Source organism: Bradyrhizobium sp. Arg816, from assembly GCF_029989365.1.
GTDB lineage: Bacteria > Pseudomonadota > Alphaproteobacteria > Rhizobiales > Xanthobacteraceae > Bradyrhizobium.
In genome coordinates, this window is record NZ_JAPRAQ010000034.1 from 1 (window position 1) to 57,671 (window position 57,671).

Genomic DNA, 57,671 nt, shown 5'->3' on the forward strand with positions numbered 1-57,671 from the left:
ACGATCTCGCCCGGCTCGATGCGATAGCCGCGGATCTTCACCTGATCGTCGTTGCGGCCCAGGAACTCAAGATTGCCGTCCGGCAGATAACGTGCAAGGTCGCCGGTCCGGTACAGCCGATCGCCCTTGACAAAGGGACTGGCGATGAACCGCTCCGCTGTCAGCTCAGGGCGGTTCAGGTAGCCCCGTGCCACCCCCGCCCCGCCAATGTAAAGCTCGCCCACCGCGCCGAACGGCACGGGCGCGCCATGGCCATCCAGCAGGTACACCCGCGTGTTGGCGATTGGACGACCGACGTGAGGCATCTGGGGCCAACATGACGGATCAGCTGCAAGGTGGTGTTCGGAAATGACGCTGATTTCCGTGGACCCATATTGATTGATCAACCTCGCGTTCGGGTGTGCTTCGAAGAACGCCCTAAGCAGTGGAGTGGCCTGCAATCGCTCGCCGGCTGTATAAAGCTCTCTTAAAGAGGGCAGCTGCGCGCGCTGCGTGCTCCAGACTTCCGCAAAATGATTCAATGCCACGAACGGGAGGAAAAGCCGCTCGATCGCCTCCCGCTCTACAAATTCCAGCAGGTCGGAGAAGCGCCTCCGGGTCTCTTCCCGCACGAGCACAAGCGCTCCGCCGTCCTTCCAACAGATGAACAATTCCTGGCAGGACACATCGAAGTTCAGGGTCGCGAATTGAAGTGTGCGCAGTTTTGACGTGCCAATCCCCGCAAGCGAATTCACAAGCGCGCCATGGGACATTTCAACGCCCTTGGGGATGCCGGTTGAGCCGGAGGTATAGATGACATAGGCGAGATGGCGCGATGTGAGGCCAAGCGTGACTGGGTCCGGGTTCGAAGGCGGCCGCTCGCCCCAAGTCGGGGTCGCCGTCTCCAGATCGACCACCGTCACATCGGCCTCGCCTTCGCCGCCCAATGCGGTTCGACCGGCGACATCGCAAAGCAGCAGTTTCGGTTTTGCATCGTCGACAATCTGCCGCATCCGCGCTGACGGATAAGCCGGATCTAGCGGCAGATAGGCGCCGCCAGCCTTCATGATCGCCAAGACACCGACCACCATCGCTAGGCTGCGTTCGAGGCAGATCGCCACCGGCTGGTCCGGCATGACCCCGAGCTCGATCAGATGATGCGCCAGCCGGTTGGCCCGCGCATTGAGCTCGCCATAGCTCAGTCTCTCCTTCTCATGGACCACCGCCACCGCTTCCGGTGCGTTTTGCACCTGCGCCTCGAACAGCTCATGGATACATCGCTCATACGAACAAGGCGCCGCTGTCCGATTCAAATCCTCCAGTAGATACGCGCGCTCGTCAGTCGGCAGAATGTCGATTCGGCCGACAGGCTGCCCCGCATCGTCCATCACGCCGCGTAACAAAGCTTGCAAATGTTGCCTCATGCGGTCGATCTGCTTGGGCGCCAATTGAGCGGCATCAAAATGCCAGCGGAAGCTCCCATCCAGAGCGCGAACCTCAAAGGTCAGCAGATCGCCGCATAAGGCTTGGCCAGCCTTGTGGCTTGTCGTCAGATCGTCGGCGACGGAGCTGCTCTCTGCGGTTATTGCGATGCCGATCGGCCAAGGCTGGCGCGCCCGTAGCGCCTCCACACTTCGCAATGTCGGGCAGCGCGCAAAAAGATCTCGGGCAAAGCTAGCGTGCGCCCTCAGCTGAGCGATTTCGGCCGCTACGGTTTTGCGCACTTCCTCAAAATCGAGACCAAGCTCAATGCAAACATCCATCGGCACGACGCAGGCGATCAACACCTCGTCGAGTTTGGAGCCAGTTTGCAATCCATCCCTTGCAGGCTTCCATCCCAGTTGAAACTCTTTTTCCCCCGTCATCCGAGCGAGATAGATCAGCCAAGCCGTTACCAGATATTCCGACCGATCTTGTGGGGAAAGTTTAGCCAAAGCGCTTGGGCTGAACCACGAACTCGACTGCCATCGGGAAGGCGCCGCAGCCACGGACGATGACACGAAAGGAGGATGCAATATTCTAAACTGCTCGAGCCGCCGTCGCCAAAACTCCTCCCGGCGCGCCAGCAGTTCATGTGCGGCAGATATGCTCTGCACCTGTTCATCGCTCAAGATCGGAAGGCGACTTCCTTGATTCACGCAAATCGCTCACACTGGTTCGAATCCGTTTTGGGGCTTAGGCTGGTCTGCATTGATGTGGCGAAACCCGCCGAAGCAGATCACGCAATCTTCCAACCCGCCGCATCACCAAATATGGTGCCGGCAGTATCGCAGCTGCCACTCAACCGCGTCAGAGTTTCTGGTAAGCGTTCCCATCGAACGACTTCTCCTCTATGGCGCTCTTTAGAGGATTACGCATGTATCGTGCCAAAGGTGAAATCGAGTGCAATCAATGCGATAGCCACAGCAGAGCTATGTCAGCTGTCCAACAGCGTCGCCAGACATCGTACAACTGAGCGCGCTATCAATCGGCACAAGCCTCCGCTCGCCTGGTCTTCCGGACAGGGGAAAATGGATCTGGAATGCCAAAGCAATTTGTAATCAGCCGAAGCGCATCGCGTGCGCCTTTGGTAAAACCGTGACAAAGACTTTTTCTGAGGTCCGCGCGTGCGGTACCAGGCAGTGCTGGATCGCTCGAGTAAATGTCTCTCGGAATTAGCGGCAGTTCATGCTGGATTGGCGTTTATTCGAATCGCTCAATATGTGGAGCCTGCCGGGTCGTCGAGCTTGTGGCGCTCGGTTCCGGTCAGGGGCGGGTTGAAGATGCTAACGAGGATCATGTCCTTGTCCCGTCCCCCGCGCAGGAAATGCTTGTCATGCTTGTCAAGCACATACATGTCACCCCTGCGAATGGGAAAGACATTGCCGTCCATGTCCTCGACCTCGCCCTCTCCGCCGATGCAGTAGCAGGCTTCGAGATGATTCCGGTATTGCAGAAGCGAAACGGTGTTAGCGCGCACCACGGTGTGGCAGATGCTAAAACCCATGCCGTCCTTATCCGTCAGAAGGCGGTGGCTAGTACCATTGCCCCAATCGACGAAGTGATCGGTTGCTTCGAGGTCGTGCAGGCTACGCACAATCATAGTGTGATTGCCCGGTGCAGGTTGAAGTGATTGATCCAAAAGCTGGAGGCCGTTGTTCTGCCTCGGAACTGCGACTTCCCTGCCGCGCAGCCGACTGCGGGGTCCGTCGAAACAACCAACCGTCGGTCGCGGAGAGCCCGTGCAGTAGTCCTATGGGATCAGCTACACGCAAAAGGCCTGCCATTTGCCCGACGGCGACTAGTGAAAATATCGGCGCGAGGGTATTTCGCAGCCGAGCCCGATCGGCGCGTACCAAATTGATGTTCCACCTTTCGCGTGGTGCCGCCGCTTACCTTTGTATTTCCCAGAATGCAGCCGGAGATATAACCGGCGACATAAACTGTATCCAGTGGCAGATTTGGCAAGCCGTTCCCTTCCTTGCTGTGCCTCTCACCGCGAATACGGTTCGGCAGCGTCTCAGCCAGTAGAGCAAATCTCATGCCGTGGTCGCAGACCGATGAAAGATGAAGTCGTGGCTGTCTCAGCTGGCTAGCGAGTGAGAACGATTGGCTGGGCGTGTAGCCAATCTAACAAACTGCCGAGATATGGCCGAATACAAACAGGTCCGCGAGCGAGAACCGGTCGAGCAGTCCGGCTTTTTAATCCGCTATGGGCAAATGCCGATACAGATTGAGAACCTGATACTCGAGCCGAATGAACTCACGTGCAGGTCAGCAGATCAGGTCCTCCGGGCTAGGCCAACAGCGGGCGGATATCATCGACTATTTGCCGGTTCGCGAGCTCATGATGATGCCGTCGGCGAGAAATCGCGTGGCCCCGAATGGGCGCGTCGTTCGCGGCTCCGCGCCTAGCTTGCCGACCCGTCAGTATTCTCTCACGACGAGCTGAACATCATTTGCCGATGTGCTATACGCATCTTCGTTGAGAACAGCTTTGTTGAGAGTTTCGATGTCTCTTTCGATTGGATTGATTGTCGACGGCTATGTGAAACTAAACGACCGCAGCGCGCTGGAGGACCTTCTGGCGCATCGGCGGGAGCTACTGCAGCAGTTGAACTGCGTTACCGGAATTGATCCGAAGCCAGCGATCGCTCAGGTCAGGCAAGACATCACAGTGATCGAAACGGCACTTGCGGCGCTCGCACAGGAGTAAACAGCAACAGCGCACCGGCTCGCTTGAGTTGATGGCGCTCCGGCGCCGAACACTGAGTTCGCCTCGTTTCCGGACGAAGGTTATTAGCGCGACGCCTCACCGGCATCGTGGCGCGCAAGGGCGCGTGCGCCAAGGTTTGGATGCGCTGCCTGTTATGCGAGCTGCTCTCTCGTTTCAGCGATCGGCCTCGCAGCGAGCGCGCACCAACCGATTCACATCGGATAACGCCGCGTCTTGGGTGACGTTAGGCCGCCATCGATTTGCGACCACGATACACCTCTGCGAGCTGGCCGGATCGCTATGCCGCAGGCGATGCGACGGCGCGCGCGTTAGCAGGCCAGGATCTTCAGCACCGTGACTTGGAAATTCACCTCAAGGACAAGCCATGTCCTAAATCTATCGCCACATTGTTGGTACTCTGGAAAGTGCTTCCTGACCGATCTGTTTAAGCAGATCGGGGCGCGTCTCACCTCTGGTGGCGGCCTCCAGGATTTTGGAGGCAACGTAGGCGCGGACGCCCGCGTCATACGGTGAGACGCTCTCGCAAACCTCATCCAGGATCGTGCGCAGAAGCGCGGTCGTGGCACCGTCCAGCATTGGGAGATCTCCCTCATACCATCGAGGAAGATAATGGGCACTTGCTGGACCGCAACTCAAGTACATCAGATCGTATGAGCCTCCGCGACTGCCGGTCAGCCGATTTCCAGCGCGGTGCAATGTCCAGCACCTCTGCGATCGCTGATCCATTGCGGCAGCTCGCTTGATCGGCCTGCTTTTGTTTTCTCGTCGGCCGTCTCGGCTTAACAGACAAGCTTGCTAGAGCTCGGAGGCCAATGTGACGTCCTGCGATCATGCTCTGCGATTATGCACCGCATGCTCGGCCATCTATTGCGCGCCGGACTGATTGGGCGGATGCGGCAGGCCAATGCTCGGATGGTGCTAGTTCGTTGCAGCCTCATCAGGTTCAATTGCGGCTAGAGGATTTGCCGTTTATCGCGCCTGCTGCGTCCAACCAATGCTTCGGCATACCTGCCCCGATGGAGTTGGTAGAAATAGCTTGCCCCTGCCCTGCTCCGATGTCGTTTCACAAGACGGCACCTATCGGCTCCAAACCCGATCGCTTCGCATCCTGCACTGTAAAGGGACATCGGATCAATTCTTGCCGTGAAGCATATCTTTGCGTCAAAAGCCAGCGCCCGTCCACGTCTGGCGACGAAATCGGCCCAGGATCCGGCGCCCGCGCTCAGTGCCCCTTGACTCGCCCCCTGGCCGCTCTTGAGGGAACTTCGGCTTTATGCAGCTTAGGAAGTTGTCTGCGCGATCGTGACGTAATTTCATGGTCATGGGCGTGTGGTTATTGATCCATAATCGCACGTATTGGCAGCACAGGATTTTGAGCGAACCTCCTTTGGCAATGCCCGCTTGCAGGCGGATGATCTCGGTAGCGACTTGCGTTTTGGACATATAAGCCTGGTGTAGCTGAAGGACCCCAGCACGGACACACGAACGTCGCGTTAAAATTCATCGGGGGCGCTGTCGTAATGCAGGATTTGAGCGCGAGAGCGCGGCTCGTTGCATTAATCGATATTGCCATTTTGTTACGGTCTCCGCCCAGAGCAATCACATGCAGCCGGAGGGCGGCATATTCCGCGGCAACATTGTTGGGGCCATTACTGCAACTGAGCATGAGCGACGAGCGAGATAGCGTCGCCAAAAGTGCCGTCGCATCTGGGAGATGGGCGCGAGCCCTTTGCAGGGAGGGAGCTAGCAACCAGCGCACCGCGGGCTGCGTGTGAAACGCTCCGATCTGACGCCGAGGCGCCTCGTTCAGGGAGAGAAGCGACTGGGCTGTTCAGATTATCTGCTGTGTTTGTCGAATCGGAAAGGGAGCTACATGAATCATCTCGGCAGCAGCCATCGTCGCACAACATCTGTGATGACAGACGAACAGCACGAGCTGGAGCGCTGCAAGGAGGAGATTGCGCGCCTCAAACAGCTGGTTGTACGACTTTCTGAAATTGTTTTGCGCTACGTCGTAAAAAGCGCGCCAAGCGGTCAGAATGTCCCGGAGCGCTTGAGCGAGCCGCCGAAGTCATAATGCGGAAAGTGAACTCGCACTTGGCTGCTCTTGGCAGCGTGGGAGCAGCCCCGCCTCGCTCCACCCCGTCAGCGGCAGAGCCAATCTCCGACCGACATCATGAGCTCGAGCGTGGGGCAGTTGTTCAGAACGCAAAGGGCAGTTCCGGATCGCCTTCGAGAGTTCTTCCAGGATGTTGAGGATTTCAGGGCCAATCCATCCGGTTCGACTGGTTCTGAGCGCAATCACTTGCGGATCTGGCTACGATGGCGACCGGACAAGGCTACATTGTCGATCAACCGAGTCGAGCCGACGTACGCTGCGACACAGAGCACCGCCGGATAGCGCAGAGGGCTCTCGGCAATCCTTAGGGTCCCAGTGTCGACAAGCTCAAGGTACTGCAGTCGATCGACCCTTTCCAAATGCTTTCTTGCAAGCGCAATCAGCGTTGCCGCGTCGCGCTCCCCTGAGGCAAACTCTTGCGCTGCGGCGAACAAGCCACGGCTGATCGCAAGGCTCCGACCACGTTCATCCGGGCTGAGATAACGGTTGCGACTGCTCATTGCCAGCCCATCTGGCTCCCGCACGGTTGGCACAGTGACGATCTCGATCGGAAGATTCAGATCAACCGTCATGCGGCGTATCACAGCGCATTGCTGAAAATCCTTCTGTCCAAAGTACGCGACGTCCGGCTGCACCATGTTGAATAGCTTGCAGACAACAGTCGCTACAGCACGAAAATGTCCAGGCCTGAAAGCTCCGCAGAGCGGTTTTGCGAGTTCGCCCGGCTCGACAAAGCTCTCAAATTGAGCCGGATAGATCTCCTCGGCACTTGGCGCGAAGATGATGGAGACCCTGGCCTTGCGGCATAACGCTTCATCGCGCGCGAAGTCGCGAGGGTACCTGCTGAGATCCTCATTTGGGCCGAACTGAGTGGGATTGACGAAGATGCTAACGACAGTGACGTCGCAGTGTCCCCGGCTAGCCGAGATCAGTGCCAGGTGGCCGTCGTGCAGGTATCCCATCGTCGGAACGAATCCGATGCGCTTATCGGCATTGCGAACGTCTGCAAGGGCGCGACGCAGCTCAGCGACCTTCGTAATTACTTGCATTTCTTACCTTGATTCAGGTTGAATTGGAGGGCACCCAGTCGGCGATGGCATGCCGAATCTGATCAGGAAGCCGATAGCACTCCTCTGAGCCCGGGAATGCACCTTTGCGGATATCGGCAGCCCAGCGCGACAGCGCTTCCTGGAACAGCTGGAATCCATTTGTATAGGCACGAACGAATTTGGGGCGATGGCCTTCGGTGAGCCCCAAGACATCATGAAACACGAGCACTTGGCCCGAGCAATCGGGTCCTGCTCCGATCCCGATGGTGGGTATCGTGAGAAATTCGGTCGCTCGCGCCGCGAGCTCGGCAGGAATGCCCTCCAGGACCAGCGCGAAGCAGCCGGCTTCCTGCAGACGGTGCGCGTCATCGAGCAGCCGCAAGGCGGTATCCGTTGTCCTTCCCTGCACCTTGAATCCACCCATGACGTTGACGCTCTGCGGGGTCAGACCGAGGTGTCCCATCACAGGAATTTCGCAATCGACCAAAGCACGTACCATCTCGATGCGTTTGGCGCCACCCTCGAGTTTCACGGCATCGGCGCCACGCTGCAGGAAACCTCCTGCATTGCGAATCGTATCCTCAGAACCGAGATGAAAGCTCAGAAAGGGCATGTCGGCCACAAGCAGGGCATGAGGCCTCGTGCGCGCAACAGCCTCCAGGTGATGATTCATCATGGCCACGCTGACGGGCAGCGTGTTGTCGAATCCCAGGCAGACGTTTCCAACGCTATCGCCGACCAGGATGATATCGACAATGGGATCCGCGATGCGCGCCGCAACCGCATCGTAGGCGGTGGTCATCACGACACGCCGTCCTTTATCCTTCCACTGCTGCAGTGCCGGAATCGTGACACGTTCTCGAGGCTGCTCTGAACTGTGGCTCATATTGAATCCGCTCCCCACACACCGTCGGCGCTTCCTAGAGAAGGCGGGAGAAACCTGTCAATGGCATGGAGGATGGAGACCCCAGTTCTCTAGAACTGGTGGACAGCGCAAAAACAGTCCAATGGTCGCGCAACCATGAGACAAGACCTTCCTCATCGCGATTTCACCATCCGATGGCTCGTCTTCTCGTACAGTTTCAGCGGCTATGCCGGCCGCGGCATCAATCGAGGATCGGCGCTCGCGACCAGCCACCATCTGCACGCGCTTCCTGGGCTGATTGCAGTCTCTCCAAACTGTGAGGGCTCGACCGGGCCGAGCTGCAGATGCACGCGGGGACCTCGTCTTTAGGGCACATCTCCGTGTCTGCCCCCTAGGGGTACTCGTGAGACTTCTGCTTCGGCGCTGGCGCAGCGAGCAAAGCAAACGGATGCCAGGCCAGGAACGTCCAAACGTGACAGGCCGCTGTAAGCGCAGCGAGAATCGCGGTCGAGCAGATGTCGTCGTGAAGGTGCTCAGACCGAGCCAGCCTGCTGGCCCTATAGGTCCTGAAGTCGATTATTTTTGCCGATGTTTCTGTCACTTGATTTCCAGGCGCTCTAGAGGGCCACTCGAAGCCGCAACAAGTCTGACCAGGGCGGTACCGGCACAGCTCGGTCTAGTGCTAAGCCGCTCGCAACCATCGAAGCCATTTCTGATCGGCCTCCCGCCGCACCTTGAAGCGGTTGACGCATTTCGTGGAGCAAAGGGCCGTTCGCCAGCAGTAATGGCGGATCAGCCCAAACTTTCCGCCGCATATGGCGCAGCATGTGGCTGAATGGTCGAGGGAATTACGGAAGCCAATCTGCATTCTCGCCTCCTGTCAGACATTTACTTGGGAAGCCTCGCTGCCCTCTGAGCACAGCACCACGCCCGCACCGAAGGTGCGGTCGCACGGCGGTCCGTCTTCCTGGTTCATGCAGCCATCAAGAGCCTTGACTCTGATGTGCGGCTGCCTCGCGAAGCAGTACTTTCCGCAGAAGGCCTCGCCGAGAGTTTGCTCAAGATAATGGATTTCTCTAATCGTGATTAACGCAATTGGCTCGACATTTCGGCCAAATGCTGCGCCTTTCTTGGCTAGCCCGCAGGATTGCTGCGGCAGTTGCATCGGGAGCGCTTAAAGCAAGTGCTTAAAGCACGATCAGCCTGCGAGCCGTGGGTGCTGCATCCCGTTGCATTATCAAGCGGCAGCAATACGGACACTTTCGCCTTGCAAGATCCTGTCACTGCAGACGATTGCATAGTCTCACGCATCTCACATCAGCAAGTCAGCAGCGTCTCGGATGGCAGCATAGATTTCATCAAGGTCGGCCGCCGTAACGCAGTAAGGCGGCATCACGTAGATCGTGTTACCGAGTGGGCGTAACAGCAGATTCCGCGCTTGGAAGAAAGCCAAAAGCTTCGGCCCGATGTCCGCCAGATAGCCGGCATCGCTCGTGTTGAGTTCAAGCGCTGTGACTGTTCCTGTGCGTCGGACGTTTGCGAACCGTGAATCGGCGCGGAATGGCGCGAGTGCCTGTTCTTGCATGCTGGCCAAGGATGCCAGCCGCCGGCGATATTCCTGATCGTGCCATAGCTCCAGATTAGCCTTGGCGGCGGCACAGGCCACTGGATTGGCCGTATATGAGCTCGAATGAAAAAACGTACGCGTGCGATCTTCAGAATAATGCGCATCGAAAATATCGGCACGACAGAGTGTGACGGCGAGCGGCAGCGCCCCAGCCGTGAGGCCCTTCGAATAGCAGGCAATATCGGGCGTGACATCGGCTTGCTCACACGCAAACAAGGTACCCGTCCGGCCCCAGCCCGTCATGACCTCGTCGGCAATGAAGAGGACGTCGAAGGCTTCGCAGATCCGCTTCATCTCTCTTAGCACCGAGGGAGAATACATTAGCATTCCACCGGCACCCAATATCAGGGGCTCCACGATAAAGGCTGCGGGATGTTCGTTTCGACACGCGTTTTCAAGCGCATCGAGCGCTATTTGCTCACGATCTCTTGCCGGGAACGGAATCGAGGTCACCTCGAACATCAGCGCCCCGTAGGCCGCATTGAAGACGCCTCGGCTACCTACCGACATCGCCCCGATCGTGTCGCCATGGTACGAGTGCTGCATCACCACAATTTGGGTTCGCTGTCTTCCGGTATTATGCCAGTAGCCGAGCGCCATTTTCAGCGCGACTTCGACGCTGGTCGACCCGCTATCGGAGAAGAACACATGCTCCAGCGCTGGGGAGGTGACCTTCAATAGTTCCGTCGCAACTTGCTCAGCCGGGTCGTGGGTGTATCCGGCGAAAATGACCTGGTTGAGCTTGCCTGCCTGTTCTCGGATCGCGTTCACGATGCATGGATGGCAATGGCCGTGGGTCACGACCCACCAGGAGGAGATTGCATCGATAAGGCGTCGGCCATCTTCGGTGTAGAGATAAGCCCCCTCTCCCCGCAGCACCTTCGTCATGTCTCGCTGTAGGGCATGCTGCGTGAACGGGTGCCAGATCGGCGACCTCTTGGCTATCTTCATAGGTTCAGGAAATCACTTCTAACAAAGGAGTCATTGAAAGCGGCCTGCAGCCTATCGTCCGTGAGGGGAACAAGCCACGGGAGCCGTCCCAACCAACGCACTCTCCCGATCTCGCAAATCGCACTTTCAGTTTCGGCGTTTCTTTCGCCAATGAACGCAATTCCGAGGATTGGAATCTGACGCTTCCGCAGAGCTTCTATGGAGAGCAGAGAATGATTGATCGTGCCCAGTCCCGTCCTTGCGCAAAGCACGACGGGAAGCTGCCAGCGCTCGAAGATGTCGATGTAAAGCGTGCGCGCTGTCAGCGGCACCATGAGTCCGCCGGCGCCCTCGATCACGAGCTGCCGCTCGCCGCTGTCCGGCAGTCGAAGCGTCTCTGTATCTATGCGAACGCCGTCGATCTCCGCGGAGTAATGGGGCGACGCAGGCCTTCGAAGTCGATAGAGCTCCGGGACAATCCGATCGGATGAGAGGCCGCCGAGGCGGCGGACGCACTCGGAGTCGGTCTCTTGTTCGAGTCCAGCCTGGACCGGCTTCCAGTAATTCGCGCCGAGAAGGCCGGCGAGCCCTGCGGAAAATACCGTTTTGCCGACCCCGGTGTCCGTACCAGTCACGACGATCCGCTTATTCGTCAAAACGAGCCTCTCGTTACCTCAACCAGCGTATCGAGCATTGCGCGCACGTCCGCCTCCCCAACATTGAGTGTCAATGAAATTCGCAAGCGGGCGGTGCCTGCAGGGACGGTTGGCGGCCGAATTCCGCGGATATCGAAGCCGCGCGCCTGCAGAGCAGAGGCAAGTCGCATTGCATGAGCATTGTCACCTACGATGTACGGCACGATCTGAGAGGTCGATGGTGTGCGCAAACCAAGCGAGGTGATCTGCCGATGCGCAAATGCAACGAGTTTGGCCAGCCGTTGCTGTCGCTCCGGCTCTTTCTGCAGGACGAGGAGTGCCTCTCGAACGGCAACGGCCATCAAAGGTGACGGGGCGGTGGCAAAAATAAACGGACGGCAGCGGTTGACCATGAAATCGCGCAAGATGCCGGAGGCCGTAACAAGTGCACCCGCCGCACCGAGCGCTTTGCCGCAGGTATGAACGACGATGAGATTTTCGCGCCTGTCATAAGGGGCCGTGAGCCCTCGTCCCTGATGCCCGTAAGCGCCTGTGGCATGAGCCTCATCCACGATCAGAAACGCGTCTTGGCGATCGGCGATTGCCACCAGCTCTTCGAGTGGAGCGAAGTCCCCATCCATACTGTAGAGACTTTCGGCCACAATCCAGACGCGGCCCGCTCCACCTTTGGTTCGCCAGTCGCGAATTGCGTCTTCGACTGACTGGGGATCATTGTGCGCGTGAATTCGACACTCTGCGCGGCCGGCCCGCGCCCCCTCGTGAATACTGGCGTGCACGAGCGAATCGAGAACGAGCAGATCGCCGCGCTGCGGCAGCGTTGTCAGGAGGGCAAAATTCGCGATGTAGCCGCCTCCAAAGAAAAGCGCTGCCTCCGCGCCAAAGAACTGAGCCGCTTCCGTTTCGAGCCGTTCATGCTCCTCGCAATTGCCGCGCAGAAGCCGTGACCCGCCGGCTCCAACCGGAGTGCCCGCCTCGAGCGCGGCGACCATTGCCTTTTTGATGCACGAGGCGCCCCCGAGCGCCAGATAGTCGTTCGATGCGAAATCGATCCCCACGCGCGGCTTGAGGCAGCGCAGCCGTTTATCTTCGTTCAAGGCATTCAACGCTGTGACATAGGGACTAAGTCTAGCTGTTTGGATTGACCGCATTCACCACTCCCATCGATCGCATCAAATCACGAAACACTGCGTTGGCCGTTTAAGAAGGAAGGATGACCCGTTAGGATCAACTTGCCAGGATGCGATTGTCTCCGTCCACACGCACAATGCGTGGCTTGAATATCTTTGCTTCGGCCTCGTCGAATGAGGCATATGCAACGATGATTATTTTGTCTCCGGGCATCGCAAGTCGTGCGGCCGCACCGTTCAGGCTTATCGTGCCAGACCTCGGCGGCGCCTCGATCACGTAGGTGGCAAAGCGCATTCCTGTTTCCACATTGTAGATTTCGACGCGCTCGTTGATCACCATTCCTGCTGCCTCCAGGAGCGTACGATCTATTGAGATCGAGCCTTCATAGTGCAGATCAGCTTCGGTCACCGAGGCGCGATGGATTTTGCCCTTCATCAAAGTTATCTGCATTTCTCACCTAGGCTGGATGTAGGGGCAACATATTGCGCGCACTGCTTTCGTCAGGCGAGCCCGGACGAGATGCCGAGCCGGGCCAGCAGATCCGCATCGCGATCAACTTTCGGGTTTTTGGTGGTCAAGAGCACGTCGCCGATGAAGATTGAATTTGCGCCGGCCAAGAAGCAAAGCGCCTGCAATTCGTCGGTCATGTATTGCCGCCCGGCGGACAAGCGAACCACACTCCTCGGCATCATGATCCGCGCGGTCGCCAGCAGCCGGACCAGTGCGATCGGATCGGGAGGCTCCGCGGTGTCTTCCACCGGCACGCCCTCGATCTTGTTCCACAGGTTGATCGGCACGCTTTCGGGATGGTCGGGAAGATTGGCGAGCAGCACGAGCATAGCTAGGCGGTCCTCGACGCGCTCGCCCATGCCGATAATCCCGCCGCAGCAGATCTGGATGCCAGCATCGCGCACATGCGCCAGCGTATCGATGCGGTCCTGCAGGCTGCGGGTGGTGATGATCTTCCTGTAAAACTCGGGCGATGTGTCGATGTTGTGATTGTAGAAGTCAAGGCCGGCCTCGGCGAGGCGCGCGGCCTGCTTTGGCGTCAGCATGCCGAGCGTGACGCACGTTTCCATGCCGAGTCCTTTGACCGCGTTGACCATGTCGCAGACGGAATCAAGATCGCGATCTTTTGGCGCGCGCCAGGCCGCGGCGATGCAGAAGCGCGTGGCGCCGGCATCCTTCGCGCGCTGGGCGGTCGAAACCACATCGGCGCAACGCATCAGACGGGTGGCTTTCAGGCCGGTCTCGTAATGCGCGCTTTGCGAGCAGTAACCGCAGTCTTCCGGACAGCCGCCGGTCTTGATGCTGAGCAGGCTCGCAGTTTCGACGTGGTTTGGATCGAAGTTCTTGCGATGAGCGCGCTGCGCCTGAAGCATCAGGTCGGCAAAAGGAAGGTCGTAGAGCGCCTTAGCCTCTTCGACGTTCCAATGATTACGAACCTGCGCCCCGTTGCTTGCTTCCTTCCGTTGGACTTGCGCAGCAGCATCCATAACCCAATCCCGCTCAATTGTAGATAATCGCGTCAATTATCTATGGTCATTGCTCTCGAAGAGATGCTAATCGAGCTGCCTCGCAAATGCACCGGTTATTGCGGTAGATAATCTATGATCACTGCTGACAACATGACAACAGTCGCGCGCATCGCGGACTCAATCGCTGAGCGCATTATCAGCGGCGCCTTAGAGCCAGGCTCGCCACTCCGTCAGGATCACGTGGCACGAGAATTCAATTCGAGCCACGTCCCCGTGCGCGAGGCCTTTCGGCAGCTGCAGGCACAACATCTTGTTGTCGCTGTGCCGCGTCGCGGTGTTCGGGTTGCCCCGCTCGATACCCGTTCAGTGAAGGAGATCGCCGAAATGCGCGCCGCGCTCGAAGTGGTGGCATTGCGCCATTCGGCGCCAAGGCTCACGACAGCTCATTTGGCTCGGATCGAGCTCGCCTTGATCGAAGGAGACAATGCAAAGACGATCGAGGAGTTTGAGATGGCCAACCGCGCCTTTCACCAAGCCTTGGTCGCGCCGTGCGGAATGCCGCGTCTGCTCGCGAGCCTCGATGGACTGCAGCTTGCCAATTCTCGATTGGTGTTCGCGATGGCGCGATCGGTGGGCTGGCGACCGCGCTCCAATCAAGATCACCGCCTAATTCTGCAAGCCTTGCGAACGCGCAACGTCGATCAAGCCTGTAACCTGCTCACGCGGCACATTCAAACCATTGAGCGCCTCGCCCTTCCGGCGTCCTGAGCAAATCTGGCAAGCTTCATTGCGGATCGCTGACGATCGCAAGCGACGATCATGTGCCAAGCGACTAGCCTCATTGCAACGGGCTCTATTCCCAGATAGTTATGGCACCCGCTAGCGACATCTCCACGGACAGCCATGATTCGTCACATCGTCTTCTTCAGCGCCAAGGACGAGGCGCATATCGACCAGATCATCGAAGGTCTTTCGCTTCTCACCACGATACCACATGCGCGCCGGCTTGAGGTTGCCCGCAACCGCAAGACCGATCAGCTCGGCAACGATATCGACATCGTGGTCTATGGTGAGTTCGACAGCGAGGCGGAGCTCGCAGCGTACAAAGCGCACGATCTCTACCAGGAGTCGATTAAACGCGTCCGACCGATCCGCGAGCTGCGGTTCGCGGCCGACTACAATGTATCAACAGATACCCCTTTCGCCTCCACGGCAGGATGATCCAGGTGCTGTCGCAGCAAAAAGTCCACGGCCGGGTTAACTTGGCAATGGGCCTCAAGTTTCGGTCCATCGCAGACAAGCGTCGTTCTCATCGGGTGGGGCAACAGATGGAACGGCACTTTCACGACGTCAGCCGCCGGTGACCGATAACCAGATGTACGTTCGCGAGTTGCAGTGGGTTGAACCTGTCACAGCGATGCGACGTCTTGGGCATCGATCCCATCTCACGTTTCTCGATAGCGCAGCAAGGCACGAGCTGCTTGGGCGCTACTCATATCTAACGTGCGATCCGTTCAGCACCTATAGGGTCGCGAACGGCCAAGCCAGTTGGAACGGACTGACTCTCGAGGCCGATCCATGGAAAGTCCTTCGCGCGCTACTCGCGAAGTACCCGCAAGAGCATCGTCCCGATCTCCCGCCGTTCCAGGGAGGAGCGGCAGGCTACCTTGCCTACGACATGAACAGGACATTGGAGCGATTGTCTGCGCCGGCAATTGCCGGTCTGGGTTTGCCCCAATCCATCCTGCATTTCTATGACGTGGTCGTCAGCTTCGACCACCGGGATAACAAATGCTGGATCGTCTCGACCGGATGGCCGGAGCAGGATCGCGTGCGACGGAGCGAACGAGCGCGTCGTCGAGCCGACGAGTTTGCACCATTGCTTGCCGGTCCAAAGGCGCCACAGAATGGTTGTCCCAGCAAAGCGGGCGCATGGCGCTCGAACTTCAGCCGCGAGGGCTACATTGCGGCGGTACAACGCGTAATCGACTTGATCCTGGCGGGTGACGCGTTCCAGACGAATATTGCGCAGCGTTTCAGCACCCGCCTGTCGACCTCGTTTGATCCGCTCGCCTTCTATTGCCAGCTACGATCGTTGAATCCGGCGCCTTTTGCGGCCCTGCTGCGATGGGGAAAGCTGACCATCGCATCAAGTTCGCCGGAACGTTTCCTGAAGCTTGAAGGGCGACAAGTCGAGACACGCCCCATCAAGGGCACGATCGCGCGTTCGCCTGATTCCAAGGAAGACCACCGCCGTGCGACTGTTCTCCTCGCTTCCGAAAAGGATCATGCCGAGAACACGATGATCGTCGACCTTTTGCGAAACGATCTGTCACGCGTTTGCACTGCGCATTCGGTCGAGGTTCCGGCCCTGTGTAATCTCGAGTCCTATGCCTCGGTGCACCATCTCGTGTCGATCGTTACGGGGGAACTTGCCGGAGAGGAAGATGCCGTTAGCCTGCTCCGTGCTTGCTTTCCCGGCGGCTCCATTACGGGAGCGCCAAAGCTGCGGTCGATGGAAATTATTACAGAAATCGAGCGCATAGCGCGAGAGGTCTATTGCGGGGCGGTCGGCTTCATCGGCTTCAATGGGCACATGGACACAAACGTTGCGATCCGCACTGTCACGATCGATGGCGACCTGGCTGTGTTTCATGCGGGCGGCGGTATAACGGCCCTGTCGGAGCCCGAGGCCGAATACGAGGAAACGCTCGCCAAGGCAGAGCGAATCTTTGATGCATTTGGTTCTGAGCCAGCTGGTGCATTTTGATTGTCATCATCGATAATTACGATTCCTTCGTGTTCAACATTGCCCGCTATTTCCACAAGCTCGGTGAAGCAACGGAAGTGATCCGCAACGACGCTATCAGCGTCAACGAGCTCCTTGGTCTCAACCCGCGCGCGGTGGTGATATCGCCCGGCCCCTGTAGCCCAACTGAGGCAGGAATATCGACAGCAGTCGTCCGCGAGCTTTCAGGACGGGCACCAATTCTCGGCATCTGCCTTGGCCATCAGTGTATCGCGAGCGTTTTCGGAGGACGGGTGGCGCGCGCGCAACGGCCCATGCACGGTCGGCGCTCATCCGTTGCGCATGACGGCCGAGGGTTATTCAAGGGGCTGCCAAACCCGCTTGACGTCGGACGCTACCATTCTCTTATCGTCCAGCTTGATCAGTCATGTGCGCAGAACCTCATAGTGACAGCGCGTTCGGAGGAAGGCGAGATCATGGCCCTCACGCACGGCTATTATCCAACCTTAGGGGTCCAGTTCCATCCCGAGTCGATACTTACCTCACAGGGGCACGTCCTGCTTATGAACTTCTTGCGACTGACAGAGCATTTCCGAAACCACGCGGAGCAATGAGAGGTTCGGCCTGCCGATCAAGGTGGTGCACCGTTGGTTTCCAACGTGGTTGGAAGGTGCAGCGTCATAATGGCAAGTATTTTGTGGCAATATCAGCGCTATTCAGTCAGCGGCCCGCCTCCGACAGAAACCGGACCTTGCGGCTTCAAGGGCCGGACGTCTCTCTTAACCGGCTTGGATGTGGTGCGCACGGGTGGCGAAGAAGCAGCAGGAGCAGGAGAAGCAACAGGCGCCGGATTCTGCAGGCCCTCGATTCTTTGGGTCAGGGCTGCGATCTGATCCGAGATCCGCTTTAGCTCGACTTGCTGCGCATCGACGTTTCGATTGAGCTCGGCAATTTCATCGGCTGTCTTCTGCTGCCCCGTTTGGATCCCTAAAAGGACGTCCCTATCCTCAGGTGACAAGCCAAGCGTGGGAGGCACGACTTCATGCGCCGACGGCGCCTCGGCAAACGTTTCGATATTCATCAAAAAATAGGCTCCTCCGGCACAAAGAACCAGCAATCCGGCTAGAAGAGCAAAGATCCACCGAAAGCCTTTCGACGGTCTCTGCAGGACCGGCGGCAACTCCGATGCTTGGGATTGATCCGTCACAGCCACACCCCGCTCTCATCATCTCGATCTGCTTTGGTTGTTCTCGTTGCCGCGATAGCAGAGGATGGTCAAGAGCTGCCGCGAGCCGCACCCCCCACTGCATCATTTTCAGCAATGTTGTCCCCAAGGCCGGTCTTGATTGCATCAGGGTTTTTACGAGCTACGCACTGCGCTGCAGGTGGTGAGTTAAATAATGAGGCCCGGTAGAGGGGATTACCCGTGAAGCAAATTCATACCTGCTTGCTCTCGAGAGTGCCGCCTCACGTAAAGGCTGCGCGCGTCGGGGATTTGCTAGGTGACGCTTTCAGCGCGCCTGTGCCTGATTATTTTAGGATCGATAGTTGTACGCGCCGAAGTTCACTTGGCTCAAAATACTGCGCACGCAAAAAGCCCGTGATGGGAGCGCAACCATAAGACTAATTATATCGTTCGATGGAGCGGGACTGCGTTTTTAGTGGGCAACTGCACGAAGCCCAGCCAGGAGATCAGGTCGGCCGTTCAGAAAGACGGGCACTACATGCGAACGACGAAACAATTAGAAGAAGCGGATCTACCGATGCCTGAGCAGATCATCTGCAACCGCCGGTCCTCCATACGGGGAAAACATACCAGCGCCCCTGTCCAGCTGCGTACTATCCTGCGTGAGGTCTCGCAGGGATCCTAGTGCGCCCACAGGTCGAGCTTGGGATCTAAATGAAAGCAAATGCTAGTGAGCAAAGCAGCTCAAGCCCAGCCGCGGTCAGCGCCAACAGGCTGCCGGACACAATGTCATGATTGCGCATGAACCGTTCTTTATAGCGCCCGGAAGCAGCACGAGGGGGCGGCTGCCTTCGTGGTGAACAGCCAATCAGCAGATGACTACTCAAATTGATTGCACTATTCCTGCAGTCTGCTAGGGAAAATGCATTTTTTTAGCGCAATTGTCCCGCTGTTCGGCGGCTACCGGCGAGAACGAATGTATAAAATTTGTGAGGTGTTTGCTGGCCAATAGGCCGTGGGATGCCCGCCCCTCCTCCAAGGCACGGGATATGAGCCGTTTCATAATTGCGATATATCGTTTCGAGTAATCCTTGTTGCAAGCGCGTTCTCCTAGTCCTCCTCGCGGCTTTTACGATCATGTTGGCGGCACGTGACCGGCACCAGAATGGCTTCGTGCCACGCCCAACGGCATTCATGCCCCCGGTCGACGTGCCGTAAGCTAGGCACCTGCCTCTGACCGAAAACGACTTGACGCACTTCATCAATATTGGGCGCACACTCAGACTCATACTTGCGACCTGCACCGCTGCTGTAGGCAGCACATCCTCCGCCCTAGCGTGGGACACCTACGTCATTCTGTTATTGAAAACTGGCGTAGCGGCACTTAAGTCCGGCAGCGCAGGCCCAAGCTCAAGGAGCCGAACGGCACACTTCGCTGGCCGCCGTCCCAAAGTGGGCGGACGACTATAAATTCAACGCCGGAAGGAAAGGACACCTACCGCTGGCATTTCGTCGACATCGACATCGAGCGGCCGACATATGACGTCGCTCTTGATCGCAGGGATGAACACGACCAGGGAACTTGCATCCTCGAGGTCTTCCGGCGGCGATTGCGATCCTCAAAGACAATTCGCGCTCTGAGGGAGAAGGTTGCGCGCGCTGAAGCTCGTTGTCCATCTGGCTGGCGACCTGGAGCAGCGTTGCACGCAAGCGAGCATACGGCGATCAAGGCGGTAACAAATTGCATGTCATCTTGCTCGCGAAGCGATCCGAAGGCATGCGCGCGCCGGCATCCCACAGCATGTGTGAGGACTCTCTCGGGTCGATCTCCAGGCGTATTCGCGGGAATTTAAACTGCCTCGTCTTGGCCGGCGGCGGCTAAGGCATCGTCTGGTCGCGCTGCCCCCATTGATGCTGCGCCTCGCGTCCTGCGTGGCTCCGCGGCTCGGCTACAGGGTCGCGCACCACGGACCTCTTCGGCCCGTCCTCTGAGCATGCTCTACTTTGCCTTCCCTCTCGAAGAAGTCATTAATGCGAATGGAAATGGTGCTGTTCGTTGCTAGGATTACCTAGTCGTTCGTGAACAAGGGTTTAAGCGATTGAGCGGGAGTCTGTTTTTCGGCGGAGGGGGTGTTTGAGATTGCAAGGATTTGGAGCTCAAGACCGCCAACCCTTGCGATTTCGTTTGTGGATTTCCCTTCGTTGCGAACCATGATTCTGTGGTGCATCGGAGGGGACGATACGGCCGAAGAAGCGCAAGACGACGCGATTGAACAATCTGTTCCGGGCGCGGCTGAACCAGCATCAACATGAAGCACGAGCTGGTTCTGCTGGCCGGCAAGATCGATTGGGACTGGATCGACGGTGAGATCGCTCCGCTTTACAGCAAGAACGGCCGGCCTGGGATCGCGACCCGCTTCATGATCGGGCTCTTGCTGCTCAAGCACATTTACGCGCTGTCCGATGAGGGGGCGTGCGACCGCTGAGTTCACGACCTAGAGTTCTTCCAGCACGCTTTCACGCACGAGCGCTCGGACCTGAGCCATTGGCGCAAGCGGCTCGGCGACAAGCTAGAGCTGCTGCTGGCCGAGAGCCTGCGGGTGGCGCACGGGGCCGGCACGTTACGCAGCCAGGACCTCAAGCGCGTCACGGTCGCGGTGCAGCCGAAGGCCATCACCTTTCCGACCGATGCCGAGCTGCTGCATGCGGCCATCAAAGGCCTCAATCGCCTGGCGAGAAGGCACGGGGTCAGGCTCCGGCAATCCTTACGCTCGCGTGGCCAAGGCCGCCGCGATGATGGCTTCCCGCTACGCTCACGCCAAACAGTTCAGGCGGCATGAGCGACAGTTGCGCATCCTGCGTAGCAGGCTCGGCCGGATCATTCGCGACGTCCGCCGCAACATCGAGGGCCAGCCGGCACTGGAGGAGGCCTTCGCCGTTCCGCTCGGCCGGGCCGCGCAGATTCGTTCGCGCAGCAGCGCCAGCGCGGCTGGAAGCTTTATTCCTTCCATGCTCCGGAGGTGGAGTGCATGGGCAAAGCCAAGGCCGCCGCGCCTTACGAGTTCGGCGTGAAGGCCTCCGTCGTCACCAACAATCGCCGCGCTCGGGGCGGCCTGTTCGTGCTGCACCCGAGCGCAATGCCCGACAATCCGTATGATGGGCACCCCCTGCGGGACGTCATCGTGCGCAGCGAGAAGCTCACCGGCTGTCCGATCGAGCGGGCCTATGTGGACAGGGGGTACCGCGGCCACGATGCCCAAAATCCCCGTCGCGTCTTCATCTCCGGCCAGAAGCGCGGCGTCTTCGGTCATCAAGCGCGAGCTGCGCCGTCGCTCTGCCATCGAGCCCATCATCTGGCACATGAACGCCGAAGGCGACCTCGGCCGCTGCTACCTCAAAGGCCGCGCCGGCGACGCCGCCAACGTCATCCTCTCAGCCGTCGGCCACAACTTCCGCCGCATCCTCGCCTGGCTCAAGAACTCTTGGGCCTCTTCCTGGAGTTGCGATAGCGAACGCTCGCCACTCCAACACAGCTCAATCTGGCTTATTAACTCAGGAGTTGGAGCCTGTGGAGCCCAAGGTGCGGTTCATTCGGCCACTGGATCCGGATGCGAAGAAGACCGATGCCGTACCACAAGCGGCAACTATCGAGTCGCTTAACTAGTCTCGTATCGAGTCACCTGCGCGCCCCGCGCTCCGTTCCGGCAAAAGGAGACCCTGGATAGCCGCTAAAAGCGGAACCTAACAGGGACTTGCAGAACGCAGGCGTGAGCTTGCCGCGATGGATCACGACGTCTTCGTGACCCGCTGCAGCTCGAGCGTTCTGCCAGAGGCGATTGTAGCCGCGCTGTTCGTTGGATTTCACGTGGCAAGCGGCGAACTCGGCGTCATCCAATGTCGTTAACTGCCACGCATAGGCCGGCCGTTTCGTATGGATGTGCGCCCACATCGGATTTGGCACCGTACCATTGTCCAGTGGTGCAGGCTGCAGCTTGATCTCGAACAGCTTTCCTGGCTCGCCCTTCAACGCGTGCGGTGGCTCCAAGGGAGCCAACTCCTCGGCCGCCTGCAACCGTTCGAGGTACTTCTGCGAGGGAAACGCATAGGTCTTCATGCAATCGATCTCGATCGAAGCCTTTTGCGCCTTCGAAGTACGTGCCTGCCCCTTAACCTCCGACCACATCGCCTTGAGGCGGACTATTTTTTTTTGCACTTCGGGCACTTGCATAGGCGTGAGTAGGACGCGTCGGCGATGTTCGTCCAGCGCGGATACACAGGCCTCAATCTCCGCGGATTGGCTGTGCAGCCGCTCAACCACGGTGTCCACGACGTGCTCGGCATCTTCGGGCTTCATGTGGCGCGCTTGCGAAATGGCTCTTTGCTCACTGGGCAGATCGAATTGCAAGAGTTCGTCCAATCGCGCGAGCAGGCGCGTCAGTGTCTCCTTCGATGGCGCAGTCTGCCATATCGCCAAGTGTTCCCTCGCCGACGATGACATCCTCGTATGCGCCTCCTCCGCGCTCGCGAGTTTCTTCGTGCCCAGATCCGAGAGCACAATAACCTTGGTGGTTCGCGTCGTGTCGGCGTCGGGCCTAGCGAGCTGCGGCTCGGGCTGCCCGGCCGCCGAACTCCCCGCACCTCCGGCCTGCCTGCGCTTGCCCTTCCCTTTCCTGCGCGCCGGACTGCCTTCGGCCGCCGGGTCGTTACCGGCAGCGTCGGCCGGTAACGCAAGGCCAGCCCCCGTTGGCGGTGCAATGATGGCTGGTGTCTTCGGCTGCACTGCTAGCAGGCGCATGACCTCATGGGCGGTGACCCACGATCCTTCCACGATCTGATCCAACAGATCCAACGGAAGCTCGGGACTTGCTTCCTTATTCCTTAGCTCGGCAACCATGTTAGGCAACGCCGACGCAAATTCCGATAGCCGCTCCAAGACCCCTTCCAGAACGGCGCAGTGCTCTGCGTCGAGGGCTTGTCCTTTGCTGTGCAGAACAGCGTCGCCCGTTGAGAGGAATGCCGGAACAACATCGCCCATGAAGGTTCCGAGTAGACGTGCCCGACCGTTCTCACCCAAGAGAATTTGCCTGACGGCCGGGTCGAGCGTGCTCGCGTGCGACTCAATCATGACCCGCGCGAGAAGGACTTGCGATTGCAGATGCACGCACCTCGTGTTCAGTGCCCAGCCGGTATGCAGCCGTAGTGTCGCCTGTTCAGCCTGTCGAATTTCGGCCGTTGCACTTGGCAAGTTGGCAGTGGCTGCGCAGACGGACTGCATACGTTCAGAGCGCAATGCCTTCTTTTCCCACCACTCCGTGCAGGCCAAATAGTGTTTCGCCGCACTGGAAGCCGCTCGGATCAGTTGGTCGGGCGGAGCATTGGATTGGCGCATCCGCTCGAGTATCTTTCCCGCATTCTCCCTACGCTGCTCCAAGGCGTAGATAGTCGGTGCGGCCAGCGCATTGCATTCGTTTCCCGCATCCAGAGTCCGGTCACGAACTCGGCGAGCCTGATCTTCGGACAGAATGCTGCGCGCCACATCTGGAGACAGGCTCGCGTAGTAGTCCAGAACTGCTGCGCCTGCTTTGACAACCTGATCGATCAGCTCTTGCGCCTCAGACGAGCTCTGAGCGCCCATCGCAGCACTGTGGCAAGCATCAAGTTCCTCAAGCAGGCTGTCCATATTGTGTTTCGCTGCGTTGATCCCCTCGCCGCTTGAGGAAATGGGGACAGCCACACCCGAACCTGAGGGCACGCTCGCGAGCGTCGCCATTCTATCTTCAGGCGCTAACCGCATCCGCTCCACGACGGAGTTGAAAACTCGGTGGCCTTCCGCAGGAACAAAATTTGGCTCCGAATGCGCACTGCTCGATCCCGACGTGCTGTCGGCTCCTGCAGCCCCAACATGCGGTTCGCCAGGTCGGCCAATGCCCGTCATTTCCATCTCCCATACGGTCAACAATGCCAGCGTCCCTGGATAGGCCGCCTTGCTGACGGTTGGCTGACGAAGGATGCTCTCCGGATGCACAACCCCGCCGCCCGAGTTCCAATTTCATGGAAGCTGTTGCGGGGCTGAGGCAGCAATATGGGATGGCCCATAAGGTAGGGGATCGTCGATTGTAGCGCCTGTCCGCATTCCGTTGCCTCGCCGTGACCAGTATGGAAATGTGCGCTGCCACCAAAGTCATTCCCGAATACCGAAAGCCGTCGAGCATGGCGAACCGAGGGTCGATTTTCAGACTTTCGGCAGCAGCAAAGCTCTTACTAACCGGGAGGACATGCTATTGTTCGACCAAAGAGTTTCGGGTCCAACAATGCGTAGATCTGGCTCGATGTGGAACGTTCCGTCAAGACAACCTCTTCTTCTCGCGTTCGAGTGAGCAGAACTTACGTTGTGCAAGTCCTATTCAGAATAGGACCTCGCCGAGGATGCTGCCCAGTTAAGCGCACTTAGAATACGCTCATAAAAATAACGCAGTGAGTGTGCCAAGCACACCGAGCGCCAATCCGATATCGGCGAACCTACCATTGGCCCGTCTCGAAACAGCAGAAGCGTGAGAATCGGTTACACCACCAAAATTGCTCCCACCGATATCGCGATATGCAGATATTTTCGAGATGCATATATCCCAGTGCATATCCGAAGACGAGAAGGATACCGCCGAAGGGTATCAGCAGAAACATCGGCAAGAGCGTTGTCAGGTCCCCGCCGGCCTTTCCAAACTGCTTTGAGGCAATCAACGCTGCGATTATCGAAAGCGTTACTCCAAAGAAAATGGCGACCACCGCTCAATCTTCAATGCTGAACTCATCGCCTGACGTATCGAAAGCGCTGTCAAGGTGGTTTCCAATCAATGGACTGCATCTCCTGGCTGCCTTGGACAGCTTGGACGTCGATCTACACGATGCATGCACATGATCCGAGGACGGCGGCATGAGCCTGAACACGACCGCGGTCCGGATCAAGGTGACCTCAAGGATGTGAAACCGAAGGTGATGCGATGCCTTGTCGTGCCGCTCACGCTGCGCCTTGATCGGCTGCATCTGACGCTTCAGGCGGCGTTTGGCTGGACGAACAGCCATCTCTTCGAGTTCCTAGCCGGCGAAGGACGTCGGGGTATCCCTGATTCCGAAGGAGATTTTGGCAATCAGCCCATCGATGCATCGCAAGACGCGGCTCTTCAATATCGTTCAGGAGACCGGCGCGAAGACGATCCACTATCTCTATGACTTCGGTGACAGCTGAGGCCAAGTGATCAAACTCGAAAAATGGGTCGACACCACGACGATAGAGGGACTTCCCTCCTGCTCGAGGACGTCGGCGGTGCACCCGGCTATGCCAAATACCTTGATGCCAGCGGCGACCTTACTCATCTGGAACATGAAAATATGCGCCGGCCCCCACAGTTCGATCCCAACGTCGTCGCCCCGAAGATGCTCGAGGCCGCCGTCAACGCATTGTCCAAAATTTGGAAGCCGCGGCGTCGCGGCACGCGGCTCAAATAGATGTCAAGCGTCAATCATCAAAAGGGCCGCAGAGCTACGCTTACAGTCCGCTTACCGGTCTGGCAAGCCAAAGTCGGCAATGAAGAGGCGAGGAACTTCAGCTCGCTCACTTCAGCCGGAGTGAGTTTCGGGCTGACGGACCGCAGCGCTTGTCTTGCCGCTTTGGGACCAACCCAGGCAAGCGCGCGCACGCTCGACGGCTAGCGAGGGATAGCTGCCAACCTGGCGCATGCTTGAGCTCCACCATCTGCTTGCCGATGTAAAGCTCACGAGAAGGACCGGACGTTATAGCATCCCAACGGAGCAATCGCGGTTGCTGCCACAGACCAGATAACAGCAGACCTCCTCAGCATTCCCGAGGTCCTCACTTAACGAGTAACGCACATTTGCGCTGTATGAAGTCCAACATCAGCGGAACAGGCAGCCGCAATAGTGCGGCCGGCACCGGCCAGAGGAATCGAGTTCAGAACTGTCGAAGAGCTCAAGCTAAATGATCTCGAAGTATCTCCGACGTTCAAAGTCGGTGACCCGATGTTGAACGGCTTCCCACTCCCAACGGCGCGAGCAAGAAAACGCTTCAACAAACCTTTCTCCGAACACATCACTTGCCGCTGCAGACTCTGCAAACCGAGAAGTTGCCTCTGATAGGCTTTGAGGCAGTCTCGCGGACGGACGACACATTTCCGCGCTTGCATCACCGACGATCGAAGCCGGTAGTACCGGACCTGTCTCGACACCCAATATTCCCGAACCAATCGCACATGCGAGCGCGAGATATGGGTTCAGGTCTGCGCCAGGCAGCCTATACTCCAGGCGATGGGCAGATGGCTCTCCCGGAATGGCGCGAACCGCGCAGGAGCGGTTGTCAACTCCCCAGCTTGGACAGATTGGTGCCCAGCAGCCAGGTACCAATCTCTTGTAGCTGTTGAAGTTCGGCGCAGCGAGCACACAGAAGTCATTCATGTATTCTAGTTGTCCGGCGATGAATTGCCTCATAAGTTTCGAGACGTTGCCGAACGCATCACTGTCGTAAAACGCATTCTGACTATCCGAGGACATCGAGATGTGAATATGCCCGGACTGCCCGGGCCATTCCTCGGAAACCTTGGCCATAAATGTAGCCATCATGCCTCGCGTTTGCGCCCAGGCCTTTATCATCGACTTGAATATGGTTGCTCGATCGGCAGCTTCCAGCGCATCACAATGACGAAGTGACGCTTCGACCACGCCAGGTCCCGTTTCAAAGTGCAGTCCGCTGAGAGGTATTCTAGCCTTGTCACAAAGCGCCAAGATCTCATCGAACAGCTCATGTTGCGCGACAGAGCGCGCAATTGAGTAGCCGAACGGGCCGCGAGTTAAAGGAGTCCATTCGCCGAACGGCTTTTCTTCAATCGTGTCTGCGTTCTCCTTAAACAGCATGAATTCAAACTCGAACCCGGCAGTGCAGTCGTATCCGTGTTCAGCAGCCCTTCGCAGGACCTTACGCAGAATACCGCGCGGGCAGATGTTCTCATGTGCGCCCGTGAACTCCGCGAGGTAGAGATATTGATCGCCAAGATGAGACACCGAACGGCCGGTGCCTGACAGAATACGCAGGTCAGCATCTCCGAACGCTGATAGCGGCTTTTGCGTGAAACTGGCCGGAATGACCCGGTCCGTACAATCCCACGCCAGCACCGCTTCAGAGAACTTGATAACTTTATCTCCCTCCGAGAGATCTTCACCCAAGACGTGTTTGCCTCGCAGAACGCCATCGAAGTCGCTTACGCCGACCATCGCCGCGCGGGCTGGATTCGCTCCGGTCAACCTGGGATCAGTTGGCATTAGTCGCAGTCCTGCATCACTAAATCGAACACCTGGTCCATCCGCATTGCTCGCAACTTGCGATAGTCACTCTCAAGCTGAGTCAAGTCGCTATTCACGAGATAAACGATGCCTGGTGTTGACGCCAAGTCGATCGTGGGAACTAGCTCTTGACCAATCGGAACGAATGCAATGGCGTCCGCGAAGCTCGGGAGCTTGCGGATGGCTTCGAGTCCCGGGTAACCGGCAACGACACCGCCCATATCTGAGATCAGCGAGACGCAAAGTGCGTGAGCCTGCCGCTTGTAGGGCCCGCGCAGCCTCATATGTTCAGCAAAGCCCTTGGGATCTGCGTAGCGCCAGGCCGTCAGGGTCATATGGTTGTGCCCCAACGACATCGTTCGTGCTTTTGCCGACATGGTCCCTTGAAGCCTCGCTCCGAAGTCCACCAGGACCGGTCCCCGATGATCGACGATGATCTCAGCATGAGCCGGTCCGTGGACGATCTGTAGTGCCTGCAACGCACGCACCAAGTAGTCGGACAGTTCCTGAACGATTGGTTCGCTGCCCTCCAACAATCTCTCAAGTGAGCAGACCGATGATGCCCTCTCAATAGGCACCGTGTCATAGGTCCAGGCCTCCGTAACGAAGGCTTCCCCGTCGATCGAGATGGCATTTACGGTATATTGCTGGCCGTTTATTTTTTCTTGCCCAAGGGCAAAACGATTCAACGCTCCGACACGGTTCGTCTTCCCGACAATTGCGCTTAGAGCCCGGCGAATATCAGCATCTGTTGAGCAAAAGAATACATCCTCGGTACCCGTACTGTTCAGAGGCTTGATCACGATCTGATCGAACTTCGCTTCGCGCTTCCAGCTCGCGATCTCTACAGGACTGTCGGACACGACTTGTCTGATCGATCGCACGCCCGCGGAGGTCAGCGCGCAAGACAATCGCGCTTTGTCACGCCGAGCAGCGGATAGCGCGGTCCCATTTGATGGTAAGCCCAGCCGCTCCGACAAAGAATCGGCGAGTTCAACTCCGGTCTCGCAGCCCGCGATAACGAACTCCAATTCCCGGCCATGGAGAGCCTGGAGATGATATTCAACGATGTCGTCGTACCCCATGCGCTCGCTGGGGCGAATGACTTCATCATACAGATCCGCATTAAAATGCGATTGGAATATGGGCGGAATCTGTGCAGCCGACATCACATGCACCGTTCCAATTCCATAGCGCTTGAACTCTTCCGGTAGGTATCGGCCGGTAGAGTATGCGTCTACGATTACACAATTCCGTTCTTTCATGCGGATCTCCGATACTGCACGTAGATGTTGCAGACAGCAACAGCGGTAATGAGAACATTTCCAACGAACGTATGTGACGAAGGCACGATGCGAGAATCGAAGTACTGGAACAGGAAGGTGATGATAGGGGCGGTGGACAGGACCATGTTGACGGTGAAGGGCTCTACGCGGCGAATGCCCTGCTGGATCAAGAGCAAAGGAACAAGGATCGTCGACAGCCCAATTGTTGCGATCGCAAACCAATGCTGCGAGATCTCAGGCACGATAGATGAATGGTCGACCAGTCCCAGCAGCAAGAGAATCGTTCCATAAAAGCGATGCGCCAGGACTTGTCGGCCAGAAAATCCACGGTCGAACAGTAGTTTGACAAGTATATTTGTAAGGGCCAGCGATAGGCCGGCTACGATGGCCAAGACGATGCCAAAGGACGATCGAGCCCCCCACTCCACGCCCGCGTTGCCGCTCGCCGATATCCAAATCATGTAGCTCCCGATCGTTGCGATCGTAACGCTAACGACAATATCGGATGCTGGAGGGGCACCCTGGCGCCTGATCAGTGCGTTTAACCACACTGTTGCGGCGGGCCCCAGCGCCACCATGAAGGCGACGACGATCGCAGGCTCAGCGTATTTCAGTCCTATAAATAGGCCGATCCAGCTGATTGCTGTCACGACATTGAGCGCGACGAAGACCAGGAGCGACGACTTCACCATCGTTGCCTCGCCTCGCTCGTGGCGAGCCAGGAGATTGAACATCAGACAAACAACAGCGAAGGACAGCAGGAGCGCGACGAACACATCCGCTTGCTGAAAATACGACGCCGCATAAACCTCGCCTGCCGCGCTCACGACGACATAAAGCGCCACAAAGAAAACTCCCAGAGCGAAGCGATTCGTCAATCGCTCAGTCTTCCTGTGCCCGCGAGGCGGCGCACGGCCCTCGCAGGACCAGGCGCGTGCATCGGATCCGAGGGACTGTCCTTTCGACCTGCGACCACGTTTAGTTTGAAATGTCACAACCCGCCTCTAGTTCTTCTTAGTTCGGTAGTACCCAACACACGCCTCTCCAAATGCCTTGAACAGTTGCTTGCTGAGAAGATCGGTTGAGACGTGCCATTCGGGGTGCCATTGCACACCGATTTGCAGGGTCGGAGCGCCAATGACCGAAGCCGCCTCGACCAAACCGTCAGGCGCCCACGCCTCCCGCCTCAGCGCCGGGGCAAGCGCCTCGATGCCTTGATTGTGCAGAGAGTTGACTTGCGCTTCGATCGTCCGCGCGATTGGAAAGAGCGCGCCATCGGAACAGATCCTGACGCTGTGCGCGGCGTCGTACTGACGGTCTCTTGGACGATCCGGCTTCTCGGCATGCATCGCGCCACTTTGCGGCCTCCACTCCGCAAGCGATGAGCGAAGCGTGCCGCCGAAATAGACGTTGAGTTCCTGAAGCCCACGGCAGATGCCCAGAACAGGCATTCCGAGCGCGATGGCGCTCTCTATAGTTTGAGCAGAAAGCCTGTCCCGCGGACGGTCAAGGATCCCAGCCTCAACGTCCTGCCGATCAGCCTCCGTCAAGGACGCAGGCGCGCTCAGGACGGCGGGGTCGATGTTCGATTCATCACCTGTCAACACCAAGCCGTCGAGCCGGCGCATGAACGCCGGGGGGACCTCCTCCCCCGCATCTTCGGTGTCGACCGTCGGCAATATGACGCAAGCCACTCCCGCATGACGATGGAGTGCCTGCAAGTACTTGCGCCGCAACCAGTCGCGATGCACACCATCGGCCATAAGACGATTCGAAGTGACGCCGACCACGGCTCGGGTGCTCTCTGGCCGTAGCAACGTCACGCGACCTGCCCTCGCGTGCGAACCTCGGCAACGGACTGCTCATACAAGCGTCGATTTCGCTCTTTTAACTGAGCTATGACGCTAGGTTGACCTTGAGGTCCCCTGACAAAGAGCCCGCCCCAGGTCGCGGCAACCTTCGCATAGTTGGGATCCTGCATTCGGATTTTCTGAGCTTTGCGCAACAGCCAAAACGGGATACCCGGCGAAAGGTGATGCTCAAGGTGGTACTCATCCAGATTCTGCCCAAGGATGGCTCGCTCGAGGAAATTTCCTTTCCGATTCCTGGTGAGATAGACGTTCTGCGTCTCGGTTTCGCACATAGGTGAGTGCTCGGCTAGCTCGATAAACCAGCCGAGGACCTGGAACGTGGTGAGATAGGGCACGATCCAAAATAGGACGACGATATGGAGCAGCCCAACAGCATATGACCCGGCCAGGATGCTGATCCAGAAGAGATAGAAGCCATACTTGTCGATAAGTATGCCTGAGCGACTCTGATCCTCGGCCTCTGTGATCGAAAATCGATTGGTCCAAAGATACTTCAGATACGCTACTGTCGCGCCGCCGAAGATCGGCTTCCAGATCATGTTGAAAGCGTACCGCCCCGGAGGCTGCACGTCGTAAACGCCGCTGGCCAGGAAGAACTTCAGGTCGGGATCCTTGTCCGGGTCTCCGAGATAGGGATGATGCAAATAGACGTGCGAGATCCGGTAGGCCCAGTGGCGCTGGAACAAGGGATAGGAAGCGAACAGAATGCCCAGGACGTAGTTCCAGGTCGTGTTCTTCGCGAGCGTGCGGTGAGCCGCATCATGAGCGATGGTTGTCAATCCGCGCTGATAGGCACCAATTATAAGGACGGCCAGCGGGTAGAGCCACCATGAGACCGACACGGTTGCGAGCGTGCTCGCTGTGATGACAGCGTAATCTTTGGCAATATAAGCGGCTCCCGTTATGTTGTCGGGCCCCAGCTCGGAGAGCTGCCTATTGATTTCTCGGCTGAATTGAACGGCCTCGTAGCGTGATGACCTCAATTTCCAAGCGTCTGCCTGATTCATGAGAACCTCCTCCTGATCGCCTTGCAGGTTGTCAGATTGCGGAAAGCGCCTTGTCCAGATCGCGCAGGATGTCGTTGACATCTTCGATGCCGACGCAAAGCCGGATCGAGCCGCCAAATATGCCCGCGGCTTCGCGCTTTTCCCGCGGGACGGTGGTGTGGGTCGTCGAGACAGGATGGGTCACGAGCGTGCGGGCATCGCCTACATTCGAAACGTGATACATCAAGTCGACGTTCTGGATGAACTTGCGCCCGGCTTGTTCGTCCTCCACTTCGAACATGACCATCGCCCCGTGTCCGTATGCGGCATTGAGTGTCTGTTCGACGGTTTCCCGATCGGCGCCTTCAAAGAGCCCCGGGTAGAAGACACGGTGCACTTTAGGATGCTCCTTGAGAACGTCGGCCACGATCCTAGCATTCGCGCAGTGCTGCTTCATGCGAAGTGGCAGCGTTTCAAGCCCTTGGATCAGTTGAAAGCTCGCAAACGGGGCGATGGCCGCGCCGGTATCGCGCAACCAGGTCATGCGAGCCTTGAGAAGAAACTCGCTTTTTCCAAGATCGTCGACATCGCGCACCGCGTTATGCCAAACAATTCCGCCATGCGCATCGTCGGGACGGTTGAACAAGGGAAAGCGAGAGGCTCCCCGGTAGCTAAACTCGCCGTTGTCAACGATCAGTCCACCGAGCGTCGTGCCGTGGCCGCATATATATTTCGTTGCGGAGTACGTCGTAATAGCAGCGCCGAGATCTGACGGCCGGCATACCAGCGGCGTCGTCGTATTGTCTACGACCAACGGCACGTCGTACTTTCGGCCGATCTCGGCCAGCTGTTTGACGGGGAGCGGAATCAGACAAGGATTCGAGATCACCTCTCCGAACAGGCATATCGTGCGATCATCAATGGCACGTTCGAACGTCTCGGGCCTTCGAGGATCGGCCGTCCTCACGCTGATCCCAAGACGCTTTAATGTGTTGTGGAGCAGGTTCCAGGTATTGCCATATAGATACGGAGAGGCGACGACATTGTCCCCCACTTCGCCACTTGACAGGTTGACGATAGCAAGGAACGTCGCTGCTTGACCTGACGCAACGGCGAGCGAGTCGCGTCCCATATCGACGGCGGCGTAGCGCCTTTCCAGCGCGCGCGTCGTTGGATTGATGATCCTTGTGTAGGTGAACCCATCAGCCTTGACGTTGTAGACGTCGGCAATGTGGTTTAGATCGCCATCGAGTTCATAAGCTGTGTTCTGGTAAATCGGCACTGCGACGGCTTTCGTCGCTACGTCACGTCGATAGCCCGCATGCAAAACAGCAGTCTCGGCCGAAAACGGCAGCTGCGGGTCCCTAGCCGCTCGCGCCGGCATCCTTATGCGAGCCCCGCATGTCTCTTGGGCCAACATCGGCGCCGCTGACCGAGCCTGACGGGACCGTAGATATGTACGAAAAGCGCAGCCCAACCGCTCGATCCAGCTGGATTGGATTTCCCCAATGCAACCGACGCGGAAGCTCCGCGTCGGAAGATGCAGCTTCGAGTAGACGTAAAGGTTGTGGGCCGCCAAGTGGCGATACAGCCCATCGAATCCTGCTTGGTCCACGATTCCGGACGGCGCACTGAACGCGACGCAGACCGGCGACTGCAACTCCGTGGACAGCAGCGGAGACACCAGTCCTTCGAGTTCTTTGAGGAGATCGTCCCTGACCTTCTCATACCTGCAGCGCCTGGCATCAATGCCCTCCTCGTGCAAGATCTCCAAGGCCTTTGTCGTTGCCTGAACGATGTGGGTGGGAGGGGTCGATCGCCACTCACCGGTGCGCTCGAGCGAGCGCCATTGATCTCTCACGTCGAGCACAAACGACCTCGGTTCTTGAACCGCATTCTCGAGCAGTTCGCGAGACGCGATGACAAACGCTACTCCCGGTGGCCCTTCTATGCACTTATTGCTCGATGTGACCAGGACGTCAGGTCCACGCTGGCTCAGATCGATATTAAGGGCACCGAAAGAACTCATCCCATCGATGATAGTCTTTACGCCACGCCGCCTCGCCTCCTCCACGATCGCGTCCAGCGGATTGACGATTCCGGTTGTCGTCTCACAATGCACGAAACATAGGTGCGTAACGCCAGGATTTCGGTTCAGATGCTCGCCAATTTCTTGAGGGTCCAAAGGATCGGTGGCCCGCTTGACAAGCTTTAGTGCTTCGACACCCCACAGCTGCAGAATTCGTAAAATGCGCTCGCCATAGATGCCGTTTATGCAAACGAGCGGCCTGTCGGCTCGGGACACAAATGAAGAGAGAGCGGCTTCCATTGCAAAGGAGCCGCCTCCCTGAATAGGCACCACCGAATAGTCTTCAGGATTTCCCAGCAAGCTGAGCATCAGCCGCCTCATGCAGGCGGTCACTTCATTGAACTCGCAATCGCGCGATGCGAGATCAAGCTGCATCTGGCTCCTGACTGCCAGCGATAACGACAATGGGCCAGGCGTCAGCAAAGAGCGCTGTCTTGTCAAACCATTCCTCCTCAGGTTGTAGTCGTCAATGGATCTGGAGAACGCCAAGCCACCAGGGGAGCCCCTTGGCGAGCGTCGACTTCCTCGTGTCAACAGCTTCGGGGCAAGCATCATAAATCGCGGGCGCGTTTCCGGGCCGGCGCCCAAAACACCTGCCGGATGGCACCCTCCATATCTCATCGCAGATACGGAGCGATCTCACATAAAGCTCATCACCGATGCCATTCACAACCGCGCCCTCGAACGTAAGTGGCGCCGACGCGCGCTCTCATCCCAACCATCACACATGCGCTGGCTTGAGCGCCGTCGGCTTCTTGCGTCGCGAAGCAGCAGCCCGGCCGACCGACCGACCGACTTACGCCGTGAACCTGCTCTATTCAGGCAAACTTGACGTTAGGAAAACGATGCAGTCGGATGTCATCGCGCCCGGATGCAGATCAAGACACGGCACTCTTGATGATCGTCGTCGGCAGCGGGAGGTTGATGTGTGGACTTGAGCTTGATGCATTCGCACTCCGTCGTCGTTGGAGGGTTTCGGACGCTGATGACCTGTCGCTGTCCATATGAACATCGTACAACTTGACGTTAGGGGCGTTTCAACCCTCTCGGGAGATTTTCTCGCGTGAATTTTTCCTGACCGTACTCGCATCTGCCCGCGACAAGCCGACGTAGACAGCAGAGTGCGGAGAATCACAGCGAGCTATAATTAATTTGAGAGTTCGACATCAGGACCGCCGGCCTTCCGCCTGCGAGCGTGCTACCTGCAGGTAAGTGATGGCGAAAACTTCCCGTTCACGTGCGATCCTCGCCATACCCCCAGATGGAGTACGTGCTTCTCCGCCGTGCCAGCGAGATCCCCCTGGATGGTGGTTCCTGGAAAGTGTACGCCCTCGTCGCAGATGACTGCCGGTATCACGTCGTTGCGCTTGAATGAGCGGCTTTGGCAGGCTGTGGTCGAGCCCGGCTTGAAGACAATTGAGCGACCTTTGAATGCTGGCCCTTTAGCAACGATCAGTTCGTCACCTTTCGGCGAGTCGCCGCGAAGCAGAATATGTCATCCTGCTTTGCTAGGACTACGTCGAGCCGACTCCAGATGAGTGGCACGTGTCCTCTCTGCGAGCAATCGCTATGCGGTAGCATCTCTCAGTTCTGTACGCCGCTTCGCGGCGAGAACGTCTTACGGATCAATCATCGGCTTTGTAAGCGTGCCGTGGTCGACGCGCGTGAGGCCCAAGGTGAGCCGGAGTTCCATCGCGTCGCGGCACTCAATGAGCGCAAGTACCTCGGGCGAGGCGCTCTGGTTGGACGGATCGCACCTCCAAGCACTTCTGCTCGCGTTGGCTCCTCTGCAGCGCCAGCTCGTTGATGGCGAGCTCGCGTTCGACGCGGTCTACCACGCGGTCGAATAGGTCACGGTTGACCAGAGCCGATGATCAAGACATCGCCTTGTCGCTTGCCATGGATGAACTCCCTTGCCTTTTCGGCCGCGCCCATCGCCGGCTTCATGGCGATCAACGGCGGCAGGCGGGACGGAGCAGAACCCGAAGCATGGCGGAGGCCCGTAGCGCAGCGCAGCATGGCTAGGGTTCGCGGCTGCTTTGTCGCGCGATGCGAAGGCGCGAGACGTACGCGGGCCGGATCGGTCGACGAGCGGCGGCCAAAAGGAAGCAAGCTTCCCGAAAGGCATAGTCGCGACAGGAGGGAGTCGAGGCCGACTGCTAAGTTCGGATTGGTCAATATACTGAAGCAAGCGCCCGCTCGCTGGAAGCGCCAGGCTCGGAAAACCGAGGCTCCACCTTCATACTGCGCGAAAGATCGAAGCCGGCCGAGCCGCTGCCTGGCTTGGCTTTGCGGGAGCTCGGCGTATCGCTGGCCGCACGCGTAGCAAGAAGCGCTAAGCGAAACTCAACCTACTAGGAGTCGGACTTCCTTTCTGGCTGTCATCGCGTCGTAGATTCTGATCTGGAGCATGGAACGGCGCTTCTTGAGCTCCTGCGCTCCCGCGCATGCTCCATCTCTGCTCGCGTACTCGTTCTTGAATTGACCATCCACTTCGAGCACGTAACCGGAAGTTGCCAGTCGAGGAGTGGGGGCGACAATTTTGTTCCTTTAGAGCGAAAAGTCCTGTCGCAGGCCCGCCTGAGCCGAATCGCCTTGGCCAGGCCAGCAGGATATTGCTGCGAATCGATGGTGCGATGCGAGAGACATCTAACCATCAAGAATTGAGCGCGCCATCAAGACATCCACTACCGCTTCCGCTGAATGCTCTAGGGTCTGCTCCATAGTCCTGAGATGAATCTCCGGTGTTGTTGGTGCTTCGTAGCACGAATCGATCCCGGTGAAGTTCTTGATCTTGCCGGATTTCACTTTTGAATACAGGCCTTTTGGGTCTCGCCGAGCGCATTCCTCGATCGGCGTATCGACAAAGACTTCTATGAACTCTTCCTTGCCAACCAGGCCGCGCACCCTGTCCCGTTCGGCCCTAGAGGGCGAGATGAACGAGCAGATCACAATCAAGCCGCTGTCCGCCATCAACTTGGCAACTTCACCGACGCGCCGAATGTTCTCCACGCGGTCCGTCTCCGAGAAGCCGAGGTCCGCGTTTAATCCGTCCCGGAGGTTGTCGCCATCCAGCAGCATGGTATGCCGCGACATGCCACACAGCTTTTGATCAACCAGGTTGGCAATCGTCGTCTTTCCCGCGCCAGACAGGCCAGTGAACCAGATGACGCAAGGCTTCTGATTCTTGAGCGCGGCGCGCTCCCTCCTGTCCACGGATAGCGCTTGCCTAGCAATATTGGTGTCCCGCCGTAGCGGAAAGGCGATCATGCCGGCCCCGACCGTACGATTCGTGTAACGATCGATGAAGATAAATGATCCGGTCTTTCGATTGAGGTCGTAAGTATCGAATACTGCGGGCATTGCGGTCGCAACATCGCAGAAGGCGATCTCGTTGAGGGAAAGCATCCCGGCGGCCAGATGCTCACAAGTGTTGACGTCGATCCGATGCCTAATTGCGGTAATGCTGCCGGTAATCGTCTGTGATCCAATCCGCAGCACGTAATTGCGTCCGGGAGCGAGCGGCTCCTTGTCCATCCAGATCACATAAGCGGCGAACTGGTCGGCGACCTTCGGTCGGTCGTCCGGTCGGGACAGAATGTCGCCACGGCCGATATCGATTTCGTCTTCCAGTGTAATGGTAACCGCATCGCCGGCTTCGGCGCCGACAAGGTCGCCATCGTGGGTCACGATCCGCTTGATGCGCGTGGTCCGTCCCGACGCGGCGACAACGATCTCGTCTCCTGCCGAGATCCTCCCGGAAGCCACCGTCCCGGCATAGCCCCGAAAATCCGGGTTTGGGCGGTTCACCCATTGGACCGGAAAGCGGAAAGCCTGGCCTGCGATGCCGGACGGGATGTCAATGCTCTCCAAATGCTCGAGCAGGCAGGGACCATGATACCAGTTGGCATGAGCGGAGCGGTCCACGACGTTGTCGCCGTAGCGGGCCGAGATCGGGATCGGAACGATCGAGGTGAAGCCGAGACCGGCGGCAAAGGCCAGATAGTCACGGGCGATCCGATCGAAGCACTCTTTGTTGTATGCGACAAGATCGATCTTGTTCACTGCCAGCACGACATGACGAATACCGAGCAGCGAGCAGATAAAGGAGTGGCGGCGGGTCTGAACCATCACGCCTTTGCGGGCATCGATCAGGATGATGGCGAGCTGGGCATGCGAGGCGCCGGTAGCCATATTGCGGGTATACTGCTCGTGGCCCGGAGTGTCGGCCACCATGAAGGAGCGCCGCGGCGTCGTGAAGTAGCGGTAGGCGACGTCGATCGTGATGCCCTGCTCCCGTTCGGCCTCGAGCCCGTCCACGAGCAACGCGAAATCGATGTCATTTCCTGCGCTGCCGTGCTTAATGCTGTCGCGTTCCAGCGCCGTGAGCTGATCGTGGTAGATCATCTTGCTGTCGTGCAGCAATCGGCCGATCAGCGTCGATTTGCCGTCGTCCACCGACCCACATGTGATGAATCGCAGCTGATCCTTCGTCCTGGCCGGTTCCGTTGTCGGCTTTGCAAACATCAAAAGTAGCCTTCCCGCTTCTTCTTCTCCATTGAAGCGGCTTCATCGGTATCAATGAGGCGCCCCTGGCGCTCCGACACAGTCGCGGTTTGCATTTCTGCGACGATGTCTTCGATCGTCGTCGCATCGGATTCAACAGCCCCGCTCAAAGGATAACATCCAAGCGTGCGAAAGCGGATCATCCGCATTTCCGGCGTCTCCCCGCAGTTAAGCGGCAGTCGCTTGTCGTCGATCATGATCGTCGCACCATTTCGACGCACTGTCGGTCTTTGTTTCGCGCAGTAGAGCGGAACGACCGGAATCTTCTCGAGCATGATGTATTCCCACACATCGAGCTCGGTCCAGTTTGACATCGCAAACACGCGCATGGTTTCGCCCTGGCGGATCCGTGTGTTGAACAGGCTCCAAAGCTCCGGCCGCTGGTTACGGGGGTCCCATACGTGTCCGGCCGAACGGAAGGAGAGTATCCGCTCTTTTGCGCGACTCTTTTCCTCATCGCGCCGGGCTCCACCAAAGGCGGCATCAAATCCGTGGAGGTCGAGCGCCTGCTTCAGCGCGTCTGTCTTCATCACCTGGGTATGGAGCGTGGAGCCGGAATCGATCGGATTGATCCCGCGCGCGATGCCCTCCTTGTTGATATGGACGATCAAGTCGAGGCCGAGCCGCTTGGCTGTCGCGTCTCGAAAGCTGATCATCTCGCGAAACTTCCAGGTCGTGTCGACGTGAAGCAGGGGGAAAGGCATTTTTGCCGGATAGAACGCCTTGATCGCAATGTGCAGCATCACGCTTGAGTCTTTTCCGATCGAGTAAAGCATGACCGGCCTTTTGAACTCGGCGACCACATCACGCATGATTTCAATCGATTCAGCTTCGAGACGGCGCAGATGTTTCGGCAGCATATGTCTTCTTTTCGATGCAGGATCTCTGTTCTTCGCCGTTCTATGGCTCCAGCCCAGAGTGGGGAATATCCGCGGCGGAAACGGCCGGCCAAGAGGCAGGCTCGTCCATGAGGTCAAGCCCAATTGGACAGCAGACTTGCAGACGCGGCAACATATCGCATTCCGCCCCTGGTGCGGCCGGCGCCGACGTCACACCTGATCGGGAGATCAGCTCGTGCGGGTTAAGGATCTTGGCTAAATCAACCAGCGTGTTTTGATCGCAAGCATTCAGATCGCCCTAGGAGATATTGAGGATCTGCTCAAGCCGCGCGACCTCGCCTCGCAACATCTCGATAGCCGCGTCGCGGTTCTCCGAAACGTTCCAAGCAGTGTGGACCGGCTCTCCAGCGTGAGAGGGGCCGGATAATGCTCCTGCCTTGGTAATTCGCAAATCCCACCAGGTTCGGAATATCCGACGATAGAGTTCGGTTACCTGACCTCCCCTATCCAGCACTCCGGCTTTCTGTGCATGCAGCAGTTCCTGCTCATATCCGAGTTCCAGCAAAAGCTCAGCGCCGACCAAATCCGTCACGGTCTGCATCTCTTCGACGCTCAATTGAGATTGCCATGACTTGACAGAGCTTTCGTCGACGGCGTTTCGTTCCAGGATTTTTCGATCCCCAAAGCTGCTGGATCGAAGATAATCTGCTTGTCTCATCCCGGTCGATGCGACGGCCGCTGGGTCACAGCCGAGCCCCGTCAACAGACGCCGGGTTTCCTCGTCCGGATGCGCCACGAGCAGTTCGTATTGCACGAACTGTGTCTGCGGGCGAGTGCGGTACGCGGCGAGCTTGGGAAGGCCCAGAACCAAATCGGCGAGTGAAGTTATGATGACGTCGGGCAGACGGAGCATGAGATCGGCGAGACCGGATACGCTAACCGAATGCGAGGTTTCTGTCCGCAGTGGGATGCCCCATGTCGACTTCAGTGAAGCGGCGATGGCATAGGGATTGCGCATCAGAAGGATGTGTGGCGCTTCTGGATAGACAGATTCAAGAAACTCAAGCACCGTCCAATAGCGTGGTGTCTTGTCTATGATGATGCGCTTGCCCGCTTCTGCCAGATACTGATCGTATGCTGCATCGGCAAAAGCTCGGCTGACGATCGTGCGATCTATCCGCCCCAGGAATTCGGAGGTCGCGGCCTTGATCAGTGAGCTGCCCGCCGGGTGACGCTGATCCACCATGCCAAACGCTTCAAGCGCCAACATCAACCAGGGTTCAGGCGGAGCCACGATGTCTGGATGGTGCTGGAGCAAGTGCGCCAGGAGTGTCGTCCCGGATCGCGGAAGACCGAGGAGAAAGCACACCTCAGGCGAACGGCCAAAACGTCCGCTCATCGTTCAGACCCTCCTGCTTGAAAAGCAACCCCTGTCCGCGCTCGCTCGATTGAGCGAAAATAGCCCGCCGCGCGATCACATGGGCAACCGCATGCGTACAAAGCGTCAAAACGACAAGAATTTTGTCTACCACTCATGACTTGAGAACCGTTCAGTTCGATCGATCGGGCGGGATCACGGAAGCATAACTGCAATTGCCTCCTCGATTGCTCGACAGTTGAAACGAAGTCAAGCGCCAGCTCAATTGCACGAAGGTTGATCGCGATATGGGAAGGTTGGGAAGAACTATACGAACGTTTGCCGAAGACCGCCCGCGGTACATGGAAGGTTATTGCGTGTAGTCATAAGCTGCCCGTTGCTGGGGCATTGAAGCCGTAAATGCGACATGCACCTCGCTGATGTTCGGCGTACAAGAGCAGACAGCTCGGCGAGCGCGGCAAAGAAGCAGACCACATCGCGGACATCTCACTTGGTGGGGCGCAGCTATCGTGTCAGCGCGCATCGATCCTGACGCAACTTTGCCGTGAATGCTGCCGTGGTCCGTCAAGACACTGTGCCATAGCTCCGGCCCGCCTGTTGTTCGCAAGCCCATCCGTCCGAACTATACCAACCGTTTGATTTACCTGCTCTTGCAGCACTGCCGCTCCCCTAATCGGCCCTAAGGACGGTTGTAAAGAACAGAACCTGGCTTAAGATGCCACCGGATTTACCTGATCCAGCAAGCGAGCTTGGCCGCATCTATACTGACGGAGACGAGATTGTCCGGCCGTTCATGTGGGAGAGCAGACCACGCGTGTCTCGAAGAAGAACTTGCCAGATTTCCTACCGTTGTGCTGGGCATCACTAGGCCACGTGGACGATCCTGATGGCGGTGGCCTATTTGGGCATTGAAAAGGGTGTACCGGTCAATCTGGTGTCACGATTGATGCACGTCGACCCTTCCTTCGTGACGACCCACTCAAAGCTGCTAGAGAAAAACGGTTTGCTGCGGCATAAGTCCTCCGCAAACGATACCTGGATCCTGCAGATGTCGTTGACGGCCAAACGCGCTGCATCTCGCGACTTTGGCGCCACGACAGGCAGCGCAAAATGAGCTCACTTTTGATGAAAGCGACGTTGACCGATCAAGCGAGCTCATTGCCAAGGCTGCTACAATGAGGCATCGCCTGGAAAGGGCCCGCTCTGGCATTCAGAAGACTAAACGCACGACTGTCAGAAATGGAGCTCGCTAAGCATGAGGCTCCCATCCTTCGAATATGTCTTGAAGCAGCGCGGTCGAAGGTGGTTGTGGTCCGTGCACAACGCCGACGGCACGCAGGTGATGACGGGTACAGGACGTAACCGCTCCGCCGCCATCTACCAAGCCAACAGAGCGCTGTTTCAATTGCTGTTGAGCGCGCCATATCGCGTCGGAGCTCAAGCTAGCCAACAGGCTCGGCGCAGTCCGCTTACGACCAAACTTTAGCCTGGCGTGAGCTTCGAGGACGCCCCATTTGCGAGGTTGTTTCCATTTGGCTAAAGCGATCAGCCGATGTATTCGGCCCAGCGCGGCCAAGACTGCCTCGCCGAAGCTGAACAAGCTGCTGGCCGAACGGATGCTAGATTCGGCCCCTAGGGGAGTTCGTCTGAGACTGGTCAGCTTCTCGAAAGGTAACGCGCCCAGGACTGAGCGTTGTGGCTCCATCGCATGCGTTCCGGGACCGAGCGTTTCGGCATTTTATCTTCGAGACAGAGTTATGGCAAAGGCTATGTCTTCACTCGCGATCACACATCGCAAGCGGCCGTCGCCCCCCTTCCAAGAATCTTGATCAAAGATGAGGAGGCGCTGGAGCGCATTCCGCGACATTGAAGTCCAGCACGTGCGTGAAAGACTCTCTTATCGCGGATCGGCAAACCTAATGTGCGACAAAGTTTCTATGACCAAAGAGGGCGGCCCGCGAGCCGCCCTAACGCGCCATTAGGCACCGCTGCTCAAAATTAACGCTGATGTCCGAGTCCGATCCCGAGATTTAAGGCCTTCTGGCGTAGCGCGCCGGCGCTGCGTTTGGTCATTTTTGCTATCTTTATGACCGGGGTCCGAGCCTTCGAATGGACTTTGAGCTCTTTGATATCTGCCTTGGTCCACTCGCGCCGCTTAACGCGTTTCTTGGTTGCTTTTTTCACGATGAATGCTCCTTCTGAGAAGAGGGCTTGTAACATAGTTTTTTCGCGCGACGACAGTAAAAAAGGACAGTCGTCGGAACTCGCGCCGGGTATTAGCTCGGTCATGTTCTGGAATGGCCAATCGCGATGAACCTGAACAGCTGCATCTTGGAGAGGTTCGTGATTTATATTAAGCTTAGAGCGATCAAACATCGAGGTTCCTGTCATTCAATTATAACGAAGCCTCTCAACACAGAGTCTGTACGAAGTTTACAATTCCACTGCTGCACTAGTCCAGACGCCCTGTCTTCCGAAAGCCATGTTAGTCTACGTGCTTAACTTCGAATAGAAGGGCGTCGATTGGTGAAACATCGGGGCGGTCTCTTGCTATGGTCACCTTATGACGATTAGCGCGCTCGTTATCTAAACGCCAGAGACCCCTTGGGGCTTGCGCGAATACTAGATCGGTCACGTCTTCGTGTCGGTCGTCCGGGCTCGGCTCAACGCGTCGGAGTGCACGAAGACATCAGCTCCTCCATTCCTTAGGTTTGATGAAGCCATATCATCCCTTGGTCGCGCTGAACCACTTCACATACCAATAGCCACTGCATTATGTCCAAACTGAACTTGCGCGATCTAATCGGGTTACGTGGCCATCAGCAAGGGATTGAGCGGCAAGCCGTCACGCCGATAGCCCTTGCGCGGGCTCAATCGCTTGCCGGGGAGCGCTTTCTGCGCGCGCTCGTTCGTAGCTGGGAAGACACCAGGGGCGCCTACTCATCTTCGGGCTCTTGCGCGATCTCCCGCTCAACCTGACCCTGCTTAGCACCCAGATCTAGCAGTTCGAGCCTCTCAAGAGCCTTCCTTCCGTCGTCGGTGATAATCCAGCACCCGGCCTCTCGCTCGATCAGCCTTTGGCCAAAAATATCGAGTTGGGGCGCGCGGCTCGCGATGCGCTTCATACGCGCCGGCCACTCTGGGCCGCTGCTGTAATAGATGGCCAAATGCTGTTTAACGACTTCGATGCTCGCCCGTCCGTGCGGCTGGCCGGCAAGTATCTTCAGTATGGACAGCTGAAAACTCACGCGAGCACGCCATCGAGTCGAGGAAAAGCTCCATAATACTTATCCTGAGGGAAGTCGCAGCGCCGTGCGCCGCTTTTCAAAAGAAACCTTGCGCCATAAGCCTGATGAAGCAGGATATCCACCTGCCGTCGACGCGGTAAGCAAGGTTCTCGACGGCATCCTGCCCAGAGTGTTTTGGAGAATGGGTCAGCGGAGATAGCCGCGTTGGCTACGCGTGTGACGAGTTCTCCCCTGTCGTCTTCGACCGATTTGAGATCAAACTACGTCGGTGGTAACCGCGCTGTTGCACATCTTGGCGAATGACATCGCTCACTGAACGCACCGCCCGCTTCTTTCGCTTCCAACTGCCGGCCAACCCCGCAGGAATCGCAAACCCTCGCGGAACGACCAAAAGATCGCGTCTTCCGTTCAAATAAATATCGAACATGTCGTCCCTCGTTTGATACGAGCGTAGATCGCCGGTTCATACATTTGGTGACATCGAAGCAACAGTTGCGCTTTAAGACTCTACGCGAGTTTTCTCCAGATTTCGCCCGCACTTGAGCGTGCATGGCGCAATCCCGCTTCTCCTTCACGTGCTCCGCATTGCCGAGAATACAGGAGCCTTCGCACGCCTTATTGTCGCTAACAGATCCCCTTATCGGGGCGTCGTTCTCGATAAGGTAATAAGCTTTGCAGGCAACCGTTGGATCGATAACGAGCCGGTGAACTGAATTGTCCTTCAGTAGACAGAAGCCTGATCTGTGATGCGACGGACTTTTGCCGCTCGGACGAATTTGATTGACATTGTCTGGCGTGGCAATCTTCTTTTGTTCTGAGTTTATCCCTGACCGCGCGATCAAATCGCACTCGGGTGCTGCTGTTTCAATGTACGTGAGGACCGTTGCGGGCACGATGGTGCCGCCGGACGTGAACGTGTTCACATCCCAACTTACCGCCCACTGGTCACGGAACACAGACATGGCGTTCATAGCGCGAACGCGAGATTCGCCAGTCACAAAGTGCTACGCTCCTCGGTCCAACTTGTGCCCTTGACATCTGACCATTGGCCGACATGAGGTCGATATGGATCAGCCTTCGTCAGATCGACACGATAATGACCATCCGCGTTTTAGGAATATTGCCGTCCTTGTCAGGAATATGCGCCCGAGCAGGTGGAGCGCACTCACCATTTCTGTTGAGCGTCTTCATGCAATACGCCGCGCCCTTTAGACTGCATTTACTTTGTCTAGCGGCCACATCGCCGTTACCGAGGCGAATTTGATCGGACCGAGTTGTAGTTCGGCAGACCTATCATCTCCGCCTGCGGTAGTCGCGCCGGCCGTTCATAGCGGCGTGAGGATGACGGCCGCGGCGGCCAGGCTGGCGGCGAAAGCGAGCAATACGCAGAAGGTAAACGCCGAATCGTGTTCCCATCGCTGCGGCAAAGAAGAAAACGTAGGCAGAAACAGCGAGTACAGACATAAGGACTGCTTCACCCATGCCGTGGATTTCGAGGCGGCAATGAGGCTTGTCCTGTGTCGGCCCTCTTTGAATGCGGGCATGCTCGGGAGTCAAGATCTTCGGCGAGGAACTGTTGAGCGCAATCAATCGCGAAAGGGGAGGATATCTCACGACCGAGCGCGCAGGGTCTGTTCATTCGGGCAGTCTTTGAGCGGACTTGCATGGTTTTGCCTCTCGAGGTCGGCGGCGCAGCGGACTTTGGTCTGACATAGGCCGCTCACCCGCTGCAGATCGCGCAATATGTCTCCATAGCGGCAGCAAGCGCATTCTCGGAAAAACCGTCAAGTGCGAGGCGCTTGCTCAAATGTTCAGGAGAGCGCGCTCTTTGCGCCATGGTTTGAAAGGCAGATGCGGACAACACGTGCGATCGCATCGATTTGCCGCGGGCTCAAGTAAGCCCGGTTCGGATGTCCGGGACAGGCTCGCGCGCAACCGGCTGATCAGATGCCTTAACCGTCAAGGGCATTAATGTGTGCAGATTGGCCAACCACGCATACCCTTTGAAACAGCCATGGCTGCCAGAGGCAGACTTGTGCTTGACATGAATCAAACAAGACCGACTTGTGGGAGCGGATCCTTCCGGATGGCCCTGCCGGTACGACGCTTGACGGAGCGCTGCAGAGCCAGTTGAGCGGCAGGCGGCAAACTGCGAGGTCCGCTAGGTGTCGTGAGACAACAGCGCGCTCGCCGATTTGACGCCAGCATCACCAGTTCTTCTCGAATCGACGGTCAACGCGATCCTGTCCGGATCACGCTTAGATTACAGATTGACCCACAATTCAATTCGCAGGCTTCCCCCGCCAAAGTCAAGCTAACCAGCCCATGCCGGCGGCAATGCAGGCGGGGTTCGGAGCTCTATCACATCGGCGAAGACTGTCCAATCGCGAACACTCTTTTGCTTGCAGAAATCGCTCTCCGCCTGCTGTGCAGCAGCACTCAGCGAGGCGGCATCAACCTTGAACGCTGCCTGACAGGCACGATGTTCGTGCCCGGTATCGTCACAAACGGTCTTAATGAACCGAACATTAAATGAAGGCATGGCATCCTCTTCTTGTGGGTTTGCTTATCCACCATTCTGCCATTCGCGCCACAAGTGTATTTGAGCTGCCTCAAGCAGCATCCCCAAGAGCTTGTCCGCTCCTCCATCGAGATAAGGTCGAAACTTTGGCACCGCGGCTCGAGCGCTCCTGTTGTGCCGCAGACCACGCGACCTCTATTTGTCCAGCTTGGCGGATCGCACTCTGTTTTGGGCCGAGGGATAACGCCTTCTGGTCTGCTCATGCCCTCGACTGACAAAATTGAGTCGCCGATGAATCGAGGAATGTCTGAAGAGATGATTGAGAGCCGCATGCGCCGTCACGCCCGCCGGCTATTGATCTCTATCGATCCCATACTCAACCGCTGGCAATATGGGGACTTGAGAGGCCGCGAACTTTACACGCGATACTTGATGGTCTCACGAGGCATTGCCGCAAACGCCAAGTCATTGCGCCAATCACCGGCAGAGCCATTTCTGACGGGCGCCGGCGGCCGGGGCTATCGATGGCGAGACCTACGCCCACGTGATCGTGGGCCAATGAGGCGAACCGCCCCTGCGGCCGCGACAGCAAAGCCGATGATCACGCTTGCCGCAGCCAACGTTTCGATGAGCCCAGGGTTCAGGACTTCAGCGCCAAAGCCTATGGCTGGGGATCTGCCCGGCAAGGCCACCGATAATGCGAGGCGAGCGATCAATTGACCATCTGCTTGCCGGTATCGCAGCATCGAGGACAAATGCTGTCGTGGCCCTCGCGAGCGGTGCGCCTCAAATCAACCCCGCTACACGCTGGCGTGTTGCGGACCAACGCGAAGCCCTGGCGGATCGCCCGACTTGGACATGTCGCCTGCCAACGCGGGCCTGTGCGGCTCGCAGCAGCCGCTCGAGGTCGGCCATTCTGGATGCGCATCAGCTCTTTTTGACCTGCATCAAATACTACGGCGACGGCCTACTGATAGAAGTGAGCTTCCCGTCCTAGGTCACACACATGGCAGACAGAAAGACTTGGCGCCCCTCATCTTTTCATGTCCAGATCCGGCGACCGAGTTCAAGAACTTCTGCCGGACGTCCCCGAGCCGCGTGCCGATGACATGCACACAATAACCTGCGCCGCGTGCGAAGGCGTCCACTTCATCGACCCGCGGACGGGCGCGATGATCGACGCCGAGCGCAGCTAGGCCCGTCCGAATGGGGTCAAGCGAGCTCCGGCGTCTTCCGGGTCTCGGGGATGCCGCCCGCTTCCAAGGGCGCGGCTGACGTCATCACAACCCAATGCCCCACGATGACGCCGTGGGACAAGGAGATTTCCCACCAACGAAGGATGTTCGACATGACAGACCACGGGGACATTAGTCCCGCCGGGGGCCAGATTGCGGGAGCGGCAGTCCAGTTCAACTTCTGCAGAACGGCGGTTAATACCAACCGCCGGGGTCTTGAGCTGATCCAGATCGATTCGACCGAAGCCCGGAAGTTGTTTCGCAGCGCCAATCCTAATATTTCGGTTGGCGAGCCGATCATGTCCCGGCACGATAGGTTCAACGGCGCCACGGCCGATAAAACCCCGGCCGCGACTGGCGCAATCGAGACCACGCCGCCTGGGCAATATTGGGCTGAGCCTGCTCGCGCGGCGGCCCAAGCCATCTCGTCCGTAGTTCAGAAGGTTGCCTGAATTTGTCAGCCAGCAGCGATGAACACCGTCCAAGATCTACTGGCGACCTGACCTGGGAGCGGCTCGAGACGGCGCCGCCCTTTGATCGGGATCTGGAGATTGCCGTGATCGAGGGTAATACCATTCACCGGGTGGTCTTTCCTTGCCGCCGGACCTTCGGCGGCTGGATCAAGGCCAAGACCGGAGAACACGTAGCCGTGCAGCCGACGCACTGGCGCATATGGCCAGATAGCGGGGGCCATCCTGCACAATAGATTGGTGTGAGTTGAGGCCTGTTCTGGTCCGGTGGCCTCTCGTGGGAAACAATGTAGAGTCGATCGAATGAGAGGGTCTACCAGGAAACATGTCCGACCACGTCTGGTAAGGCTATGGCACCGCCGCGCTGGCTCTCGTGCTGTGCCCGGCGCGAACTCCATATCTTCAGGACCTCACGTTCACGAACATCTACCTTCCAGTACAAGATCCATATCCAGAAGGTCGAGGCCATGGCTTCCTGCCCGCGCTGCGAAGTTGCCACGTCGACAGGTTCACCGTTGCTGATAAGGGCCCCGGCATCAGCGCTGATATCGCCGACCGACTGTTCCAGCCCTTTGTCACGATTAAAAGGCATGCCATGGGTGTGGGGCTATCAATCTACCGGACGATCATCGAGTCACATGGCGGCCATATCGTCGCGGAAGCGAATCCGGGTGGCAGCACGATCCCTCAGTTCAGCGCGCCATTTGCGGAGCTTAGTGAAGAGACATGATTGGGCGGCGCATTCTTGTGATCGACGATGACGCCGCAATGCGGGACTCGCTCGCGTTTCTTCTTGATGTAAACGGTTTCTACGTAGCAACCTATGAGACGGCGACCGCGTTTCTTAATGACGCCGCGAGAGGTCCAGTTGATTGCATTGTGTCAGACATCCGTATGCCGGGTATGAGCGGTCTCGAACTAGTCAGTAAAGTGAAGGCCAATTGCGTCAACTGCCCCGTCGTCTTGATAACTGGTCATGGCGACGTATCGCTCGCAGTCGAAGCGATGAAAGCGGGTGCGGTCGACTTCATCGAGAAGCCGTTCGTGGAGGAGGTGCTATTGCGTGCGATCAATAGTGCATTGGAAGCGCGGCCAACGAAACCAGCCGATGACGCAGCGAAACTGGAGGCGGAAGCCCGCCTCGCGGGCCTCTCGTCGCGCGAGCGTGACGTCCTGCAGGGACTATTAGCCGGCAAGATTAACAAGGTGATCGCCCATGATCTCGGCATCAGTCCCCGGACAGTCGAGGTTTACCGTGCAAACCTCATGGCCAAGACCAATGCCCGCAGCATGTCTGAGTTGATGCGGATCGCCATTACTGCGGGACTCTAGCAACCAGCGCAAATGGCGCGAATGGCTTATTCATGCATCCAAGCTGCGCAGTCCAGACGGCGAACGGAGGGTTTTCAGGCGTACCGCACCGAGCCGATCATGTTTTCGTGACGGCTACTAATGCACACACGCTGCTGGTTTCTTGAATCACGACGGCACATGAAGCAGATCAATTACGTGGGCCCACATTTGTGCTCCGATGGACAGCAGGTCTGTCACCCCGGAGGACGGCATAGTTCGGCAATATACTGGTCCATCCGCCAACGGAGCTCCCGGTGCGGGCTGCCGTGAACGGTTCGACTTCCATCGCATTGGGCACAAGTGCGCATCTTGACGCTGTGGCAATCGGCTACGAGAGGACCATCATTCGCTCATTGCGCCCGGCTGGGCGACAGTCACTTCAGTCGCCGAAATTAAACGGTCGCGTGCGTTGGAGAGAGCCGAAGCGGCACTGCGGGCACGGAACGCTGGCATACCAACGCGCGCAGAGTGCGGTTCCGGCCGAGGCGCGCCGCCCTAACCATCGTCACACACCACTAAGGGGGGCTACGACAGCGTACCGCATGATCATCAAGCGCGTCGACCACGTCGGCCAGCGTACATCGATCGGGATGCCGTTAATATCCGCCTCGTCACCTCCGCGGCCGACCGATGCTGACGGGGATCAGAGCCAAGGCCCCCGAATAGATTCCCTGCGCCGAGCCGAAAGTGGCGGTGGACGACAACTTTTCGGCTGGCTGGAGCTCTTCACTGGTGCGGCCGTGCGCTTCCGACTGTTTCCATGGACGCGGCCGACGAGCCAGCATGCAGCTTTCTAATCCGATTTGAACATGTTTGAGCAAACAAGGGACCGCGCCGCCCCCATTGAAGACGCCCTGCTCATGGCACCTACGTGTAAATACTTAGTGACTTCTACCTAGGGAAAACATCCAAATTTTCCAGTTCATCAGGATCAGCCAATCTGCGTCCCATCGACGTTCGCAAGATAGGGTCCGCCATGCAGGCCCAGGCCGCCAGTTTTACCGAGACCAGCTGCTATCCGACGAGCGCCTTGCGTGGGAAACCTCAACACTTCGGCTAAGTTGATTTACGCCAGCTCAAGTCAAGCGCGCTGCTTTTTTGCGTCGAACAGCGCGGAAAATTGCAGCGCAAAGGACACCGAACTCGGCTTGGGCGAACTTGCAAGTGGCAGAAACGCTTCCGGCCTACATTGTGCCTCCAGGAGCACCGCAATGATCATCGATCTTTTGCTTCGAGAGCATCGCAACATTGATCTGCTTCTGGCCGCTCTCCAACGCGAATTGGAGATTTTTGAGAAAGGGATCCGTCCCGATTATGAGGTCATTCGCGCGATTATCAGCTATTTCGAGGTTTACCCCGAGGTGTACCATCATCCACAAGAAGACTTGATTTTTTCCAAGCTCAAGGCCTGCGATCCGGATGCAGCTGAAATCGTCGGCGATCTCGCGGTTGAACACCAGGAAGTCGTCGACCGTTTGCACCGCTTCGCGCGAGCTATTGACGCCATCCTCGCGGATTGTGAGCTCTTTCGGCAAGACGTCGGCAGTATCATACGCGACTTTATACTACGCGAGCGGCGCCACATGATGTGGGAAGAACGAGATTTCTTTCCGGTCGCACTGAAGGCTCTCTCGGCACAGGAATGGACCGAAATCGCTTCCGCCGTCACCGATCTTGGAGATCCGCTGTTCAGCGAGACAGCGGCAGCCACTTCCGATGCGCTAAGAGCGCATATTCTGAAATTGGAGCAAGAAGCTGAGGCCGAACGGAGCTCGGTCGCGTTATTCGTCCACCAAGGCCGGCCCCCCTGACACGGCGCCGAGACGGGAGGGGCCGTATTGATCGCTGCCGTTTTACAGCAGGAATAAGACCTCATGCTCATCCTGTCGAAATGAAAATGGGGGTGTTCGCTGGCACGTAGGCTGCCGTACCGCCAAAATGGCTTCTGCGCACTATGATCGCTTCCTCGACCACCGGCGCAAACGCCATGGCCGAGCCTTCCTGAGCTCTGGTTCCGGCACGTTCCACAATGTGACCGTCGCAGTCTAGCAGTTGCGCAGTGACATCGCGGGAAGCGGATGCCTCTCATGTCCGGCGCCCCATAAGGACGGACGATTGCGGCCGCGCGGTGCGGCGAAGCACTCCCACTCCTTCCCAGCCCGGCACGCTCTGAATGATCCGACCGCAGCTGGTTCGACCCATAGCACGCCAACTGCGAGGCATGCTCGCCCGGGTACGTTTAGCACGAACGGCAAGGTGCTGGACGTCCGGTCTAACTCTGCGCGGAGCCGAGTCGTGTCGGATCCGAGATCGCCATCACTTAACTGGCCAATGTTGAGGGCAGGACCACGCTGACCGCTGAGGAGCACCCTATCGGCACCGTGCCATCTCCAAGCTCGCGACATCCTCCGCGTGGTCCGCTCATAGACTCTCAAACAGAGGCCCAAGCCGAAGCCCGACTATCGGGTGGAACCGGTCGACCAAGGACTGCCTTAAGCAGGGTTCAAATCAATAGCAGCCGCTCATGCATTCTCCACGCTTGCGAGATCCTTGGAGCCGGGTTTTTCGTATCGTCGCGCTGATCGAGCATAAGGTTTCCAGGAGCGAACCGAGTTTGCGGCTCATCCCCTGCGGTGACCGCCCGGCATCACCGCCCCTGATCGCTGTCGTAATCGTGGCCCACGTGCTCTTGAGCGACAAACCTTGGTGTATATTTATACACTTCAGGCTAAACAGTCGCATACCACGGCATAATTGAGCTACGCTGAGCTTGGGCTTCAACTGGGCTCAGATTTTCGGCGAATGTCCTTGCCGTGATCGAACCGGCGGTTGTCCTCTCTTCCGCCGATGGCAGTCCGCGCGATGCGTCAGCGTCGCTCCTCCCAGACTTTCGCCCGGCCCGCTAAAGCGCGGGGCCGGGCTTTTTTGTGTTCCCAAGGCTCCATGGATTATCGAGTGCGCAAATGACCGCAAGAGGATCAGCTTTGTCGAGAATAGACCCAAGCCCGCATCAACGGCCTCGCGGATCGAATGCAGCGCGCAGTTGGCGGGCGGCAGCGACCATGTTCGCTAGCGCCGGCCGAACCTCCTCCCATTTGCGCGTCTTCAGGCCGCAGTCCGGATTGACCCAGAGCTGCGAATCCTGCAGCCGGGCCCGAGCCAACGCCATCAGCTCCGTCATTTCGCCCGTCTCGGGAACGCGTGGAGAGTGGATGTCGTAGACGCCCGGCCCGATCTGATTTGGATATTCGTAGTTCCTGAACGCGTCGAGTAGTTCCATTTTCGAGCGCGACGTCTCGATCGAAATGACATCTGCGTCCATTGCAGCGATCGCACCGATGATGTCGTTGAACTCCGAGTAGCACATATGTGTATGAATTTGCGTTTCATCGGCGACGCCCGATGAGCAGATGCGGAAGCAATCCACGGCCCAGTCGAGATAGGCCGTCCACTCCGATCGACGCAACGGCATTCCTTCGCGCAGTGCGGCTTCGTCGATCTGGATCATGGTCGCACCAGCATTCTCGAGATCGCGGACTTCGTCTCGGATCGCGAGCGCAATCTGGCGGCAGACCTCGCTTCTGGGAACATCATCGCGAACAAAGGACCAGTTCAAGATCGTCACCGGTCCGGTCAACATCGCCTTCATCGGCTTCCTCGTTAGTGATTGCGCGTAGCGCCACCAGTCCACGGTGATAGGCTTCGACCGCACTACATCGCCAAACAGGATCGGTGGCCTGACGCAGCGCGAGCCGTAGGACTGCACCCATCCGTTCCTGGTAAATGCGAAGCCGGCGAGCTGCTCGCCGAAGTACTGCACCATGTCATTGCGCTCGAACTCGCCGTGCACGAGGACGTCGAGACCGATGTCCTCCTGCCAACGTACGGCGCGCGCAGTCTCGTCCTTGAGGAACCTGTCGTATTGCTCGTCACTTATCGCGCCTCGCGCATGCGCCGCACGGGCATTCCGGACCTCTGTGGTCTGCGGAAACGATCCGATCGTCGTGGTAGGAAAAGCCGGTAGTCCGAAACGATTGCTTTGGATCTCGGTACGGCGGGGAAATGGGCTCGCGCGCCGACGCGTGGTCTGATCGATCGCTTTCATCCGGACAGCGACATTGGCATCACGGATTTTCGGCGAAGTTCGGCGGATAGTCGCGGCACATTCCGACTCGGCAAGAGCTAGCGCAACATTCTGGTTGCCTGCGAGTGCCCGCGCCAGGATCGCGAGCTCCCGCATCTTCTGGACTGCGAAAGCAAGCCAGCTCTTGACGTCGGAAGCGAGCCCGGTTTCGAGTTCAACATCGACCGGCACATGAAGCAGCGAGCAGGATGGGGCAATCTGTACACGATCCTTGCCGAGCTTCGCAATCGCGGGTCCGAGCCGCTGGCGCAGCGAGGACAAATTCGACCGCCATACATTCCGGCCGTCGACGACACCGAGCGACATGACGAGATCACTTCGGCCGCCAGCGATGACCTGGTCCAACAACTGTGGCGCCCGAACGAGATCGAGGTGCAGTCCGGCAACTGGCAGGCTCAAGGCGGTGTCCAGATTGGCCCCGAGGTCGCCGAAATAGCTGGCAACTAAGATGTTGATGGCTGGCCCCTCCTTTTCGAGCCGGTCATAGGCATGTCGCAAAGATTGTCGCGCCCTCTCATCCAGATCAAGAACCAGGCAGGGCTCGTCGAACTGAACCCAATTTGCCCCACGTTGGGCCAATTCCTGCAGAACCTCGATATAGGCCGGTATCAGTTCATCCAGTAGTGAGAGTGGCTGGAACGCAGGATCGGGACTCTTGCCGAGCTTTAGGAATGTGACAGGCCCGATCAGGACAGGGCGGGTCTGAAAGCCAAGGGCCTTGGCTTCCTCATACTCCTCGATCGGCTTGCGAGAGCATAGCCTGAAAGTCTGTCCCCTGTGAAATTCGGGGACCATGTAATGGTAGTTGGTGTCGAACCACTTGGTCATCTCCTGCGCAGGTGCGCCAAAACCCCGCGGTCCGTGACCGCAACTCGCATCCTGATCGTCGCATTCTGATCCGCGGGCCATGGCGAAGTACGTCTTGAGCGAAACGGATTCGCCTTTCGAGGCGTAGATCTCCGGGATGGCGCCAACCATGACACTTGTGTCGAGCACCTGATCATACAGCGAGAAATCGTTGGATGGAATGACCGTGACGCCGATAGATTTCTGACGAGCCCAATTTGCGGCACGCAGGCCAGCTGCGTCCTCGAGCAACTGCTGTTCGCTGCTTTTTCCGGCCCAGTAGCTTTCTAGAGCGAGTTTGAGCTCGCGCCTTGGACCGATGCGTGGCGTTCCTAGCGTGGCAACCGGAAGGGAGAGAAGAGACATAGCGTTAACCCCAAGTTGGGGGCAGAGGCCGTGGCGGACGCAGGCAGGGAAAGTCGCGCGGTGCGACGGCTGCTTGGCGCACCACCGGGACACCCCGCCCGTGGACGAATATATTGTCGGGGCAGGTCTCCTGGCTCGCGGGTCATCGCTTCTGTCCGGCCTTCCCGAAGCCGCGCAGGCTTCAGTGACATCGTTGGACAGCGGCTTGCCGCTCACAGTTGCGGGGGCAGCGCCGGCATAGTCACCGGCTTCCCTCTTAGCTCCGGATCAAATGGAAACCGGAGAACCTCGACGACTTGGATTATCGGCAAGAGAAGTCTTCCGTCAACCTCTCAGATTATGTCTCAAGCTGATGCTGCGACATCTGCTACGCGAATGACCGTGCATCTCTATCGTTGAGATGATGTAGAAGCGCTCTCCAATCAGCGATACGGAATGACCATCGCAGCTGCCCGCGGGCCGCATGCCAGATCGGTGGAAGGGACAAATGCGGCTTGCGCGGTCGGGACTGCTGCCTCGAGCAGAACGCATCTGTTGCGAGTCCCGGCTTCCCCGCGGTTGCTTGAGCACGTCCACCATCCAGCCACCTTCTCGGCCCACAGGATCCGTGTTGGTAGGCCCAAGCTGGCAAAGCCAGTAACAATACCCGGCCAGCACGTTGATTTGCGGTCCAGCCAGACTCCAAATGCTCGGCGGTGAAGATCGGCTTCGCCTCGTTGGCCATCGAGTGCAAAGCGAACCTGACTGAGGCTGTTCTCGACTTCCGGAGCGCCGCATGTCGAAAGGAGCGCCAAACGCACCATGGCCCATTGGCCGCAAATGCCCAAACGCATGGCAGAGATCGAAAGGCACATTCTGGCAACGATACCGAATCAAACGGTTCAATGGCGGCAAACGTGCTCCCAATTCTCATCAGAAACTTGGCACTGAGGCGTTCCGCTGCGCCGTCGAATATCCGGTGCGTGACGAGGATGCATAAGCCGCGCTGGATAGCGCTGAACGGAAACATCCAGACGTGGGCCAGTCGGAAAGTCGACAAAGAGGACACAAAAGCGGTTCGAATTGCCGTCTATTACCTGGCACGAAGAATGCAAGTCTTCGGCATGCCCAGTCTCCTCCTGCTGGGCATGTCCAGCACAGCAAATTGAGGCTGTCGCCGGCAGCGAAGTTAGCGGCGCGTGACATTGAGGGGAGCGCCTGCTCGCACGGGACACCATCAGTCTCCCCGTTGCGTCGCCGCTAACTTCTTGCGCTCGCGCATAACAGGTTGAAGGTTGCCCGCTTTGGAATGACGTGTGGATGAAACCAGATAGGCCGACAGTTATGAGGAAAATGTTTGGAAGACGCGCGTTATGGTTTTGTCTCGGTCAATCCCTGATCTGCCTGGCCGGGCTGGCTCCGACGAGCAACAGTGTTCGCGCCAACGAGAGCCCCCTTATCGAAAGATTCAAGTCAACGTGGCGAGCGCAAGACGGCGAGACAATAGAACAAATTATCTCCAACGTCTCGAAGGTGGCACAGTTTGTCCCTCGAATGTGGGGCGTCGCTGAACTTGACCAAAACGACTATGTTTTCGTTTCGTGGACCAGGCACCGGAATGATACATCAGACGAACAGTACGTTATCACCTGGAAGATCGCGCTCGACGGCACGATTCAACTTGCGTCGACCTATGCAAAGCCGATGGAATTGGGCTGGCGCGCCCTGGCGCTCTCGTTGATCGCCAGTGAAGTCAAGGATGGCAAAAGGGACGCAAATCTTCGCTTTCTGCATGATCCGAGCAACTTCAACTTTGTGACGACTACGCAAGGCCAGCTCGGCGATCTTCTGTGGCAGGGCCACTGCACTATCGTTGAACCTGTTGGAGTGGACTACTTGCCGAAGCAGAATGACAAGCCGACCGAGAAAGGTGATCTGTGGCGCGTTTTGCTTTTGGTGAACTGTAATATCCCAGGGCCCCGTTTTTTTACACACAACGGGGTCATCACTTTCGAGAAGAGCGAAGGGCAAGATTGGGAGCCGCAATCCTCCTTTGCCAAGCGTATCGCGGCCTTTCCACCTGGCTCCTGGTTCGCTCGCATGGAGCCAAAGGAACGGGAAGAGTTAGAGGGGAGCGAAGGCCCTCGGTAAAATGGTCGCGCAGAGCAAGATCGCGCCGCAGCTCCTTCCGCCGAACGCCTCAGAGCAACTGCAAGAGATATCAGCTCTACAATGTCCGTGTTTACGCTTTCACGCGAGCCTTTCCCGCAGCCTTCAGCCCGTCAGGAACAAATCGGGCAGCCCGATTACCTCCGACTCTTTCTGCGAGGCGTCGAGCTCAGCGGCGCGTGCCAGCTGGCGAGATTCGGCCCCCGGCGCACCCGACGCAGTGGGAGGACACCAATCCGCGAGGAACCAGCTTTCCAAGCCACTCTTCAAGGGGCCGGGCCTGGAGATGCATGCCTCGGGCCCAAGCCCATCCGGCGTGCGCGCCGCGCATCGCGCACTGACTGGCACCCCCAAGAGCGTGAGCATGCCGACGCCGAGGCGGCACGCGGATCGAGTGCTTCTACGAAACCCGTTAAGGCGGTAATCGGGCAGTGTTAGTGGGCCGGCATGCCTCCTGAGCACCGGCCTCTTTCCGATTGCCCCCGGCGAGGAGCCCCGGAGCCGTGCGCGAGGCATCAAGGACCGAACAGAGTCGGCGCTAGATTTCCTCGCGCGCATTCGTCTGCACGTCAAAGATCCGGATTTGAAGCATGGGAAAACGCTTCTTTAGTTCTACTCCGCCTGCCCTGGCGCCGTCTCTGGTTGCGAATTCGGCTCTGAGTTGGCCATCCACTTCAAGCGCGTAAGAAGAGACCGGCAATTCCCGGGGGGCTGCAACCATTTCATTCCCATTGTGTAGCGAGGTCGTTGAGAATGATTTGTAGCTTGAGTCGGTTAAACCGCACCAGAGCTACCTGCCCGAGTGCCGCGATGGGGCAACCATGTTGTGGATTGAGGCCTCGCACCGAATCGCGATCCTCCCAACACGCGGGCGCCTTACCCGTCGCCCGGTGCCTATACGACGAAGCCACGGAGTTGCCGTTCCAAATTTCCCTGGCGCAACGCACGCCCTTGCGCCGGGCTTGCTGGGTAACTCTCCACATGTGATCGCGGTG

42 protein-coding genes, 1 pseudogene and 1 riboswitch are annotated in these 57,671 nt (G+C 57.9%); of the genes and pseudogenes, 15 read left to right on the forward strand and 28 right to left on the reverse strand.

Annotation, left to right across the window (positions count from 1 at the left end; genetic code table 11):
• Nucleotides 1-2,090, reverse strand: a 2,090-nt coding sequence (locus OWC48_RS41865; RefSeq protein WP_282525241.1) for an amino acid adenylation domain-containing protein, incomplete at its 3' end; no start/stop codon positions are given.
• A 584-nt stretch (nt 2,091-2,674) separates the two neighbouring features.
• On the reverse strand, nt 2,675-3,061 hold the full coding sequence (locus OWC48_RS41870) for an ectoine synthase (RefSeq protein ID WP_282525242.1): 387 nt from the start codon (nt 3,059-3,061) through the stop codon (nt 2,675-2,677).
• Between the two features lie 909 nt (nt 3,062-3,970).
• Between OWC48_RS41870 and OWC48_RS41875 the strand changes: the two genes are divergently transcribed.
• Nucleotides 3,971-4,174, forward strand: a complete 204-nt coding sequence (locus OWC48_RS41875; RefSeq protein WP_282525243.1) for a hypothetical protein — start codon at nt 3,971-3,973, stop codon at nt 4,172-4,174.
• A gap of 396 nt (nt 4,175-4,570) precedes the next feature.
• On the opposite strand, the gene OWC48_RS41880 is transcribed toward OWC48_RS41875, so the two are convergent.
• Nucleotides 4,571-4,771 carry a hypothetical protein gene (locus tag OWC48_RS41880; RefSeq protein WP_282525244.1) on the reverse strand — a complete coding sequence of 67 codons (201 nt, stop codon included), beginning with the start codon at nt 4,769-4,771 and terminating at the stop codon, nt 4,571-4,573.
• A gap of 1,297 nt (nt 4,772-6,068) precedes the next feature.
• On the opposite strand from OWC48_RS41880, the gene OWC48_RS41885 reads away from it, so the two are divergent.
• Complete coding sequence (locus OWC48_RS41885) at nt 6,069-6,272, forward strand: hypothetical protein (protein ID WP_282525245.1); 204 nt, start codon at nt 6,069-6,071, stop codon at nt 6,270-6,272.
• 224 nt (nt 6,273-6,496) lie between these two features.
• Here OWC48_RS41885 and panC read toward each other — a convergent pair whose 3' ends face one another.
• The 8 genes from panC to bioB form a co-directional block, all read right to left on the reverse strand.
• A complete protein-coding gene (gene panC, locus OWC48_RS41890; protein ID WP_282525246.1) occupies nt 6,497-7,363 on the reverse strand; it encodes a pantoate--beta-alanine ligase in 867 nt (288 codons plus the stop codon).
• A gap of 13 nt (nt 7,364-7,376) precedes the next feature.
• A complete protein-coding gene (gene panB, locus OWC48_RS41895) occupies nt 7,377-8,249 on the reverse strand; it encodes a 3-methyl-2-oxobutanoate hydroxymethyltransferase (protein ID WP_282525247.1) in 873 nt (290 codons plus the stop codon).
• Nucleotides 8,250-9,108: 859 nt separating this feature from the next.
• Nucleotides 9,109-9,393 carry a hypothetical protein gene (locus tag OWC48_RS41900; protein ID WP_282525248.1) on the reverse strand — a complete coding sequence of 95 codons (285 nt, stop codon included), beginning with the start codon at nt 9,391-9,393 and terminating at the stop codon, nt 9,109-9,111.
• A gap of 147 nt (nt 9,394-9,540) precedes the next feature.
• Entirely contained in the window at nt 9,541-10,806 is a 1,266-nt protein-coding gene (locus OWC48_RS41905) for an adenosylmethionine--8-amino-7-oxononanoate transaminase (RefSeq protein WP_282525249.1), read from the reverse strand.
• A complete protein-coding gene (gene bioD / locus OWC48_RS41910; protein ID WP_282525250.1) occupies nt 10,803-11,441 on the reverse strand; it encodes a dethiobiotin synthase in 639 nt (212 codons plus the stop codon). Before bioD ends, OWC48_RS41905 begins: the two co-directional genes overlap by 4 nt.
• Nucleotides 11,438-12,589 carry an 8-amino-7-oxononanoate synthase gene (locus OWC48_RS41915; RefSeq protein WP_282525251.1) on the reverse strand — a complete coding sequence of 384 codons (1,152 nt, stop codon included), beginning with the start codon at nt 12,587-12,589 and terminating at the stop codon, nt 11,438-11,440. The genes bioD and OWC48_RS41915 overlap by 4 nt, the downstream gene beginning before the upstream one ends.
• A gap of 76 nt (nt 12,590-12,665) precedes the next feature.
• Nucleotides 12,666-13,019 carry an aspartate 1-decarboxylase gene (gene panD / locus OWC48_RS41920; protein ID WP_183246843.1) on the reverse strand — a complete coding sequence of 118 codons (354 nt, stop codon included), beginning with the start codon at nt 13,017-13,019 and terminating at the stop codon, nt 12,666-12,668.
• 50 nt (nt 13,020-13,069) lie between these two features.
• Nucleotides 13,070-14,065, reverse strand: coding sequence for a biotin synthase BioB (gene bioB, locus OWC48_RS41925; RefSeq protein WP_282525252.1), 996 nt, complete (start codon nt 14,063-14,065; stop codon nt 13,070-13,072).
• Nucleotides 14,066-14,179: 114 nt separating this feature from the next.
• Here bioB and OWC48_RS41930 point away from each other — a divergent pair, with 114 nt between their 5' ends.
• The 4 genes from OWC48_RS41930 to OWC48_RS41945 all read left to right on the forward strand — a co-directional run bounded on the left by OWC48_RS41930 (nt 14,180) and on the right by OWC48_RS41945 (nt 17,410).
• On the forward strand, nt 14,180-14,815 hold the full coding sequence (locus OWC48_RS41930; RefSeq protein ID WP_282525253.1) for a GntR family transcriptional regulator: 636 nt from the start codon (nt 14,180-14,182) through the stop codon (nt 14,813-14,815).
• A gap of 135 nt (nt 14,816-14,950) precedes the next feature.
• Nucleotides 14,951-15,268 (forward strand): Dabb family protein, encoded by a 318-nt coding sequence (locus OWC48_RS41935; RefSeq protein WP_282525254.1) that lies wholly within the window; start codon nt 14,951-14,953, stop codon nt 15,266-15,268.
• Between the two features lie 154 nt (nt 15,269-15,422).
• Complete coding sequence (gene pabB, locus OWC48_RS41940; RefSeq protein WP_282525285.1) at nt 15,423-16,817, forward strand: aminodeoxychorismate synthase component I; 1,395 nt, start codon at nt 15,423-15,425, stop codon at nt 16,815-16,817.
• Nucleotides 16,814-17,410 carry an aminodeoxychorismate/anthranilate synthase component II gene (locus OWC48_RS41945; protein ID WP_282525255.1) on the forward strand — a complete coding sequence of 199 codons (597 nt, stop codon included), beginning with the start codon at nt 16,814-16,816 and terminating at the stop codon, nt 17,408-17,410. The genes pabB and OWC48_RS41945 overlap by 4 nt, the downstream gene beginning before the upstream one ends.
• Nucleotides 17,411-17,508: 98 nt before the next feature.
• On the opposite strand, the gene OWC48_RS41950 is transcribed toward OWC48_RS41945, so the two are convergent.
• Entirely contained in the window at nt 17,509-17,877 is a 369-nt protein-coding gene (locus tag OWC48_RS41950; RefSeq protein WP_282525256.1) for a hypothetical protein, read from the reverse strand.
• 2,344 nt (nt 17,878-20,221) lie between these two features.
• On the opposite strand from OWC48_RS41950, the pseudogene OWC48_RS41955 reads away from it, so the two are divergent.
• Nucleotides 20,222-21,491, forward strand: a pseudogene (locus OWC48_RS41955) (IS5 family transposase).
• 167 nt (nt 21,492-21,658) lie between these two features.
• On the opposite strand, the gene OWC48_RS41960 reads toward OWC48_RS41955, so the two are convergent.
• Nucleotides 21,659-23,917: a hypothetical protein gene (locus OWC48_RS41960; RefSeq protein WP_282525257.1), complete on the reverse strand. Its 2,259-nt coding sequence runs from the start codon at nt 23,915-23,917 to the stop codon at nt 21,659-21,661.
• A 977-nt stretch (nt 23,918-24,894) separates the two neighbouring features.
• On the opposite strand from OWC48_RS41960, the gene OWC48_RS41965 reads away from it, so the two are divergent.
• On the forward strand, nt 24,895-25,209 hold the full coding sequence (locus OWC48_RS41965; RefSeq protein ID WP_282525258.1) for an IS1096 element passenger TnpR family protein: 315 nt from the start codon (nt 24,895-24,897) through the stop codon (nt 25,207-25,209).
• 39 nt (nt 25,210-25,248) lie between these two features.
• Nucleotides 25,249-25,485, forward strand: a complete 237-nt coding sequence (locus tag OWC48_RS41970) for an IS1096 element passenger TnpR family protein (protein WP_282525259.1) — start codon at nt 25,249-25,251, stop codon at nt 25,483-25,485.
• A 486-nt stretch (nt 25,486-25,971) separates the two neighbouring features.
• Here OWC48_RS41970 and OWC48_RS41975 read toward each other — a convergent pair whose 3' ends face one another.
• The 9 genes from OWC48_RS41975 to OWC48_RS42015 all read right to left on the reverse strand — a co-directional run bounded on the left by OWC48_RS41975 (nt 25,972) and on the right by OWC48_RS42015 (nt 40,366).
• Entirely contained in the window at nt 25,972-27,309 is a 1,338-nt protein-coding gene (locus OWC48_RS41975; RefSeq protein ID WP_282525260.1) for a glutamine synthetase, read from the reverse strand.
• Entirely contained in the window at nt 27,309-28,595 is a 1,287-nt protein-coding gene (locus OWC48_RS41980; RefSeq protein ID WP_282525261.1) for an ATP-grasp domain-containing protein, read from the reverse strand. Before OWC48_RS41980 ends, OWC48_RS41975 begins: the two co-directional genes overlap by 1 nt.
• Complete coding sequence (locus OWC48_RS41985; RefSeq protein ID WP_282525262.1) at nt 28,592-29,494, reverse strand: DMT family transporter; 903 nt, start codon at nt 29,492-29,494, stop codon at nt 28,592-28,594. Before OWC48_RS41985 ends, OWC48_RS41980 begins: the two co-directional genes overlap by 4 nt.
• A 126-nt stretch (nt 29,495-29,620) precedes the next feature.
• Complete coding sequence (locus OWC48_RS41990; RefSeq protein WP_282525263.1) at nt 29,621-30,439, reverse strand: gamma-glutamyl-gamma-aminobutyrate hydrolase family protein; 819 nt, start codon at nt 30,437-30,439, stop codon at nt 29,621-29,623.
• Nucleotides 30,436-31,494 (reverse strand): dhydrorhizobitoxine desaturase, encoded by a 1,059-nt coding sequence (gene rtxC, locus OWC48_RS41995; protein ID WP_282525264.1) that lies wholly within the window; start codon nt 31,492-31,494, stop codon nt 30,436-30,438. The genes OWC48_RS41990 and rtxC overlap by 4 nt, the downstream gene beginning before the upstream one ends.
• A 31-nt stretch (nt 31,495-31,525) precedes the next feature.
• Nucleotides 31,526-33,937 carry a 2-aminoethylphosphonate--pyruvate transaminase gene (locus OWC48_RS42000; protein WP_404979900.1) on the reverse strand — a complete coding sequence of 804 codons (2,412 nt, stop codon included), beginning with the start codon at nt 33,935-33,937 and terminating at the stop codon, nt 31,526-31,528.
• A gap of 2,274 nt (nt 33,938-36,211) precedes the next feature.
• Nucleotides 36,212-38,089 (reverse strand): sulfate adenylyltransferase subunit CysN, encoded by a 1,878-nt coding sequence (gene cysN / locus OWC48_RS42005; protein ID WP_282525265.1) that lies wholly within the window; start codon nt 38,087-38,089, stop codon nt 36,212-36,214.
• A complete protein-coding gene (gene cysD, locus OWC48_RS42010) occupies nt 38,089-39,045 on the reverse strand; it encodes a sulfate adenylyltransferase subunit CysD (protein ID WP_282525287.1) in 957 nt (318 codons plus the stop codon). The genes cysN and cysD overlap by 1 nt, the downstream gene beginning before the upstream one ends.
• Nucleotides 39,046-39,265: 220 nt before the next feature.
• A complete protein-coding gene (locus OWC48_RS42015; RefSeq protein ID WP_282525266.1) occupies nt 39,266-40,366 on the reverse strand; it encodes a sulfotransferase in 1,101 nt (366 codons plus the stop codon).
• Between the two features lie 865 nt (nt 40,367-41,231).
• Here OWC48_RS42015 and OWC48_RS42020 point away from each other — a divergent pair.
• Nucleotides 41,232-41,459, forward strand: coding sequence for a hypothetical protein (locus OWC48_RS42020; RefSeq protein WP_282525267.1), 228 nt, complete (start codon nt 41,232-41,234; stop codon nt 41,457-41,459).
• Between the two features lie 884 nt (nt 41,460-42,343).
• Here the strand turns inward: OWC48_RS42020 and OWC48_RS47585 are convergent.
• The 4 genes from OWC48_RS47585 to OWC48_RS42040 form a co-directional block, all read right to left on the reverse strand.
• Nucleotides 42,344-42,721: a hypothetical protein gene (locus tag OWC48_RS47585; RefSeq protein ID WP_404979901.1), complete on the reverse strand. Its 378-nt coding sequence runs from the start codon at nt 42,719-42,721 to the stop codon at nt 42,344-42,346.
• A 560-nt stretch (nt 42,722-43,281) separates the two neighbouring features.
• Nucleotides 43,282-43,593, reverse strand: coding sequence for a hypothetical protein (locus OWC48_RS42030; RefSeq protein WP_282525268.1), 312 nt, complete (start codon nt 43,591-43,593; stop codon nt 43,282-43,284).
• A gap of 1,325 nt (nt 43,594-44,918) precedes the next feature.
• Nucleotides 44,919-45,137 carry a hypothetical protein gene (locus tag OWC48_RS42035; RefSeq protein ID WP_282525269.1) on the reverse strand — a complete coding sequence of 73 codons (219 nt, stop codon included), beginning with the start codon at nt 45,135-45,137 and terminating at the stop codon, nt 44,919-44,921.
• Between the two features lie 770 nt (nt 45,138-45,907).
• Complete coding sequence (locus OWC48_RS42040) at nt 45,908-46,135, reverse strand: hypothetical protein (RefSeq protein ID WP_282525270.1); 228 nt, start codon at nt 46,133-46,135, stop codon at nt 45,908-45,910.
• A 1,327-nt stretch (nt 46,136-47,462) separates the two neighbouring features.
• Between OWC48_RS42040 and OWC48_RS42045 the strand changes: the two genes are divergently transcribed.
• A complete protein-coding gene (locus tag OWC48_RS42045; protein ID WP_282525271.1) occupies nt 47,463-47,801 on the forward strand; it encodes a hypothetical protein in 339 nt (112 codons plus the stop codon).
• 331 nt (nt 47,802-48,132) lie between these two features.
• Here the strand turns inward: OWC48_RS42045 and OWC48_RS42050 are convergent, their stop codons facing one another.
• Nucleotides 48,133-48,411, reverse strand: coding sequence for a hypothetical protein (locus OWC48_RS42050; RefSeq protein ID WP_282525291.1), 279 nt, complete (start codon nt 48,409-48,411; stop codon nt 48,133-48,135).
• On the opposite strand from OWC48_RS42050, the gene OWC48_RS42055 reads away from it, so the two are divergent.
• The 3 genes from OWC48_RS42055 (at nt 48,379) to OWC48_RS42065 (ending at nt 50,983) form a co-directional block, all read left to right on the forward strand.
• Nucleotides 48,379-48,549, forward strand: a complete 171-nt coding sequence (locus OWC48_RS42055; RefSeq protein WP_306664724.1) for an ATP-binding protein — start codon at nt 48,379-48,381, stop codon at nt 48,547-48,549. The two genes, OWC48_RS42050 and OWC48_RS42055, sit on opposite strands and share 33 nt — an antisense overlap.
• Nucleotides 48,546-49,151: a response regulator FixJ gene (gene fixJ / locus OWC48_RS42060; RefSeq protein ID WP_282525272.1), complete on the forward strand. Its 606-nt coding sequence runs from the start codon at nt 48,546-48,548 to the stop codon at nt 49,149-49,151. The genes OWC48_RS42055 and fixJ overlap by 4 nt, the downstream gene beginning before the upstream one ends.
• A 1,232-nt stretch (nt 49,152-50,383) precedes the next feature.
• The gene (locus tag OWC48_RS42065; protein ID WP_282525273.1) at nt 50,384-50,983 is read left to right on the forward strand and encodes a hemerythrin domain-containing protein; all 600 of its coding nucleotides are present in this window, start codon (nt 50,384-50,386) and stop codon (nt 50,981-50,983) included.
• Nucleotides 50,984-52,182: 1,199 nt separating this feature from the next.
• Here OWC48_RS42065 and metE read toward each other — a convergent pair.
• Nucleotides 52,183-54,528: a 5-methyltetrahydropteroyltriglutamate--homocysteine S-methyltransferase gene (gene metE / locus OWC48_RS42070; RefSeq protein WP_282525274.1), complete on the reverse strand. Its 2,346-nt coding sequence runs from the start codon at nt 54,526-54,528 to the stop codon at nt 52,183-52,185.
• A 102-nt stretch (nt 54,529-54,630) separates the two neighbouring features.
• A riboswitch (cobalamin riboswitch) is annotated at nt 54,631-54,834 on the reverse strand.
• 1,017 nt (nt 54,835-55,851) lie between these two features.
• Between metE and OWC48_RS42075 the strand changes: the two genes are divergently transcribed.
• A complete protein-coding gene (locus tag OWC48_RS42075) occupies nt 55,852-56,658 on the forward strand; it encodes a nodulate formation efficiency C protein (protein ID WP_282525275.1) in 807 nt (268 codons plus the stop codon).
• Nucleotides 56,659-57,671 lie beyond the last annotated feature (1,013 nt).

Excerpts from the sequence above, each read along its gene's own strand:
- panC (WP_282525246.1), bottom strand. The coding sequence starts at position 7,363 with ATGCAAGTAATTACGAAGGTCGCTGAGCTGCGTCGCGCCCTTGCAGAC.
- OWC48_RS41915 (WP_282525251.1), bottom strand. The coding sequence starts at position 12,589 with ATGCGGTCAATCCAAACAGCTAGACTTAGTCCCTATGTCACAGCGTTG.
- OWC48_RS42045 (WP_282525271.1), top strand. The coding sequence starts at position 47,463 with ATGACAGACCACGGGGACATTAGTCCCGCCGGGGGCCAGATTGCGGGA.
- OWC48_RS41980 (WP_282525261.1), bottom strand. The coding sequence starts at position 28,595 with ATGAAAGAACGGAATTGTGTAATCGTAGACGCATACTCTACCGGCCGA.
- OWC48_RS41935 (WP_282525254.1), top strand. The coding sequence starts at position 14,951 with ATGATTCGTCACATCGTCTTCTTCAGCGCCAAGGACGAGGCGCATATC.
- OWC48_RS42035 (WP_282525269.1), bottom strand. The coding sequence starts at position 45,137 with ATGCCCGCATTCAAAGAGGGCCGACACAGGACAAGCCTCATTGCCGCC.
- OWC48_RS42020 (WP_282525267.1), top strand. The coding sequence starts at position 41,232 with ATGGCGGTGGCCTATTTGGGCATTGAAAAGGGTGTACCGGTCAATCTG.
- OWC48_RS41875 (WP_282525243.1), top strand. The coding sequence starts at position 3,971 with ATGTCTCTTTCGATTGGATTGATTGTCGACGGCTATGTGAAACTAAAC.
- OWC48_RS41905 (WP_282525249.1), bottom strand. The coding sequence starts at position 10,806 with ATGAAGATAGCCAAGAGGTCGCCGATCTGGCACCCGTTCACGCAGCAT.
- OWC48_RS41930 (WP_282525253.1), top strand. The coding sequence starts at position 14,180 with ATGATCACTGCTGACAACATGACAACAGTCGCGCGCATCGCGGACTCA.
- panD (WP_183246843.1), bottom strand. The coding sequence starts at position 13,019 with ATGCAGATAACTTTGATGAAGGGCAAAATCCATCGCGCCTCGGTGACC.
- fixJ (WP_282525272.1), top strand. The coding sequence starts at position 48,546 with ATGATTGGGCGGCGCATTCTTGTGATCGACGATGACGCCGCAATGCGG.
- OWC48_RS41960 (WP_282525257.1), bottom strand. The coding sequence starts at position 23,917 with ATGACGGGCATTGGCCGACCTGGCGAACCGCATGTTGGGGCTGCAGGA.
- OWC48_RS41950 (WP_282525256.1), bottom strand. The coding sequence starts at position 17,877 with ATGAATATCGAAACGTTTGCCGAGGCGCCGTCGGCGCATGAAGTCGTG.
- OWC48_RS41880 (WP_282525244.1), bottom strand. The coding sequence starts at position 4,771 with ATGCTGGACGGTGCCACGACCGCGCTTCTGCGCACGATCCTGGATGAG.
- OWC48_RS41885 (WP_282525245.1), top strand. The coding sequence starts at position 6,069 with ATGAATCATCTCGGCAGCAGCCATCGTCGCACAACATCTGTGATGACA.
- panB (WP_282525247.1), bottom strand. The coding sequence starts at position 8,249 with ATGAGCCACAGTTCAGAGCAGCCTCGAGAACGTGTCACGATTCCGGCA.
- OWC48_RS41965 (WP_282525258.1), top strand. The coding sequence starts at position 24,895 with ATGATCCGAGGACGGCGGCATGAGCCTGAACACGACCGCGGTCCGGAT.
- OWC48_RS42000 (WP_404979900.1), bottom strand. The coding sequence starts at position 33,937 with ATGCAGCTTGATCTCGCATCGCGCGATTGCGAGTTCAATGAAGTGACC.
- OWC48_RS42050 (WP_282525291.1), bottom strand. The coding sequence starts at position 48,411 with ATGCCTTTTAATCGTGACAAAGGGCTGGAACAGTCGGTCGGCGATATC.
- OWC48_RS42065 (WP_282525273.1), top strand. The coding sequence starts at position 50,384 with ATGATCATCGATCTTTTGCTTCGAGAGCATCGCAACATTGATCTGCTT.
- OWC48_RS42075 (WP_282525275.1), top strand. The coding sequence starts at position 55,852 with ATGAGGAAAATGTTTGGAAGACGCGCGTTATGGTTTTGTCTCGGTCAA.
- OWC48_RS42040 (WP_282525270.1), bottom strand. The coding sequence starts at position 46,135 with ATGCCTTCATTTAATGTTCGGTTCATTAAGACCGTTTGTGACGATACC.
- OWC48_RS42015 (WP_282525266.1), bottom strand. The coding sequence starts at position 40,366 with ATGAGCGGACGTTTTGGCCGTTCGCCTGAGGTGTGCTTTCTCCTCGGT.
- pabB (WP_282525285.1), top strand. The coding sequence starts at position 15,423 with ATGTACGTTCGCGAGTTGCAGTGGGTTGAACCTGTCACAGCGATGCGA.
- cysN (WP_282525265.1), bottom strand. The coding sequence starts at position 38,089 with ATGTTTGCAAAGCCGACAACGGAACCGGCCAGGACGAAGGATCAGCTG.
- OWC48_RS47585 (WP_404979901.1), bottom strand. The coding sequence starts at position 42,721 with ATGTTTGATCGCTCTAAGCTTAATATAAATCACGAACCTCTCCAAGAT.
- rtxC (WP_282525264.1), bottom strand. The coding sequence starts at position 31,494 with ATGAATCAGGCAGACGCTTGGAAATTGAGGTCATCACGCTACGAGGCC.
- OWC48_RS41870 (WP_282525242.1), bottom strand. The coding sequence starts at position 3,061 with ATGATTGTGCGTAGCCTGCACGACCTCGAAGCAACCGATCACTTCGTC.
- bioB (WP_282525252.1), bottom strand. The coding sequence starts at position 14,065 with ATGGATGCTGCTGCGCAAGTCCAACGGAAGGAAGCAAGCAACGGGGCG.
- metE (WP_282525274.1), bottom strand. The coding sequence starts at position 54,528 with ATGTCTCTTCTCTCCCTTCCGGTTGCCACGCTAGGAACGCCACGCATC.
- OWC48_RS41970 (WP_282525259.1), top strand. The coding sequence starts at position 25,249 with ATGGGTCGACACCACGACGATAGAGGGACTTCCCTCCTGCTCGAGGAC.
- OWC48_RS41975 (WP_282525260.1), bottom strand. The coding sequence starts at position 27,309 with ATGCCAACTGATCCCAGGTTGACCGGAGCGAATCCAGCCCGCGCGGCG.
- OWC48_RS41900 (WP_282525248.1), bottom strand. The coding sequence starts at position 9,393 with ATGCAACTGCCGCAGCAATCCTGCGGGCTAGCCAAGAAAGGCGCAGCA.